Here is a 56,546-nt window from a genome sequence, read left to right as displayed (position 1 = left end):
CGTTGTCCGACGGTCCGTCATGCTTCGTGAACGAGATGCTTGGCAAGTCGGCCAGTTCGTATCCCGACGTCGGCAGCCATTCGGCATACGTCTTGGCCATCGTCTCCTGGAGCGTCTCCGGGAACGGGCCGGTATTCGGGAAGACGGCCCACAGGTTCGACTCGATCGTAATCTGTTCAAGATCCTCATACGGATTATCTTGCGTCGTCGCGAAGCCGATCATGTGCGTGAGTGAACCCATTTCGTCCAAATAGCCTTCATCGAAGTCGTACGACACGTTGAGCACTTGATTTGGATAAAGGTCCGCCAATTGATGCATCTCGCTTCGCTGTTGCTCCGTGATTGACTGCGCCAACTCGACGATGTCATGATTCACGCCTTCGAACTGAATCGGGACGCGTTTGGACACGCCGACGACGTTGAATGAAGGTTTATGTTCTAATTTGAATTCCATTGAAATTCCTCCTTTGATGTCGATGTAGAAAGTGAATTTCGGGAATGACTTTTGAATCTTGTTCTTGATCACTTCAGACGGTAAAAAGCCACACCAGTCTCGAAACGATCGAGAGAACCCGTCGACGGATTGGTAGCCATACGTATAGGCCACGTCCGTGACCGATTTCCCATGAATCAAGTCCTTATTTGCTTCTGACAGCCGACGATTTCGGATGTATTCATTGAGCGTCATCCCGGCCATATAGGAAAACATGCGTCGAAAATGATAGTCGGACACCCCGACGATGCGGGTGATATCCTCACTCGTGATGTCTTCTGTTAAATGTTGATCGATGTGGTCCATCAATCGGTTCAGTGATTCAAGCATCAGCATTCCCTCCTTTCTGCATTCATCATACCTCGAACATCGTAGGGGCACTCGATGATTTTGATACGGATATCATCGGATAGAAGGCATCACTGGTTGTAGCCGATGAACATCGTGAACATGATGAGGATGACCGATGACGTCATGAGTAGAAACGCAATCGAGCTCGCGAACACGAGAAAACCTTTGGAGAAGTGACGTCGTCGTTTCCAAATCCCGATGACGAACACCACGTTCAGAATGAGAAACAGTGTGAGCAGCAGTAACGGGAGGGCCCGGTCCTGCATTAGAATAAGTAAGTCCATAGATGGTTACCTTCCTTTAACTTTTTTTAAAATCAGGGTATTTATCATAACTGCCCTTATAATAAACAAGAATTAATACGCATATCGTTTGTTACCAAGGAGGAAACAACTATGAAGAAGCTACTTCGTGCGACCATCGCCGGCATCGCGTTGTTCACGCTGAGCATCGCGCCGTCAGAAACCGCGGACGCTGCACCGAAAAAATTTAAGAACTGCACCGAACTGAATAAGACGTACAAGGGCGGTGTCGCCAAAACGAAGACGACGAAAAACAAAGGTGGGAAGACGAAGTACAAGCCTTACGCCAACAGTTCGTTATACGAAGCGAACAAATCAAAAGACCGTGATAAGGACGGCATCGCTTGTGAACGCTAAGAGATGAGAGGACAGCCGTCCTCCGTCTCTTTTTTAGTTGTTGAAGCGGTAAGATACGTCTCCCGCAGCATTGTAGCCGGTGATCGACTCAATCGACTCGATTTGGTCGACGAGCACGAACCAGACGTCATTCCCGGCCTTCGTCTTCAACAGTTCCGGTTCGAACCGTTCCCCGTTCAAATCGACGACGACTCTTGTCGTCTCGCCGTGGTTCATCCCGTAAAGGATATCGTAGGGGGAGCATTCTGACCGATCCCCGCACGATTGGCCGAAAGTGGCCCACGTGATGCCTGCCTCGGACAGCGATTCAGATGTAATCGACCGAACCTGATTGTCGACAGTAAGTTCAAGACCTATGCCTTGCGCAACCGGCTCTTCACTCCATTCCTCGACGGTGTAACTGTTCATGAAAAAGCGAAGACTCATATTACGGTCATCAACAGGGTAGGTGAGAATCGGTTCCGCTCCTTCGGGCAATTGTGGCTGCTTCGTCGAATCAAATGCCCAGGCCACTCCGGCTGATACCAACAATAAGCACACAAGAATGAGGACAATCTTTTGCTGACGGTTCATGACAGATTGCTCACTTTCTCAACTTGTAAAAACTGTCGCACCTGTTCAATCGGGAACGCCGGGTTCCAATGGACGAAGTGACCGCCTGTCATTCGTATGTAAGTGATTGGCAGCTCATGCCGTTGCAGGTCCATCATGGCTGACTTCGTCAATCGGGCTTCTTTGTCGTCCAGTCCGACAAAATCGCCGTAAATAAGCAACGTCGGGACTTGAAGTGAACGCATGAGCTGCGGCACGTCAAGGTGATAGAAGGTGAACAACAGATTCAATCCGCCTTGCCCGAGTTTGGCCGGGACGTCCAATGCACGTCGAATCTCGTCTCGTTCAGTGAGACCTGTCTGTGCGCAGAATGCCTTAACCTGTTCCTCTGGCATCGGAGCTGACACGTTGTCTGAAATGATTTTTGTCTCGATTTTCCGGACGAGTCGAGGTCCGAACAGACGATAAAGTCCGCTTAGGAGCGGGACGGCAAGGCCGAACACGCCATATTCTCTCAACGGAACGCGCGGGAACGCCTTATGGCCTTGGTCGAGCAAGACGAGCCGCTCCACTTGCTCGGGATAGTGAGCGGCGAAAGCGAGACCGACCGTACCTCCTAGCGAATGCGCCATCACGTGTACAGGTCCGAGTCGATGTGTGACGACATAGTTGTTGACCCAATCCGCCAATTGTTCGGACGACACGATCTGCTCGATTCCTTCACTTCTCCCGAACCCTGGCAAATCTAACAAATGAATTTCGAAGTCGTTGCGCAACGCCTCGGCGAGCGAACGGCCTTCTTCACCAGTGAATCCTCCAGCCGGTAAAAATAAAACAGGTGTCCCGCTTCCAATCACTTCTGCATGATAACGACTCAATCGAACCCCGCCTCTCAAATTCCAATATCTGTATCTTTTCATTGTACGTGACTGATGATTGGAACAAAAGCAGATTCTTCCAAACAGAGATGCGTTTTCCTCCAAATCCGGGTATAGACTAATGACACGTGAGCAGGTTGCACTTGTCGCTTTCTCTGTCGCTCTTGAGTTGTCTCAACAAGGAGGAATGCGGTGTGAAATTATCAGGTAGAACGGCAATTGTCACCGGGGCCGGGTCAGGGATGGGGCGGGCCATCGCCAAACTGTTTGCCGAGGAAGGGGCACGCGTCGTCGCCGTCGACATGAACGGGGATACGGTCGAAGCAGTCGCGTCAGAGATTAAAGCGAGCGGTGGGGAAGCCGTCGGCGTCGCCGGGAACGTCACAAAGCAGGAAGATATCGACAAGATGGTCGAGACGGCGAAGAGCACGTTCGGTTCGCTCGACATCTTGGTCAACAATGCCGGCATCACGGACAACTTTTTGACCGTCGGCGAAGTGACCGACGAGGTGTGGGACCGCGTCATCGCCGTCAATTTGACCGGACCGATGAAACTGGCCCGGGCCGCGATCAACATCATGGACAAGCAAGAAACGGGCGGCGTCATCATCAATAACGCCTCGGTCGGTGGCCTGTTCGGGACACGGGGCGGCGCCTCGTACGTCGCCTCGAAGCACGCACTTATCGGCCTGACGAAAAACATTGCCGCCACGTACGGTACGTTTAACAAGATTCGGGCCAACGCCATCGCACCGGGCGGGGTCAATACGAATATCGGCGCCACCATCACCGCGCCGAGCGAGCTCGGGATGCGGGCCATCCAAGGGGCAGGGGAGGCACCGATGGGTGAACCGGAGCAGATCGCCAAGGTCGCGTTGTTCCTCGCCTCCGACGATTCGAGTTTCGTCAATGGCGACGTCTTGAAAGCAGACGGCGGTTGGACCGCCCGTTAACGAGAAAAGCCGACACGCGCGTGTCGGCTTTTGTTATGTCTTCTGTTTACGGAACGCGAGCGGGGTGCGATTATGTACTTTTTTGAACGTCTGCACGAAGTGGCTCACGCTCGTGTAGCCAAGACGGTTCGCCACTTCAGCGACCGGAATGTCGGTCGCACACAACAGACGTGCGGCCCGTTGCATGCGGACGTCTTGGACATAGGCGAGCGGTGAGGTGTCTCCCCACTTCGAAAAGTAACGGCAACATTCGGCCCGGCTCAATCCACCGGCAGCAGCGATGTCTTCAAGCGACAGCTTCATCGTGTCATGGTCGTGTATGTAGGCAATCATGAGTTGCATGCGCTCCTGTCCATGCCGCCTCGTCACGGGCGGCCGTTGAATCCAATAGCGCCAGACGACGACAAGCTGCAGTGTCGCATCGAGCAACGCGAAAGCCGAGTCTTTCTTTAAACTCCTGATTACTTTACGAAGCGTCTCGAGGATGGCCTTGTCACCCGGTTCAGCCGGATGCAGCATGTGATGGCCGATCGTCTCGATGAACGGTGTGACGTATTGCTCCGCGAGCGGCGGTGCCATCAAGTCGAACGGGTCGACATGAAGCATCGTCATTTGAAACGAGTCATCGTTCCGTTCGACTTTTGTGACCTGTCCACGGTCGAGCATCAATACCATCCCGGCCCGAAGCGTTGAACGGGTACCGTTAATCCGGACCTCTACTTGACCTCGGGTGACCAGCCAGATTTGAAACTGTTCATTGGTCGTGAACCCGATCTCCATCGTCCGTTCGGTCCACGACTGGACATGAATCATGCTTGCTTCGACTTCCATCCCCACACCTCAACAATCAAACATTTATTTCGGTTTCGCACCGACTGGAGACTTTAATTTCTCACCACCAAGCGTCAATCCAGACATTTCGATGACATCTTTGTTGGACAGTGCGAACGAGTTTCTTCTATATAATGGCGTCAGAAGATAAACCAGCCCGTGATACCGGCATGTACCAAGATGGCTATCGGGACACCGATCCGAAACATCGGCTTCAACGTCTTATGTCGGAAGAGGCGCATTGCGAGATAGGCCCCGAATGCGCCACCGATCCAGACAAGAATGAGCAGCGTTCGTTCTGAAATTCGCCATTCCCCTGATTTCGCACGGCGTTTATCGAGGAAAAATGACAAAAACGCTAGTAAATTAGTCACAATGTAATATAGCAGTAATAGTTCCAAAGACTAAAACCTCCTTTCTCTTCTCTTTAGTATAGACGAAAATGGCTCAACAAAGCCATTTGTATCTAGATTGTAAAAATTCAGATTCCTCTCATCCCTTTGAAAGCTTCTGTAACTGAACTGATATCACTCTCATATCAGGCTGTAACGGCAGTGAAATATACAGGTGTTACAGTAAGGGGGCGTTAGAAAAGGGAGGAATATTCTTATGAAAAAACCACTATTGACACTAACGGCACTCGCTGGCCTTAGTTTAGGAGTCGCTGCTCCAGCTTCGGCAGCATCAACACACACAGTTCAGTCTGGAGATACACTTTACCGTATCGCCGTGAACAACAATGTATCAGTAAATGACATCAAACAAGCGAACGGCTTAAACTCTAATATGATTTATCCGAATCAAGTATTGAAGCTTGCGAAGTCAGAAGCTAAAGCTTCAAGTGCTTCAAAAACGTATACAGTTAAAGCAGGCGACACGTTGTATCGCATCGCGACAAACAACGGCGTATCTGTCAACCAATTGATGACATGGAACGGTCTTAAATCAGATCTCATTTTCCCTGGTCAACAATTCTCTGTAAAAGGTGCCAACGCAGCATCGGTTGCAAACAGTGCACCAGCCGCTAAACCAAAAGCATCAACATCTGCACCAGTGACGAAACAGTCTACGTCGACAACGCAAACCCAAGCTCCGGCTTCAGGTAAGACGATGACTGTGGAAGCAACGGCTTACACGCCATACTGTGCAGGATGCTCAGGAATCACGGCAACAGGAATCGACGTTCGTTCGAACCCGAACCAAAAAGTCATCGCGGTTGACCCTTCAGTCATCCCACTCGGCTCTAAAGTTTATGTCGAAGGCTACGGCGAAGCAATCGCTGGAGATACTGGTGGCGCCATCAAAGGTAACAAGATTGACCTCTTGATGCCGACACAAGAGCAAGCGCTCAACTTCGGTCGTAAATCAGTCCAAATCACAATCTTAAACTAATCGGTTTACCCCAAAAACACCGCAAGCGCGGTGTTTTTTTGTGTTGTAGACGCGGTATCTGTAAACGAGCATTTCGTTTTGCCCATCATCGGGTAAACTAGAGGATAAAGGAGACGTCGAGATGGTCCCAACTGAAATCATCATCAGTATTCTCGGTATCGTGCTGATTGTCTTGAACGTCACGTTCGCCGTCACCATCATCTTTTTCGAGCGGCGTGACATCGGTTCGACGTGGGCTTGGTTGCTCGTGCTGTTTTTCATCCCACTGCTCGGTTTCTTCATCTACATCTTCTTCGGACGGTTAATCAAATCGAACAACTTTTATCAGGTCGACGAGGAGCGTCGTCACGAGTACGCCAAACACGTCGACGACCAATTGACCGAGCTTGATGCGCATGAAGGACTTTTCGCCCATGACCCGCTCTTGTCAAAATATCGAAGGCTCGCCCGCTTGAACTTATCCTCCACAAATGCGCTCGTGACGTATCATAATGCGATTCAGGTCATCCATGATGGCGAGCAGAAGTTCGAGGCGTTATTCCATGACATCGAGATAGCGACGCAGGAAATCAACATCCAGTACTATATCATTCAAAATGACTCGCTCGGCCAAGCGCTCATCGAGGCACTCACGCGCCGTGCCAAGGAAGGCGTCAAAGTACGTCTGCTCTATGACGCCGTCGGCTCACGGGGATTGCGACGTTCCTATTTCAAACAGCTCCTCGCGCACGGCGGCGAGGTGAAGTCGTTCTTCCCGTCACGCCTCGGTATCAACTTCCGCGTCAACAACCGGAATCACCGAAAGCTATGTATCATCGATGGGGACATCGGCTATATCGGCGGTTTCAACGTCGGGAATGAATACCTCGGGACGAACCGTCAGTTCGGCTATTGGCGCGATGTGAATCTGCGGATGAGAGGGGAGGCGGTTCGTGAATTGCTCGAGCGTTTCCTCCTCGATTGGAACCGTGCCGTACCGACGAAACACCGGGCCGAGAGAGAGGACTTCCTTTGGCCGACTTCTCTACTCGAGACGTCCCGGTCACCGGTACAAATTGTCACATCTGGCCCGAACTCGTCGACCGAGCACTTGAAAAATATGCTCGTCAAGATGATCACCGAGGCGAAAGAGACGATTTACATCCAGACCCCATATTTCATCCCTGACGCTAGCTTCCTTGACGCCTGCCGTAACGCGCTCATGTCTGGGACGAAAATCCGCCTGATGATTCCGAACAAGCCGGATCACATGTTTGTCTATTGGGCGACGTATACGAATGCGGCCGAGCTCGTCCGCTACGGTGCCGAAGTATATACGTATGAAGGTGGGTTCCTCCATGCGAAGACGCTCGTCATCGATGGCGAGGTCGCCTCGATCGGCACGACGAACATCGACGCGCGCAGTTTCCGTCTCAATTTCGAGATCTCAGCGCTCGTCTATGACGAGGTCGTTGCCCAGTCTGTCATCGATGCATTCAATCGAGACCTCGCATGTGCCGACAGGTTAACGATTGAGCGTTATGAGACACGAACGAAATGGATCCGTTTCAAAGAGAGCGTGTCACGCTTGCTCAGCCCAATTCTTTAAAAAAGACCAGTCAGACCGTCCGGGAGTGCCCGGCGAACTGACTGGTCTCTTATTTTTTGAGTGTCTGGGTGACATGTCGTTCGAACGCCTCGACGATTGGAGCCGGCGCTTCTTTCTCTCCGTACTCGGCCGCCTCCAGCCATGTGGCAAAGCGATTCCCTTCGGTAAATCCGATTCGTTCGAACCATTCCGAAACAGTCTCTTCGCGCTGGCGGGGATGGGCCTGTTCGAGACGTCTCCCGGCATCAAGCAGACGGACGTGCCGTGGGGCCCGTGTCGAGCGGCGAACCGAAGCGGCCGCTTGATGGCGTTGCTTCGGCACCGTCACATCCTCATGGACTTCTTTTCGGCGTTGCACATAGATGAATAAAGCGATGACGCTGACGAGAACGACGAGAAACGTGACGACCAAGAATAGCGATTGATTCGTCGCCGATTCGAGTAACGTCTCGTTTGAAATCGTCTCGGCATCGATGTTCGGATTGTCCGGGACGAGGATACGGTTGACGCGATCGGTCGGATCGAGATTGACTCCGTCGAACCAACCGCCGATCCAAATCAGGATGGGCTGAATCCAGGCGACGAGGTTGCCGAACAATAGCTCTTTGATGGTCCGGATGATTATCGCCAAACCGAGGCCGACCCCTAGGGCGACGACGAGCGTGGACAACATCCGTTTATAGTCACGGCGATAATACAGGCTCCGTTGCCAAAACAAGAACAAGAACGGGAAGACGATCATCGCCAGCGGCTGAGACGCCGGCGGGAACAACCAATCGACAATGAGGAAGAGCACACTTGCGATCGCGTAACGGTCCGTCCAATCGAGCGTACGGATAAAGGCGTGGACGTACGTGAACAACAGTAGCGTGATGCTCATCTCATACGAGAACAAGAGCGCGGCGATGCTCAGGGCCGTCTGCACCCCGAGCTGCCAGTTGCGCGGCAAACGGAGCGTCAGCAGAAAGACGAGCGGAAACACGTGACCGACATAGAACGCGGCGAACACCCACCAGAGTAGTCTCATCGTCCGTCACCTCCCAGTCGTAAAATGGATTGGCTGCCGCCATATTTGGCGACTTTCCGTTCGAACAGCGACCGGGCGAGCGGGAAGTCACGCTCCGATAGACAAGCGAGCGTCGTCATGACCTTGCGGAAATGCGTCTCACCGCTCCCCGGGGCGAGGTCATAGGTGATGCCTTCCTTCGTCAGGGTCGGGACGATCAGCCCATAGCTCGCGTTCTCTTTCTCGAAGTCGCGGCATAGCGCCGCCGCCTGCGAGATCAACCGTTCCATCTGATGGGTGAGGGCGCGCCCGTCTTTCGTCAACAAGTCGAGCACGACGACATATTCGTTCGCCTGGACGGGTTGCTCGGTCCGGGCGAGCAGTTCCCCCGTTTTCGCATAGGCCGACCAATACAGTTGTCGCATCGGCTGGCCGTGATACGGCGCCACTGACTGGAACGTCTCCGGGTCACGGTAGGCGCTATGACGGACCATCTCCTCCCCAGGTAACGTCGGAGGGCGCTTCGGAATCGGATAAGGCAGGAATTCAGGGAAGACATAGCCGATGCGGTCGAGCGGGTCTTCCTTATAGAGCGAGAACATACGGAGCGGGTCACGAATCTCCATACCGATCGCCTCCATGCGGATCGGTCCGCGTCGAATCGCCTTGAGCGGGAGCGTATAGGCGACGGCCGCCTCGCGTCCGACATAGTTCTCTTGGCGCCAGAAGGCGTGTTCCTCCGACTCGACGGTAGGATGGAGATATCCTGACAGACGGACGACACCGAGCGGGACAGGCGCCGTTGAAACCAATTTGATTGTATACGTCTCTTCATCGTTCGGGAACAGTTTCAGCTCGTCGGTCACTTCGACATGTACGTATTCAGCGAGCCGGAACAACAACTCCGGCATGATGAGCGCATACAGGCTGAACCCGATAATCACACTCGCGAGGAAGACGTTGCCGTATAGGGCGGTGAACACCCCGACGACGAACAAGAGCCACATATACCCGGACTCGAGGTAGCGAGGGCTGACGAGTTGCATATCACACCTCTGATGGGACCGGGATGGTCTCCAAAACGGACTTGATCAATTTAGACGGCTTCGTCTTGAGCGACGCCTCGACCGTCAAGACGATCCGGTGTCCGAGAATCGGCAAGGCGAGCGCGCGGATGTCTTCCGGTGATACGTAATCCCGTCCGTCCATATAGGCATGCGCCCGAGCCGCCATCGTGTAGGCGAGCGTCGCCCGTGGGCTCGGTCCGACCTCGATATCCCGGTGATGACGGAGCGCCTCGACGAAATCGAGGAGATAGTCCTCCATCGCCTCGTGGAACAAGACATCACGGACGGCTTGCTGCATCTCGGCCAGTTCGGTCTGTTGCAACGTGAACGGGGCCGCACTCAAATGCTCGTTCCGAAGCAACCGGCGTTCCGACTCCCGAGACAACGGAGCGAGCGACAGTTTGAACAAGAAGCGGTCGAGTTGAGCCTGTGGCAACGGGAACGTCCCTTGCCCATCGAACGGGTTTTGCGTCGCGATGACGAAGAACGGGTCCGGTAGACGAAGCGACACCTCACCGAGCGTCACTTGTCGCTCCTGCATCGCCTCCAACAGTGCCGACTGTGTCCGAGGTGTCGTCCGGTTAATCTCATCGACGAGCAAGATTGACGTGAAAATCGGTCCAGTCCGGCGTTCGAACGTTCCCGTCGTCGGATTGAACAGCTCCATCCCTAAAATGTCACTCGGTAGCGTGTCCGGTGTACATTGCACGCGTTGGAACGCGGCCGAGACCGATGTGGCCAGGCTTCGTGCAAGCGTCGTCTTGCCGGTACCAGGCCGGTCCTCGAGCAGCACGTGGCCCCCGGAGAGGAGAGCGATCGTCGACAGCTTAATCGCCTTCGACTGCCCGATCACTTGATCGTTTAAATGTGTCGTCCATTGTTGCACCATAATGTAAGTCCCCCGTCTATTTTCTGAATATTTATAAAAATCATAGCACACTCGCGGACCGAGATGGAACGCTAAAGAACGGTGTTGCTAAATATGTAGGTCGATCATGGTCAATCCGAAGAAGACGTTTTCGCGTTCTTACGGCTCGGGAACTCGAAAATCAAGTAATACAAGACAATCATGCTTGTGAAAGGTTGCAGGACGCTGACCCATGTTGGCCCGTCGAACAAAATATACGTAAGTGTGATGAGAACGGATGATCCGACTAATAATTTTGAGAACATAGGCGACGTCTCTCCTTTGAATCGCAATATGGAATAGGTTGACTATACCATGTCACTTTCGCAATAACCGCCCGACAAAAAAACTGACCTGCCTGTATGAGGCAAGTCAGTCATCGTTTCGGTGTATCCAAATAGCGTTCGAAATGCCGCTCCAGCCAGTCCTGGAAGAACGACATGAACGTACAGATGCCCCAATAGATCAAGGCGACAACCAAATAGACGGTCATATAATCGAATTCCCGACCCCCGACGATTTTCGCCTTATTGAAAATCTCCGGAACCGTGATCATGGCGGCGAGCGAACTCGCTTTAATCAAATCGAGGAACACGTTCGAAAGCGGGGGGAGGGCAATCCGCGTCGCCTGAGGTAAGATGACCCCTTTCAGCGTCAACCACTTGTTCATCCCGAGCGAGCGGGCCGCCTCGACTTGTCCTGGATCGACGGCACGGATCGCAGCCCGGACGATCTCCGCGATATAGGCCGCCGAGTTCAGACTGAACCCGATGATTGCCGCCGTCAGCGCTGCGAACTCGATACCGATGAATGGAAACCCTGAATATAAGATGAACAGGATAATTAAAATCGGTACACCCCGCATGAACGAGATATAGAACGTCGACGGGAACCGTAACAACCGCGACGGTGACAGTTTCCCAAGGGCGAGCACGAGACCGAGCAACAAGCCGAAGAACATGCTGACGAATGAAATCCAAAGCGTGTTCGGCAAACCGCCTAGCAGATAAGGGAATGAGCGCACAGCCAGGTCGACGTCAAAAATCGCTTCCCATTTCACACCTTCGAACATGATGGTTTAGTCCAATTCGACGATCGTCGCGTCGACGTCCGGTTCGACCGAGACATCGGCACCGTTATAGAACGTTTCCGACAACTCTTTCACCGTGCCGTCTTCAAGCATCTCGGCAAGGACGCGGTCGATGTTCTCTTGAAGCTCTGCGTTCTCCTTATCCATCAAGAACGCAACTTCCTGCGGGTTATAGGCGATATCCGGGTGAATCGTGATGTCGAACTCCGGGAAGAAGGCGAGGGCGAGCGTCTGGAGATAGTAGTCGTTCAAGATGACGTCGGTCCGTCCTGTCGAGACGTCACGAAGGTACTGGTCGTTCGTCGCATTGTCATAGATGACTTCCTCGGCCCCGTATTGACGTGCCACGTCCATGAAGACGGTTGTCGCTTCTCCAGCGGCCTTTTTGCCTTTCAAATCCTCAAGTGACTCGATACCTGATAGATCGCTCTTGCGAACGATGGCCGTCCCATACGTGTACTTGTATGGCGTCGAGAAGGCAAACTTCTCTTTCCGGTCGTCTGTGACCGAGATATCGTTTGCGGCGACGTCGACTTGTCCGTTTTGAACGCTCGTCAACATGTTGTCGAACGCCATCTCTTTGAATTGGACCTCGAGGTCGAGACGTTTCCCGACCTCTTTCATGAGCTCGACGTCAAACCCCGTCAACGTATCGCTATCCTCTTCCCGGAATGAGGCCGGATAGAGTGTCCCCGCTGTACCGACCGTGAGTGTACCGTCTTCTTTGATTTCGTCCCAGCGTGAAGTTTCGGCCTGATCGGTGCTAGAATCACCACACGCCGCGAGCGGGACAGCCAGTAATAAGGATGCTGCCAAACCTTTTGTCATACGTTTCATTCAAGTTCCTCCTTAAGTTATCATCTGTCTAAAAATAGCATGACATACGCTTACAGGCAACTCCTAAGAGCGGATGAACAGTGTTAAAGTTATTTTTGAAACATAAATCCATAAAGCGCTAACATGTTGATGAATGAAGGATTCAATCGAATGACACAGTTTAGTAATTATGATGAAACAGATCAATGGATGTCGGTTTGAACAATACGGTTTAAGTAAAAATATCATCGTGTTGATCAGCCGACTCCGACGCATGTGAATTTTAATAATTCATGTATGATAGATAGTAAAGGCTTATTCCTAACATATTAAAATGAGGAGAGCGGGGGGCAAATGGAAAAATGGGAGAGATGGACAGTCAATCCAGAGATACCGGCCAAACCATATCTGCAGGCTCTAATTGATGATAAAGACGGATTAAGACTCGTGTTTATGGATACGCATGAGAACACGTATACATTCTTGTTTGACGGACTAGTGCTGTCGTATCGACATACAGACGAAGGAACGCTTATTAGAACGCTAGAACATTTATACAAACATTATGACACTGATTTTTTTAGCAATTGGACACTCTTTCAAGTGACCGATTCCAGCTATTTAAAATGGCTAGCTGAAGAATCAACAAACATTTACGAAGCGGTTTATAATATTCAGCATTACGTTTTCTTGACATCATACGATGTAATTGAAGTGTTGTCGACAAATCCACCGACTCTGATTTTATGACGGTCACTGTATGGCTAGTCTGGTGAGACCATTTGGTTTTGGGATGGAGCGGTCATTACATATGAAGGGAGAAAGATGCAATGGAAGAAGAACCGAACATCTCGATCAAAGCGTTAGATGAGTATTCCATCAGCGTCGTAAACGAAGCCAATAATGCGTTTCCAGTCATCGGGAAAATCATCCCGAGCTTTTGTGACGGGGTTTGGATGTATGAGGAACAGTTATATGAGAAAGCCCATGAGACGAGCTTCCCGGACGATTCACTAGACTGGCATGAATACATCAACAGTGAGGACAAACAAGTATTCTTGGCATTCGACGAGACGACGTGTATTGGACAAATCCGTGTGGTGAAAGACTGGAACCGTTTTGCTTATATCGAGAACATCGCGATCCGTGGCAGCTATCGCAACAGCGGGCTTGGGCATTTGCTGATGCAAGTTGCAGAGACGTGGGCAAAAAAGCAGTCGTTGCTTGGATTGTCACTCGAAGCGCAGAACGATAACGTGATCGCGTGTCGATTTTATGCGAAAGAAGGGTTCGCGCTCGGCGGTGTCGATACTCTCAAACACACCGGCAATCCGAACATCGACATGACGTTGTATTGGTACAAGATTTTCTGATTTTTTTCGAGAGGAGAGATGTCACATCTGACATCGATTTTCTCTGTTTTTCTTCTAGTTAACATAACATATATTATCAGTAAAAATAAAACTCCGTCTCAATCCTTTAGTATACTTAAAGTAGTGAGACGGAATTTGAAATTTGAGAAAAGGGATTCAAGATCGTGTAAAACGAATCAAAGTGACACCTGGTTCCGGTTCGAACTCGGCGCTCGGTTCGAATCCGAGCTTCGTGTACAGCTTCTTGGCCGGCCCGTTATGTTTTCCCGTATGCACATAGACAAGCTTGTCTTCATGCAAGCTGAGCACATGTTCGAGCAACGTCGTCGCGAGCCTCGCCCTGAAATACGTCGGATCGATACATAATTTCGTGACCTCGACCGTGGTCTCGGCTGCTTCGACCGTGATGAATCCGATCAACCGCTCATCGTTATATAAGCCATAGCTCGTCCCAGGCAGATTTTGAATCACTTCGACCGTCTCATAACGCGCTGGAATCTCATCGAATCCGATCAGCTCGGCCTCGACCGCATAAGCGTTCCGTTGAATCTCGAGCATCTGCTCGGCCAGTTGATAATCTGTCGTCTGAATCTCGCGTAACTCCATCTATCAGCACCTCCGGTTTATCGTGAAAATAGACGTGCTTGCTTGCGTTTGGCACGCTTCAGCGCCAAATAGAGCCGGTGTGTCCCAGTGACCGGCTGTCCGTGTCCGACGAACGTGTGGCGCGGTGCCAGGTCGATCAACTTCTCTGCATGCGCGACCGCTGCCCGTTTGTCCCATGTCGCGACGCCCGGGAGCGGGAACAACGGGCGCACATCCCCTGCCACGGAGACTCCCCCACGGGTCTGGAACGCGTCACCAGCAAACAAGTTCCGCTCCTTTTCATCGAAATAAGCGATGGAGCCCGGCGTATGACCCGCTGCCGGATAGACCCTCAGACCGAACAAGCGCTCACCTGGGTCGAGCAATTTATCCGGCAAGGAGTGGATGGTTGGGAGCGATCCTTTTAGTTTGAGTGGCCGTTCATCCGGGTCGGTCGTCTTGTCCCCTTCGAGGAGACGAGCATCGCGCCTCGAGACGTAAAGCTCGGCGTGCGGATGCGCCTTCAAGATGGCGTCGACACCACCGACGTGATCGCCATGGGCGTGCGTCAGCAAGATGGCGAGCAGCGGACGCTCCTGTGCCTCGATATACGCTAAAATCGCTTCCGCATTGCGCACGAGGGCAGTGTCGATCAAGACGAGTCCGAGCTCCCGCTCGATCAATTGGACGTTAATCGGTAATACAGGCGCATAGAATGTCAGTTGATGGACGTGGTCAATCCGTGTGACTTTCATGATATCCCCTCCCCTTAATCAAACAACGTGATCCAATCTTCTTGCCATCTAGCCTCAAAACACATATAAAGCTGTTCCTGCGTGTTCCGCGCGGTCGATAAAGGTGGTAAGTTGTCCCGCGTGAAGAACGCGACCTCGCTCGTCTCATGGCTCACCTGCGCCTCTCCACCAATCAGCTCGCATTCGATGAACAGTTTATAGTAATGCTGCGACAGCGGTGGATGGTCGTGATGATGCATATCGAACAACGCGAGTAGCCGTACCGGTACGACATCAAACCCGGCCTCTTCCTCAATCTCCTTAATGATATTTTGGGCCGGGGACAACCCGACCTCACAAAAACCACCTGGTAACGTCCAAAGCCCGTCCGACCGCTCTTTGACGAGCAAGAGCGCATCGTCCCGGAAGACGACACCGCGTACGTCGAGTTTCGGTGTCGGGTATCCATCGACGTGTGTCAGTTTCGTGACCTCATCCAAGGCGAGGTCTGACTGTCGTTCGAACATCTCGGTCGCGATTCGTTGAAGTTCGACGTAACGTTCGCGATCGAACTCGTCTTTCGTGAACGTCAAACCGGCCTGTGCCAGCGCCTGGAGCCGTTTGGCCCAGTCGAGCCATTGAGACATAGTGATCCCCCCATGATTTTTCCTCTTACCCCATTCGCCAAACGATGGACTTGTTCCTTTTAGCAATACCCGCTCCCATAAGAAAGTACCTATCCTCCCCGTGATATACTGAAATGAGAACGGTGGCAAAGGAGGAACGATATGTCGATTGCAGTGTTATCCCAGTTCAAAGCAGACTTGGACGGCTATACCGAACGGCAGTTGCGCTATCAGGCAGCAGAAGACGTCTGGTCAATCGGGCAGATGTACGACCATATCATCGTGGTGGCCGAGGAATATGCAGACGAGATTGAACGGTGTCTCGCTTCACACGAAGAGCAACCGCTTGGAAAGACCGAATTCGGTGAACGATTGTTTCAAGCCGGTGGGTTCCCTCCGATTAAAATCCGTTTACCTGATGAGATGAACCAACCTCCGAACAACACGGACAAGCGGGAGACGCTCGAGCGACGACTCGACGAATTGTCTGCGCGTTTGAAGCGACTTGAACCGCTCGTCCGCTCAGCGAACCGTGACGTCAAAGCACGGCATGGCGGCTTTGGCTGGCTGAACGCACAGGAGTGGTACGACCTCATCGAGATGCATACCCGTCATCACTTGCGCCAACAGGCCGATTTGGAGCGCTATCTGATAGAGGCCGAGCTTTGAATCCATAAGAAAAACCCTGTATCAAAGACAATGGTCTCTGGTACAGGGTTTTCTTTAGTTCGATCTCAATCGAGATACACGTCCTCAATCTCTCCGAATGTCTCTTCATCAAACACGAACGAGCCGTTGGCGTAGCGGTCCAAGAGCGTCAACTGCTTCGTTTTGACCGTCTTCGCTTTCTCTTTCCCGATGATGTGGAGCGTCTCATCGTCATGAACCGGGAGCACACGACGAATCTGGTGCGGTTTCGATTTGACTTCGCGGATGAGCATCGTCCCGCGCAAGTTGCGGTTCGTGCAGTCGAACTGGTCCTCGAGCTTCATCTTCTTGACCGCTCCACGTTGCGTCACAAGGACGAACAGCGGCGGTGTGAAGAAGGCGAAAGCATCTGCGACCATGTCCCCATCCTTCAAGTTCATCGCTTTGACACCGGCGGCGCGCTGACCGACGACCGGCACGTCATCTTCTTTGAACCAGAGGCCGTAACCGCGCTCAGAGACGAGGAACAGTTGGCCAGGCCCGTCACTGATGCCGGCGAAGACGACCTCGTCGTCGCCTTTCAGTTTGAGCGCCATGAGCGCCTTCGACTTGCGTTGGGCGTCATAGTCACGGAGCGGTGTCCGTTTGACCATGCCTTCACGCGTCACGAACAGACAGTGCGCGTCGGTGTCGAACGTCGAGACGACATCGGCCGAAACGACTTGTTCGCCTTCGATCGGCACGAGGTTGGCGACATGCTGACCGGCGTCTTTCCATTTCGACTCTGGAATCTGATGGACCGGGATGAGCAAGTAACTGCCCTTGTTCGTCCATACGAGCAAGTGGTCCGTCGTCATCGCCTGGGTGACGAGGACGGGACGGTCTTTCTGCTTCATCTCCGGCATCTCGTCGCTCGAGGCGCCATATGAGCGCATCGATGAACGTTTGACGTACCCGTCGCGGCTGACGAACACCATCGTCTCTTCGACGGCGATCATGACCTCTGTCTTCAGTTTCAACTCTTCGACCTCGGACTCGATGACCGAGCGTCGTGCGTCGCCGTACTCGTCACGGAGTGCGGTCAACTCTTTCGAGATGAGCTTCCGTTTCGTCGCGTCGACGTTCAAGATGTTAGCGAGGCGAGCGATCTCTTTTTGGAGCGCCTTCGCCTCTTTTTGCAGTTCGACGATATCCGTGTTCGTCAAACGATACAATTGGAGCATGACAACCGCTTCGGCTTGACGGTCTGAGAACGAGAACCGCTCCATGAGCTTCTGCTTCGCCTCGGACTTGTCTTTGGCCGAACGGATGAGTTCGAGCGTCTCGTCAAGGACCGAGATGGCCTGTTCGAGCGCATCGACGATCTCGGCGCGTTTCTTCGCCTGGTCGAGCTCGAACGTCGTGCGTCGAGTGACGACCTCTTCGACGTGCTTCAAGTATGCGTCGATAATCGACAAGAGTCCCATCTGTTTCGGTGTCCGGTTGACGATGGCGACCATGTTGTAGTTATAGGCGAGCTGCAGATCGGTATGCTTCAAGAAGAAATGGAGCACACCTTCCGCATCGGCTTCCTTCTTCAACTCGATGACGACGCGGACACCGGTCCGGTCAGTCTCGTCACGGACTTCGGCGACGCCTTCGACTTTGCGGTCGAGGCGAAGCTCTTCCATCTTCTTGACGAGGTTCGCCTTGTTCACCTCATACGGGAGCTCGGTGATGGTAATCTGTTCACGACCTCCCTTAAGTGGCTCGATGACCGATTTGGCACGGATGATGACCTTGCCTTTTCCGGTCTCGAACGCCTTCAAGATGCCGTCTTTGCCCATGACGATTCCGCCAGACGGGAAGTCAGGTCCTTGCATATAACGGAACGCGTCATTCGTCGTCTCGACCTCACCTTTCAGACGGGCGATGGCGAGGTTGAGCACCTCGGTCAAGTTGTGCGGCGGAATCTCGGTCGCGTAACCGGCAGAGATTCCCGTCGTCCCGTTCATGAGCAAGTTCGGGAGGAGTGACGGCAAAACGAGCGGCTCTTCGGTCGAATCGTCGAAGTTCGGCGTGTAGTCGACCGTGTTCTTCGAGATCGACGTCAGCATGACGCCGGCAATCTTCGACAGACGGGCCTCGGTATACCGCATCGCGGCGGCCGAGTCGCCGTCCATCGAGCCGTTGTTCCCGTGCATGTCGATGAGCGGGTAACGCAACTTCCAGTCCTGCGATAGGCGTACCATCGCCTCATAGACGGAACTGTCACCGTGCGGGTGATAGTTACCGATGACGTTCCCGACCGTCTTGGCCGATTTGCGGTACGGTTTCTCGTTCGTGTTGCCTTCATGGTGCATCGCATACAGGATGCGGCGCTGAACGGGTTTGAGGCCGTCGCGCGCGTCCGGGAGGGCCCGGTCCTGGATGATATATTTCGAGTAACGCCCGAAGCGGTCACCAACGACCTGTTCGAGCGACAAGTTTAAAATATGTTGAATCGTCGACATCGTTACATCACTTCCTCAATCGCTTTAGTCACGTGTTCATTGGCGATGATCGAATCATCTTCCTGGAGGCCGAAGGCGACGTTCTCCTCGATCCATTCCCGGCGATGGGCGACGTTGTCTCCCATGAGCACCGAGACACGCTTGTCGGCGACGGCAGCGTCGTCGACCGTGACGCGGATGAGCGTCCGTGTGTCGGGGTTCATCGTCGTCTCCCATAGCTGGTCGGCGTTCATCTCACCGAGACCTTTGTAGCGCTGGAGGATATAGCCCTTCTTATACACTTTGACGAGCTTCTCGAGCGCTTCTTCGTCCCAAGCGTACTCGAACTGTTCCGACTTGCCTTTCCCTTTCGAAATCCGATAGAGCGGTGGCAAGGCGACGAACACTTTGCCGGCCTCGACGAGTGGGCGCATATAACGGAAGAAGAACGTCAACAGGAGCACTTGGATGTGAGCCCCGTCCGTATCTGCGTCGGTCATGATGATGATTTTGTCGAAATTGCAGTCCTCGAGCTCGAAGTCATGGCCGACCCCAGCCCCGATCGCGTGGATGATCGTGTTAATTTCCTCATTCTTCATGATGTCCTGGAGTTTCGACTTCTCCGAGTTGATGACCTTCCCGCGCAGCGGCAGGATGGCCTGAAACGTCCGGTCGCGGCCCTGTTTGGCCGAACCGCCGGCCGAGTCACCCTCGACGAGGAACAGTTCGTTCTTGGCGGCGTTCTTCGACGTCGCCGGCGTCAGTTTCCCGTTCAAGATGCTCGAACGTTTCTTTTTCTTGCCGTTGCGCGCCTCTTCCCGGGCTTTCCGGGCGGCTTCGCGGGCCTGGGCGGCGCGGATCGCCTTCTTGATGAGCATCGTCGCCATCTGCGGGTTCTCCTCGAGGAAGATCGTCAGTTGTTTGGCCATGACACCATCAGCGCTCGTACGGGCCTCGGGCGAACCGAGTTTCGATTTCGTCTGCCCCTCGAACTGGAGGAACTCTTCCGGGATCCGTACCGAGACGATGAGCGTCAAGCCTTCGCGGACGTCGCCGCCGTCAAGGTTCTTGTCTTTTTCTTTCAACAATCCGTTCTTACGGGCGTACTCGTTCACGATGCGGGTCATCGCCGTCTTGGCGCCGACCTCGTGCGTGCCGCCGTCACGAGTCCGGACGTTGTTGACGAACGAGAGGACGTTCTCAGAATAGGCGTCCGTGAACTGGAAGGCGAGCTCGAGCTCGATATCGTTCTCCGTCCCTTCGAAATAGACGATCGGATGAAGCGTCGCCTTGTCGTCGTTCAAATATTGGACGAACTCGGCGATCCCTTCCTCGTAATGGAACGTCTCTTCTTTATCCGAACGCTCGTCCGTCAACGTGATCGTCAATCCTTTTAACAGGAATGCCGATTCACGGAGCCGTTCAGCGAGCGTGTCGTAGTTATATGTCGTCGTCGAGAAGATCGAGGCGTCCGGTTTGAAGTAGACGCTCGTCCCCGTCTGACGCGTCTTTCCGGTCTCGAGGAGCGTCGTCTGCGGGATCCCGCCGTCGGCAAACGTCTGCTCGAACACTTTGCCGTCGCGATAAATCGTCACGAGGACCTTGCTCGAGAGTGCGTTCACGACCGAAGCGCCGACCCCGTGGAGTCCACCTGACGTCTTGTAGCCGCCTTGGCCGAACTTACCGCCGGCGTGAAGGACCGTGAAGATGACCTCTGGCGTCGGTTTCCCGGAGGCGTGCATCCCCGTCGGCATCCCACGCCCGTGATCTCGTACCGTGATGGCGTCATCTTTATGGATGGTCACATCGATTTGGCCACCGAATCCGGCGAGCGCCTCATCGATTGCGTTATCGACGATCTCATAGACGAGATGGTGCAAGCCGCGATGGTCGGTCGAACCGATATACATCCCCGGACGTTTCCGGACAGCAGTCAGTCCTTCGAGCACCTGGATGGCGTCTTCATTGTAATTAAATAAGTCTGTTGACATCTTCGTCACCTCAATTTCGAACACACGTTCGTTTTTCTATCCTATTGTATAGCTGTTTTTGGATTCTGGCAAGCCTCCCTCCGCGAGCGGGGCTCGTGAAAAAAAGGAGACCTACCAAGGAGGTAGGTCTTAACCGAGAAGGCGGGCGTGCTCGACATAGATGCATCGATTTTCGATGTAGTCGAGTCCGGCATCGCGAGCGATCCGCTCGGCGTCCGGGCTGGTGAGCCCGAGCTGGTTGAAGACGAGACCGACATCCCCATGTCGGACGGCATCTTCGGCCACGCCGGCCAAATACTCATTGCGTCGGAAGACGTCGACGATATCGACGCGCCCCGGGATGCTCTCGACCGTCGGATAGACTTTGCGTCCGTTCCACGTCTCGAGCGTCGGATTGACAGGGATGACTGTGTAACCTTGCAAGATCAAATAGTCTGCGATTTGGTTCGCGGTCTTGTTCGGGTTCGCTGACACGCCGACGACAGCGATCGTCTTCGCCTCGGTGAGCCATTGTTTCAAACGTTGATCGTCCATCCTGAAATCCCCCTTTTGTTTACGTTCTCAGTGTACCTTTACCTGAATCACCGTTTCAAGCTTTATTTTCTTTTATCATACAACTGTAACTCTTTCAAATTTTTAAAACAAATCAATTGGTTCACCATAACTTATTATGTAAACCGGATTATATGACGATGTTTCTCCGGTTCTCAGGTCGATGTGTGTCTCGGAGGAAAATCCCGTGCGAACGAACGTTGCGTGAAATATCTATTTCACGCAATCATAAGGACCGATTTAAAGCGTTTCAGATAGCAAGATTGACTCGTTTCTCGAACGCCCATGGGCAAATCGATGGCAGTTCGGTATACTAAGGTTCAGGAGGTGTTCGCGTGGGAACTGCCTATGAGGAACGTCGCGGTACACTATATAATTACCGCATCACTTTTTACGGGAACGCGCTCGCTTGGCTCATCCACGTCGTGTTCTTGATCACGTTTTGGCAACTCGGCGTCACGGTACTCGCCTGGTCGAATCTACTCAGCATTCTGTATTACACGCTATCCTTTTATTTTGTACATAAACGATATTATCGGGCGTTCTTCGTCGGTCTGTTCATTGAGGTCGTCTATAACGCAATCATCTCGACGGTCGTGCTCGGTTGGGGTGCGAACGTCCACTACTTCATCATCATGGTCGCCTATGGAGTGTTCTTCATGCCGAACGTCCGTCGGTCCATCCGGGTCGCCTCGACGATACTCGCCATGACCATCTACGGTTTCCTATATATGAATGTGACGACAGGGACGCAACCGCTCACGCCGTCCTTCGAGCAAATATTGGGCCTCTTTTGTCTCTTGTCGACGATCGCCTTGATTGCTGGTCTGTCTTTCGTCTTCGAAGGGTCCGTCGTCGAAGTGACGTCCGAGCTCGAGCGGACGAACGAACGGTTGCACACGCTCGCCTCACGGGACGGGCTGACCGGGTTGTATAATCGGACGACCGGTTACCGATTGGTCGAAGATGAGATTCGCGAAGCCGTCATCAATGGACGGCCATACGCCGTCGCTCTAGGGGACATCGACCATTTCAAGGCGTTCAATGAGCAACACGGTCATGACTGCGGCGATCTCGTACTCAAGCAAGTCGCCTCCGCGCTTGCCCGAACCGACGGGATAGCCGTCCGTTGGGGTGGCGAGGAGTTCCTCATCTTCTTGGCGGACCAGTCCACTGCAGAGGCCACGGAGACGATTGACCGCTTGCGGCAACGCATCAAATCACTCGAGACAATTTATGACGGCCGTCGTCTCAGCGTCACGATGACGTTCGGTGTCACGACGCGAACTGGATTCGAGGCCGTCGAAACGCTCGTCAAAGAGGCGGACGACCGGCTCCGGGCCGGTAAACAAGAAGGCAAAGACCGAATCGTCACGTCAATCCATCAGTAAGCAAGGAGAGATCTTTTGAGTATATTCCGCCAGCTCGGACAAGCACCGACCAAGGTCGCGACGAAACGTTTCAATTTGAGCGGCTACGAGCGCATGCCGAGCTTCATCCAGCGTTTTTTGAATCACCTGGCAGCCAAACATTATTCGGAACAGACCGCGCAGCGCTATCTGTATGACTTTCTAGATTTTTTCCGCTGGGTCGAGGCCGCCAGCGCATCTGAGGTCGACCCTTCGACGGTCGAGATTGACTCGTTCGTCGAGTTCGATCACGCGGGGGCCGAGGCGTACGCGACGTATCTCGCACTCGAGCTCGATAACGCGCCGAGCGTCATCAACCGTAAATTGTCCACGATGCAATCGCTGTTCAACCATTTGATTGAGACGGGCGTGACGGCCCACAACCCGTTCCAGGCGGTCGAGCGGCCGAAGCGTGCCAAACGCAACCCGGTCTATTTGACGGAGCAGGAGTGGCTCGACTTCTCGACGCTCGTCCGCAGCAACGTCGGCATGTCCGACCGCGAGGCGAGTTGGTACGAGCGCAACCGGGACCGCGATTTTTTGATGATTCAACTGCTTGGGTTGACCGGGATGCGCGTCTCGGAACTCGTCGGCCTCGATTGGAACGATATCGACCGCGAGAGCGGGACGATTCGCGTCATCGGGAAAGGCAATAAAGAACGGGTCATTCCGATCGCCTCCCCGCTCGAGCCGCTCCTCGACGCCTATCGACGTGACGGGTCAGGCCCGCTATTCCAATCGGAGCGAGGCAAGCGCATCTCGGTGCGGACGGTGCAACACACGTTAAAAGGCCACATCGACCGCTTGAAACCGTATTTGCCGTTCTTGACGCATAAACAGGTGACACCACACAAACTACGTCATACATTCGCCTCACGGCTCGCCATGAGCGGCATCGATGTGTTGACGATTCAACAGTTGCTCGGTCACGAATCGGTGGCGACGACGCAAGTCTATGCCCATATCGGCGACGAGAAGAAAAAACAAGCTATGATAGGTTTACGATAACTTATTATGTAAACCATTATAAAACACCTGAATCAATCACATGGATTGGTTCAGGTGTTTTCGTTATAACTGCTTCGTCGATAGGATGACAATCGTCTCATCGAGCACCGTGTAATAGGCGTCTTCGAACGTTTGCCGCTCATTTGTTTCGAGATTGAACACGGTCACGCCCCCACCTGTTCCATCTGCCGCCGACTCATGGATGAAATAGTTCGAGGCGAGCACGCGCTCGAAAGGAGCCGTGTCGAGGAAGCGGGCCCCGGTCGTCGCGTCAATCAATTCGGTATGGTCCGTTGACTCTTCCACTTTAATGAAAATAGTGGAACTGACATCGTCATACGTGAAGTCAATCGGCTCGTAGGCGCCCCAGTCGACCACCGCCACCTCGCGGAGCACGTCCGGTGCTGTCAACTCATAAATCGTCTCCTCGTTCGCCTCGTCGACGAAAGTCGAGAACCGAAGTCGCTTGTTCCGTTCACCCAAGTATTGGACCGTGTCCCCTTCCCCGTGCAGACGAATTAAGTCCTCGAACGGAATCTCATCTTGACGGGACCTAACTGCCTCGACCGCCTCGTCGAGCGAACAAATCAGAATCGCCTCCGAATGGTCGATCGAATCGTCCGGGAAGACCCGACCGTCCTCGAGTGCCTCGTAATAGGCAAACTCGTCCAAGCGGGCGTTGCAGACGATATATGGAATGCCATCGAGCTCGGTCGAGAACAGATAGAGCTCACGGAACTTACCGGCATGTCCGACGAGTCGCTCGTCACGGATTCGCTCTTGGAACGACGTCTCCGCATCATACAGCCATGCCTCATCGGTATCTCCGAAACTCGTCAGGAAGAGGAAGTAACGGTCCGCGAGAACCCAATAGAGCGTGCTGTTACCACGTTTCTCGAACGTCGCGAGCACATCTTCTCGTCCAGAGCGATAGTCGAACGCAATCAACTCCGTGCGGACGACACCCGTCCGGTCTGGTATCTCATTCAAGAAATAGACGCGGGCGTCACTGACGAACAGCTTCGAGATCCCATAGTCTTCATAGGCGCGATGACTGATCGGCGTGACGGTACCGTCCGCTTCATCATAGCGATAGATCGAGAAACTCGTCTCGCCGGTCTTCTCTCGATAGTAGATGGACGTTTCGGTGACGGCAATCAAATCCTCATGGCTGATTGGCATGGCACGTGCGTCAACGATTCTCATAGGGCACCTCTCTCATAGGAAGATTCAACCGGCTCGACGGTGACGATGCCGGGTGGTCGTTTCGGGAATGAAATCCGCAAATGGGCGAACTCAATGATGGATTGGTGAGGATCGGTCTTCTCGACCCAACGGACGCGTTGGCGGTTCGCCAAGGCGTGGCCAATCTTTTCTTCAATTTGGAACTGGGAAATGCCACGATAGGCGACTTCTTGGATATAGGTCGATTCATCAAGCTCGAACTGTTGCCAAATGCCCATCACGAGCTGTCCGAGCGAGGAGACCCGCCGCTCAGGCAAACGGACCGTCCGGAGCGTCTGTTCCACTTCCTTCAAACATTCGAGCGGGTCGTCCGCGACGGCAAACAGTCGCTTAGCCGAGTTGTTCATGACCCGGTAACGTCGTTTCCCGCTCTCGAGCCGAAGCACTTGCGCATAGGGTTCGACCGGCACCCCATGAAAGAACGTATCGGTCCCACCCCAGGAAAAGCCGAAGGCGGGATCGAATTTCTGAATCGTGTTCATGAAGGCGAGCATGAAATCCTCGACCTCGCGACGCTCAAGCCGTATCCATTCGGCGAGCGCGAGGGTGCCGCGGTCCTTTTTGATGCGATGCACCGGGAAGAACAGGTCCCCTTCGGCCAGTCGATGCGGTTTGAGCTCCGTCCCGTCGGCGCGATAGTCCGTCGCCGGACGGCCGCTCCGGCCCGCATAGATAATCCATTCGTCCTCGGTGCTTTCGAACGCGTAGGCTTGGTGCGCCCAAGGTGGTGTCACATATAGGGCCGGATACTCTTCATACGTCTCGAGGTGCAGATAGGAGCGGTCGGTCCACAGTTGCGCGAGCAAGCGCACGATTTCTCCCGTCTCTGATTCTTTCGGTGCGATATAGTTGCCGGTATTGCCGATATACGTCAAGACATGGAAGTCATAGGCGTGATACAAGTGTCGGACGATGCGCTCGAACACGGCGGCAATCATCCGTTCGAACAGCGGATGGTCCTCGTTCCGGTCGACCGATGTCGCATCGACCGTGCACATGAGCCACCCCATGCGGACGTACAGGCGAATCCGGAGCGGATACGAGATCAATGGGGATGATGACGCATGAATCTCCGTCAGACCGAGGTTGGCCATGTTCTCGACTTGTAACGTGAATCCGCTACGCCTCAGTTGTTCCTCCATCTTCTTTTTCCAATTGATCGTCTCCATTCGCATTCACTCGCTTTCCGTGGCCATCGTTCTCGTGTGGCTCATTGTGAAATTTTTCCCGTTTCTTGATTCATACAAACGCCTTTCCGTCAGCATGTTCGGTGAGACGCTGAAGCGCCTCATCAACGATAGCGCGCGACGTCCCGAAATTGAGGCGTTCGAACGTCTCGCCCGACTCCCCGAACGGGTGACCTGGCGACAAGAACAGACGGACTTCCTCGTGCAACCACTTCTTCCGCGGTTCCGTTTCGAAATTGAGCGCCTTGAAGTCGATCCAGAGGAGATAACTCGCCTCAGGCATGTACGTCTTCAATTGGGGCAGCTCTTCCTGGAACCGCTCGACGAGGTACGTCGCCTGCTCCTCGAGTTCGGCCGTCAATTGGTCGAGCCAACGCTCGGCCCGTGAGTCGGAATAGGCGGCGATGATGGCCGTGTTCGCGAACGGTGTCGGTAACACATGGTGTTTGTTTTGGACTTGGATAATCCGTTTTCGCATCGCATCGTCCGGACAGATGATGTACGACGCGAACAGCCCCGCGATATTGAACGCCTTCGACGGTGCACTCACCGTGATGACCGAGTCATCGAGGCGATTGAGGGCGGTATGCCGTTGTGACGGATAGGTCAAGTCGGCATGAATTTCATCGGCGACGAGGATGACGTCATGGCGACGTGCCAGCTCGACGACTTGCTTCAGCTCGGACTCGGTCCATACCTGTCCGACCGGGTTGTGCGGCGAGCAGAGCAAGAACAACTTCGCCTTCTGCATCTGTGTCTCGAGCGCGTCAAAGTCCATCTCGTAGCGACCATCGACTTGACGGAGCGGAGCGTCGAGCAACTCCCGTTTCAACCCGGTGACCAGTTCATGAAATGGCGGATAGACGGGCGACTGGATGACGACCCCATCCCCTTCCTCCGTCAACGCCTCGACGATATGCGTCAATCCCGGTACGACGCCACTCGAGAACAAGACGTGATCGGCATCGACCTTGAGCCCGTGACGACGGTCATACCAAGAACTCACGGCTGCTTGCGCCTCTCTCGAGAACAATGTGTACCCGAACTCTCCTGTCGCGGCCCGTGCCGTCAGCGCCTCCGAGATGGACGGTGCCGTGCGGATATCGATGTCTGCGACCCACAGCGGCAAGACGTCATCTGTCAAATGGAACCAGCGGTCGAGCCCGTCCCATTTCACCGAATCCGTTCCCGTCCGGTCAAGCGATTGATGTAAGATTGATTTCATGTTCATCCCTCCTACTCCTACTGTAACAAAAAACGAGCGTTCGAGTCCGCAAAACGATGGCGGATTCGAGACGCGTCGGCTATAATCGACCGAGATACTTCAAGGAGGTGAACCCGATGACCGTGACCGTCATCCGCCATAAACGCCGGAAACGGGCGGCTTTCTTCGTGACGCCGGACGGCATCGAGCTGCGGATTCCAGCTAGGCTCCCGAACCGAGTCGTCGAGACAATATTGACGGAACATGCCGGCTGGATCGAAGATCGCCTCGCGGCACTGCCCAAGCGTGACGTCTTACCAGCCGACAGACTGCTTTTGCACGGAGAGACGTTTTCGCTCGTGAAAAGCAATACCGAGACAAGGTTCCGCTTCGACGGCGAAAACTTTTACTGTCCTGCGAAGTGGGACGAATCATCGCTTCGGAAAGCGTACGAGGTCTGGCTACGAGAACGGGCCCTCGCTTATGTGATGGAAAGGTCCCCCCACTATGAACGTCAACTTGGTGTGAAGGCGGAACGAATCCGCATCGGCCACCAAAAGACGCGCTGGGGGTCATGCAGCTCGACCGGGACGATCTCGATCAACGTCCGGCTCATGCTCGCCCCGCAGGACGTCATGGATTATGTCATCGCCCACGAATGGGTCCATCTCGTTCATTTCGACCACTCGAAAGCGTTCTGGTCGAAGCTTGCGTCAGTGTATCCAAACGTCGCCGGCGCGATGGCCTGGTTGAAACAGCATGGCCATACGCTGCAAATCAAAAAAACCAATTGAACGTGTCCCTTGTCAGGAGGCATGTCCGATTGGTTTTTTAAATGGCGGAAGTGAACCGCTCGGCTGTGCCGTTCAGCGATTCGGCCGACTGTTCGATATGCTCGAACCGCTCAAGCGTCTGTTCCATGATGCGGACACTCTCTTGAATGTCTGTACTGGAGCGGGATACGCCGTCGACGATTGAGACGAGCTCTTTGTTCATCCCGTCCGTGTTCGCGCGCACTTCGATGACGGCGCGTTCGACGAGACGTGACAGGTTCCGGACCTCGGTCGCGACGACGTTGAAGCCGAGACCGTGCTCACCTGCCCGTGCGGCCTCGATGGCGGCGTTGAGCGACAACAAGTTCGTCTGGGCGGCATTTTGACGACGCCGACGACTTCATCCTGTTCATAGATTGGCATATAGGTCGCTTCGAGCCAAATTGAATCACCGCGGGCGTCGATGCGCTCGATTTTGTCGGCCGAACTGAAGCCGTCGAACAGCTTGTTCCAAAACGCTTGATAGTCCGGACTGCTGACGAAACTTGGCGTGCAGAACAAGTGATGGTGCATCCCGATAATTTCGTCACGTTTATATTTCATTGCCTTGGAGAAGAGGTCGTTCACATCGACGACGCGTCGTTGACGGTCGAATCGGATCATCGCCACGTTGGCCTCGAGGGCACGGAGCACCTCAGGGGATGAGAGGCTAGCAAACTTTGTCAGTTCCATTCCGATTATTCCTACCTTCTTTTCTCGATTTCCTTTAGTGCTTTATTCCTGGAATGTAGCGGAATTCTAGTGTACCCTGTGCGAAAATTCCTGAATAGCGTCGGTTTTTGAAATCGAGTCAATATCTTGAATTTGAAGTGTTTTCCAGTTGGTTCACTGCTAAGTCCATGAACAAAGGACCCGTGCCATGCACGGGTCCCCTATCATTCCTGGTCATCGAATATTGATTTGAACAGCGTGACTTGGTCGGCCGTGAGTTCACCCCGGCTGTCCTTTGGATCGATGCCGCCGATTATCTGTTCTTCGTACCAAATCCCGAAGTCGAGTGAACGTTCTGGCGCATCGTTCGGCGTGAACACGAACGTCGCTTTCACATCCGGTTCCCGCTCGATCGGGACGGGCTGGTCTTCCCACTCGACTTCCTCCGTCGTTCGATCAAGCTCGGCATTCGTCTCAGCGTCGGTAATGGTGCGTGTCGGCCCGTATTCCCCATCAGTATGTATCGTATGGTACTCGATACGAGACGGATCCACGTCTTCCTCGCTACTCGCACAACCTCCAAGCAACAGTCCCGCGCAGATGACATATCCAACTAACATGCGTTTCAACAGAACATTCCTCCTCGATTTACAACCAATCCGTTCATTCGAAAGCCTGTGGGAATAACTCTTGGAACGTCTCCGCCCCAGCGCTCGACAGTTTGAACACTTCCCCGGACTTCACGTCTTTCACGAAGACATCGACTTTCTTCGACCGTTGCTGGTAACTGACATCGAACTGTTGACCGAGATTCCCGTGCAACAGCGTCAAATACTTATAGTCTTCCGTCTCACCACTCTTCGTCGACGGGCGCGCGGTCTCGATGGCTTCGATCAATCGATCATACGCCTCGCCTCTAACATTCACCGCATCAGGGTAAGGGAGCGGGACTTCGCGGTGATACGGATACTGATGGAGGTAAGCGACCGCTATCTCGTCTAGATCTGCAGGATCTGTAAGGAGAGGGCTCGTTCGATAGCGCATCGACACGGTTTTTGTTACGTTTTGTCCGTCCACGTCAATCGTGAGGTCATATAGCGGATAAGGTGTCATCGGTTCCATCGTGCCACCGTTATGGATTCGACGGAAGGTTAAACTGTCAGCCCCGTTGAGCAAATCGGCATCTTGTAAAATGGAGGAGGAATAGCGAGCCTTGTCTCCACCATAAGACTGGAGCAGATGAGGCATGTTCGTGGCCTTATCTCGTCCTAATGCGATAAACACATCGGACGGTCTAAGGTTCGGCAAAAAGTGGAAGAATGGGTTAAAGTAGCCCCCTTCTTCAATCCCAATCTCAACCGTGCCGCTAAATCCAGGCGAAATCCTCATAAGTGTGACCGGATACGGTTCCATGTCTTGTCCATTGTCATAGAAGGCGTCCGGCTTATGTAACGCAGCCCGTTCATTTGCGGTCGCGATATGGACGGTCGGAAGGAACGAAATCTCCGTGCCGACCTCGTCTTTCAAGTAGGCAGGTCTTTCTGCAAGCTCGACGGCCCCGTACCCTTCCATCCCGTCCATCCGGTCTGATTTACAGAGCGCATAGATTGTATCCCCCTCGACATAGGTCACTTCATTAAAACTATATCCATAATAGTCATCATTCATAAGCGGGGCCCGGGTCGCATACGCCATCCCGAGGATTGAAAACGTCTCTCCATCTAGTTCGGTCAGTCGTTCCTTGTCTTCACATTGGTTCAAAATTGTTTCGGCATCCACTACAGGCTCTTGACTGTTCAACGTAACCCGTTCGGCTTGCCAGTGCTCCTCGATATGGCCATAGCGGACGACGTCCACGTCTTCCGAGCAGCCTGCCGTCAACCATAACAGTGACAATGACATCAACGCTCGTTTCTTCATGTTCAAGCCACTCATTTCTTCTTCAAGTCAGGGAAGTAGGACAAGAACGTCTCGGCCCCTTCGCTCGTCAGTTTGTACGTCTCGTCGGTCGAGCGGTCGGTCACGTAAATATCCATCTTTTTCGAGCGCTGTTTATACGTCACCTCGAACTCTTGTCCCTTGTGTCCATCGACGATTGTTAGAAGCGGATAGTCGCCTTCATCACCTTGACGCTTCGTCGGTTCAGCGGAATCGATTGCTTGGACGAGGTCATCCATATCGTTCCCCGCTGCTTTTAAAAGAACCGGGTATGACAACGGAGATTCCGGGTTGAACGGCTGTTGATGAAGATAAACGAGTGGACCGACCACAAGTGGCATGTAGTCTTCGTCGGGGTGTGTCTCGAGCTGCTTTCGTTCCGCTGTCGATAATAAGTCAGAGGTGCGGTATGTGAACGTCATCGTCTCATTGACGACTTTTCCGTCACGAGTATAGGTGAACTCATACAATGGATAAGTCTGGTCCGGGATGAGCTCCGTCTCGAGGGGGAGGCGCTCGACGCTCAACGCTTCATATGTAAGCCCTTCTGCGGTTTGGTCAATCATCGACTCGAGTGGAGTCACCGAGAAATAAAGGTCCGCAAACATGAGCAGCAAATACGGTTTCTCAGTAATCGTGTCGTAACCGATCGCTACTTTGATGTCTTTCATGCTGGCCATCGACGGATCGAACGAGAACAACGGATATGGACTCGGCATTCCCCCGATTTCTACTTCAATCTCACCGTACAGAGCCGGGGAAAAGGCGACGAGCGTTTCGAGGAACGGTTCAATCCGGTTGCCTGACTCGTTCAATTCATCGGCATCCCGTAAGGCGGTTTTGGCGGACTTATCGGCCGGACCGACGATTGGATAACGACCGATCGGTGTCCCCGTTGATACGTCCACATCGTCAGGGAACGACTCGATCACTTCCGCCGAGAAGCGGTTCGAGACCGTGTCACGACAAAGCACATAATTCTCATCCCCTTTCATATATGATACGGCCTTGAACGCATACTCCTCACCCGTGTCCGTCATCGGATAGCGGTTCGCCACGATCGTATCGAACACAATCAAGTCGCCTTCCAGCTCGGTCGTCAACTTACCGCTACAGGCTTCAAGCGTCTCGTCGGCTGAATGAAGGGAAATCAACTCCTCCTTGGCATACTTACTGACGGTCCAATGCGCGTCGACGTAAGACAAGTTTACGACGTCCGGCTTTTCCCCACCGCAACCAACCAATAAGCCTGTGGATAGTACAAATAAACCGACTAACTTTTTCAAATCATCCGCCCCTCACCATTTATTTGTACCAATTTTACCATTATATTACTTTAGGAGGGAACACGAAAAAAACCGTCCGACGACCTGGACGGGTTCAATGACCGTTACACAGTTTTATCGATGGCTCGGGTCAATCTCGTCTCGACATCGCGTGCCACAGCTTGGAGCGACTCATCCTCGATCAGTTCGATCAGTTTCGTCGGCTTTGGCATCCCGACATGGGTCGACCCGTCTTTCGTGAAGACGGCGAGCTTGCATGGGAGGAAATAACCGCCTTCCCGGTGCGCCGTGATGACTTTTTTCGCTTCTTTTGGATTGCACACTTCGAGGATGCGGTAGTCTCCATCAATCGCTTGGCCTTTCTCTTCGAGCGTCTCACTCAAATTGAAGTCCCAAAGCACCCCGAACTCTTCCTCTTTGAGCGTCGTTTTCAGCTTCTCGACGACCGCTTCGACCGTCTGATCGGTCTTGACCGTGTAATCAAACATGTGAACCCCTCCTAAGATGTAGTCTCTCTCGTCTTGTACCCGAAGTGAGGACCGACAAATCGTCTGTTCGGTCGAAAAAAGTATATGTGATTTGAAACATATTCGATGTCCGTCACGTATGTATGAGAGAAAATAAAGAAGTCCATACTTACGTAAAGGAGAAGTGGTTGCCGTGACGGTCACCGTATTCACACATACAAGCTGCAGTTCTTCCCGTAAGACGATCGATTGGTTACGTGAGCAGAACATCCCGTTCATCGAGAAGAAATTGACCGACCAAGGGATGTCGTTCACCGAGTTCAAAGACATGCTCCGCCTCACCGAGAACGGGACGACCGACCTGTTGTCCGTTCAAAAGAGCGTGTACAAACAAGCGGCGGATCACCTTGACGAGATGTCGCTCCGTGAGCTGTACAGCTTCGTGGCGTCGCATCCCCAGATTTTGAAGAGTCCGATCGTCGTCGACGACAATCGGATTCAAATCGGGTTCAGCGAGAAAGAGATTCGTACGTTCATCCCGCGCCATGACCGCATTGCCGAATTGAAACGATTGCTCGACAACAAGTAAGAGCCCTGCCGAAGCAGAGCTCTTTTCTTATGCCTTCTTGAGTCGGGCCGCCAAGCGGTTGCCGAACGACTGAATCGATTGGACGAGTAGAATCAAGACGAAGATGGTCACGTACATGACCTCCGGCTCGAATCGAAGATGCCCGTATTGATAGGCGATATCGCCGAGTCCGCCTGCCCCGACGAGTCCTGCCATCGCGGTCGCCCCGATCAAACCGATCGTCGCAATCGTCAGACCGAGCACGATTGAAGAGCGGGCCTCCCGGATCAACACGTACCAGATGATTTTCCGGGTCGAGATGCCCATCGCTTCATACGCCTCGACGACCCCGCGGTCGACCTCGAGCAGCGCCGACTCCATGAGCCGCGCGATATACGGCGCCGTGAACACGATGAGCGGCAACAGCACGCCTTGGACGCCGATTGTTGTTCCCATGATGAAACGGGTGAACGGGAGGATGAAGAATAAGAGAATGATGAATGGGATTGAACGGACGACGTTGATGACGCTCGACAAGATGCCGTAGAAATAACGGTTGGCGAGCCGCCCGTTCGGTCGCGTCAAGACGAGGAGCGTCCCGAGCGGCAGTCCGATCAACGTCGAGATGACGAGTGCGATGCCGGTCATCGTGAGCGTCTGAATCGTCCCCGTCCAAATCAAGTCACCCCAATTTTCCCAAAACTGAAGCATAGTTCGTCACCTCCTTCACTTTCACACCGCTCGCCTCTAAGAAGCGGACGGCTTGGTCGGTCTGGCCCTCATCGCCGTCCAAATGGACGAGTAGATTACCGACGAGACCTCCTTTAAGCTTTTTGATGCCGCCCCCGATGATGTTCGGCAGCAAGCCGAACCGTTTCGTCAATTGGGCGAGCACGGCCTGTTCACTTTGATGGCCGATGAACGACAAGTTGACGAGCGTCCCGTGCGTGCTCAATTCTTCGACGACCTCTTTCGGGACATCGAGGTTCGTCTTCAAGAACTTGCGCGTCGTCGCATGCTGCGGGTCCGAGAACACGTCGAGCACGTCCCCTTCTTCGATGATCCGGCCGGCCTCGATGACCGCGACCCGGTCGCAGATGCGCTCGATGACTTCCATCTCGTGGGTGATCAAGAAAATCGTCAGCCCGAGCTCGCGATTGATGTCGAGAAGCAGGTCGAGAATCGACTCGGTCGTCTCCGGGTCGAGCGCGCTCGTCGCCTCGTCGCTGAGCAGGATGTCCGGCTCATGTGCGAGGGCGCGGGCGATGGCGACACGTTGCTTCTGTCCGCCCGAAAGTTGCTCCGGATAATGTTTCCGATGATCCGTCAATCCGACGATGTCGAGGTACTTGTCGACGCGTTCGCGGATTATCCGCTTATCGAGTCCTTCGAGACGGAGCGGGATGGCGACGTTCTCTTCGACGGTCGCCGTCTTGAGCAGGTTGTAATGTTGGAAGATCATCCCGATGCGATGACGTAGCTTCGAGAGCCCTCGTTTGTCGAGCTTCGTGACGTCCTGTCCTTCGATTTCGACCTGGCCCGACGTCGGGCGTTCGAGCAGGTTGATCATGCGGATGAGCGTGCTCTTTCCTGCCCCGCTTCGGCCGATGATGCCGAAGATCTCGCCTTTCTCGATGGTGAGCGAGACGTCGTCGAGTGCGGTGACAGCACCTTTATTTACCGTGAACGTCTTCGTGATTCCTTTAAGTGCGATCATAGGCCCTCCTTAAAACGCCGGGACGATTGAGCCGTCGAACGTCTCTTCGATGAACGTCCGGACCTCGTCCGAGTGATAATACAATTTGAGCGTCGCGACGACTTCGTCATCCTTGTTGTCGGTACGGACGACGACGTAGTTCGGATACGGGTTGTCGACCGTGTCTTCATGGAACAAGGCGTCCTCGTTGATCGACAGGCCGGCACCCATCGCGAAGTTCGTGTTGATGGCAGCGAGTGCGACTTCCGGGAGCTGGGTCGGGAGCTGCGACGCCTCGAGTTCGATGAATTCAAGGTTGAGCGGGTTCTCGGCGATGTCACGTTTTGTCGCCTTGTCTGTCAATCCTTCTTTGAGCGTGATGAGTCCCGCTGTCTCATAGAGACGGAGCGCGCGTAGCTCGTTCGCCGGGTCGTTCGGGACGGCGACCTTGTCACCTTCTTTCAAGTCCTCGATGTCGGTCAATTTCTCTGAGTAGAGACCCATCGGGAAAGCGACGGTCTTGAACACGTCGTCGATTTTATAGCCTTTATCGGACTTTTGCAGTTCTAGGAATGAGAGCGTCTGATAACTGTTCACGTCGAGGCTGCCCTCGGCGAGCGCCGTGTTCGGCGTATTATAGTCGTTGAACACTTTGATATCGAGTTCGAGGCCGTCTTCGGCCGCGAGTTCTTTCACTTTCTCGGCGATCTGTTGGTGCGGCCCGCCCGTGACGCCGATCGTGAGCGACTCCGTGCTGAGCGCCTCGCTCGCGTCCGATTGTCCGCATGCTGAGAGCGCGATGGCGGCGAGTAGTGATGTTCCTGCAAGTACTGTTTTCTGTTTGATGTTCATTTGTTTTCCTCCTCCAAAATGAAAGCCCGCTACTCATTCAGAGTGGCGGGCACGACAAGTCAAAGTCGGACACGCTCATCTCCCAGACGATTTCGTCTGTTGGAATTAGCACCATGATCATTACGATCTGGTTGCCGGGTTTCACAGGGCCAGTCCCTCCACCACTCTTGATAAGCAATCGGTCTATTAAGTTGTTATCATCTTACTTTTAATTCTTTTAATTGTAAATAGATAATTGTAAATTTTCAAAAATTATTTTCAGAAAATTTTTATCGAGCGGTTCCGGCAACTGTTGCAGCTCGGTCTCCGTCATGACGGAGTCGACGAGGACCGGGATATGCTCAAATCCGACCCCGAGCGTCTCGAGCGTCGTCGGGGCACCGAACCGTTTCAACCAAGCTTCCAAATACGGAGCATCGGCCGAGCGCCGCAAGCGCTCTTGGATGATCAGGCCGAAGCCGACCTTGTCTCCGTGCAAGAATGAGTGGGTCGACTCGAAGCGGCTGAGCGCATTATGGACCGCATGGCCCACGGCGACGCGTGTCCCGGCGTCACCAAATCCACCGACGGCGCCGCCGATGGCGAGCACGTGATCGACCGCGAAGCGGACGTCGTCACTATACGACTCAAAAGCGTGCTCGCTCAATTCAAGTTCGACGAGACGCCCGCACTGCTCGGCCAAGACGAGTCCGGTGTTGACGCCGGCGTCAGCTGAGCTGTCACCACTCAAATAACGGGCCTCGTAAAACTTCGCGACCGTGTCGATGACACCTGCCCGAAAGTATTCATATGGTGAGCGCGAGATGACCCGTGAGTCAACGATGACCCGTTCGATGACGACGCGGAACATGTCGTAGCGGTCGTAGCTCCCGTCCTCCTGATAGACGACGCTGAGCGGTGTGAACGCCGCACAGTTCGAGGCGAGCGTTGGGACGACGATGAGCGGGACGTTCCGTTGATAGGCGACGAGTTTGGCCGTATCGACGAGCTTGCCACCTCCGACGGCGATTAACACGTCGGCGTCCAACGGTTTGAGCCGTTTGACTTCCGAGTCCGTGCACTCCCCGCTGAACCTTGTTGCCGGATAGTCCGCGATGGCCGGAAAGATGGCTCGGACGACGTCATACCCTTTCTGACCGTGCAGGACGTGGGCACGGCGGCCGTCGACTAAGTCATCAAGACGGTCGAGCGCGTCATCGGCGTGGTCATATTCAAGGACGGCCTGACGAATCATGCGCGCACCTCCTCATAGGCGGCAAACAACCGCTCGATTCGTTCGACGGCCTCGTCAATCTTCGGTTCCGGTGAGACGAGGCCGAAGCGGACGTATCCGTTCCCTTCCGAACCGAAGAAATAGCCCGGGGTGACGGCGACACCGGCTTCATGCAGCAGTTTCCGCGAGAACGACTTGGCATCACCCTCAGGCACTTTCGCCCAGACGAAGAACGAGCCTTCCGGCGGTTCGACGGCCCAGCCGGCCCGGTTCAACCCGTCGATCAGGCGATCACGCCGTGCCTCGTACAGTCGTGCCAAGTCATCGCGAATGGTACGGGGCGCCTCGAGCGCAGCGACAGCCGCCGCCTGGATGGCCGAGAACACGCTGACGTGGACGTGGTCCTGATACGTGTTGATCGCCTCGATGATGTCCGCGTTCCCGACGGCGAAGGCGACGCGCCAACCGGACATGTTGAACGCTTTCGACATCGTATATACCTCGATGCCGACTTCTTTCGCCCCTTCCGCCTGCAGAAAGCTAGGCGGGACATGGCCATCGAATCCGATGCTGCCATATGCGAAATCGTGGACGACCATCAAGTCCCGCTCCCGGGCGAAACGGACGGTATCGTCAAAGAAAGCGGGTGAGGCGACGGCTCCGGTCGGATTGCTCGGGTAGTTCAAATACATGAGTCTTGCATCTTGCGTATCGAGCGTCTCATAGTCCGGCAAGAAGCCGTTCTCTTCCCGGAGGACGAGGTCACGGACGACGGCACCGGCGAGGCGTGCCCCCGAGATGTAATCAGGATAGCCGGGATTCGGTAGCAAAATTCCGTCGCCAGGTTCGAGTACGCATTGCGGCAACGTGATGAGACCAGATTTTGAGCCGATGAGAATCGCTACTTCTGTCTCGGGATCAAGTTCGACTCCATACTCATTCAAATAGAACGTCGCCACTGCTTGCTTCAGGCGGGCCTGACCGCGGAACGGACCGTATTGATGGGTCGAGGCGTCGAGGAGCGCCGTCTGAAGCGCGTCACAGATTGGCTCAGGCGTAGGCAGGTCAGGCGTCCCTTGTCCGAGTCGGATGATGTCGCGGCCGGCTTGTTCGAGTTCGGCCACCTCGTTCGCGAGTCCGACGAAATGTTGAGGTGGTAACGTTTTAAGTAGATGTGAGCGTCTGTCAGTCATGAATAGTCCTCCTATGCAAAAAACACCCCTTTCCGCGGAAAGGGGTGTCGAGATACGGACGTATTCAAACAACCACCTTTCCATCTCTCAAGGTCACCTTGCTGGAATTAGCACAGTATTGAATCAATCTGTTGCTGAAGCTTCATCGGGCCAGTCCCTCCGCTTCTCTTGATAGAAAGTGTTTTATATGCGATTTGTCTTTTTGTAATATGTCACTTAGTTAACCAAACGTTACCAATCTTGTCAATCCTTTTTTGAAAATGAGCATGTCCTCTTGAATCCCGATAAAAAAACGTTCATAGTGAAAGTGAACGTTATTCTACAAAATTTAAAACATGAGGGGATGGACCTTTGGAATTAAACCGTCAATTGATTTGGAAGTTGAGCGTGATCGGCCTGATCCTGCTCGTGCTCTGGAAAGTCATCAGCGAACCGGATACGATTTCGCAGATGATGCATTATACGTTCCAGTTGCTGACGCCGATTATTATGGGAATCGCCATCGCGCTGCTCCTGAATACCGTCCTGTCCTATATAGAAGAACGGTTTCAACTAAAACGATATCAAGGCTTGCTGATCGTCTATATCATCTTTATCGGGATTCTCGTCATATCTGCGGTGACGCTGTTCCCACGCATTTATTCGAGCCTCGCCTCGCTCATCGAGGAACTCCCGTCCTATATCCGGCAAATCGACGGGTATCTGTCACAGTTGAACACGTATTTGAAAGAGTATAACGCGACAGTCGCCCAGGCCATCGATTTCAGCCGGTTCGAGGAGCGCTACTCGGGCTGGGTCGAGACGGCCGTCTTGTCGTCGGTCAGCTACGTGTCGAGCTTCACGATGACGCTCATTAACTTCTTGATTGGGATCGTCATCTCGATTTATCTTTTAAAAGACAAAGAGATTTTTGCCCGCATGTTCAAGCGGCTGTTGTATGCGATGTTCCCGGTCGCGTCAGCCAAGACGACGATCGACATCTTCCAAGAGATGGATTACATCTTTAAACGCTATATCATCGGGAAGTCGCTCGACTGCCTCATCATCGGGGTGCTGGCCGTCGCCGGTCTGTTGATTATCGGGGCGCCATACGCGCTTCTCCTCGGCGTCATCGTCGGTGTCTTGAACTTCATCCCGTACGTCGGGCCGCTGCTCGGGATGATCCCGGCGTTCATCATCACCTACTTCTATGACCCGTTCACGGCGCTCATCGTCCTCTTGTTCATCTTCTTGTTGCAACAATTCGACGGACTCTGGCTCGGGCCGAAGATTCTCGGCGACAGCGTCGGCATCACGCCGTTCTGGGTCATCACGTCGATCATCATCGGCGGCAGCCTGTTCGGCCTCGTCGGGATGTTCATCAGCGTGCCGGTCACGGCGATGATTCAAGTCGTGTTCTCGCGCTTGATCGACTACCGGCTCAGTCGCAAGAACTTGAATGAATTGTTATGACACATTGACGATTTAGGTTGACACATTTCACAGAAATATCATAATCTTGAAGAGAAGACAGTCCAATGCAGAAAGGAGAGGTACCGATGTCAGTCATTCAACGCTCGCACGTCCAAGTCCATATTGACCGGCAGGCGCCTCTCCGTGATTTGAATCCGTGACGTTCGCCCGCCTTCCGAGGCATGTCTAAGATCGTAGGGACGCGTATGCCTTTGTGCATGCTGCGTCCCTTTTTACATTCCAATAATTAAAGCAGGTGAACCTAATGATTCAATCACTCAAACGACTCGACCGCAATATTTGGATCCGCTTCCTCGGGGAGACGATCACCGGCGTCATGATGTTCATGATCGCGCCGTTCCTTGTCCTCTATTACAGCGACAAGCTCGACAGTTATATCCAGGTCGGTGTCATCATGGCGACCGGTCCGATCATGGCCCTCATCGGTTCGGTCGTCGGCGGACGGCTCGCAGATTTGTATGGCCGTAAACCGATCATGATGATCGCCATCCTCGGCGACGCGCTCGCGCTCGTAGGTTTCGCGTTCGCCGAGACGTTTTGGCCGCTCCTCCTTTTGAACGCCATGCTCGGCTTGACGAACTCGTTGTTTCATCCGGCCGCGAGCGCGATGGTGGCGGACGTGACCGAGCCCGAACAGATGAACGAGGCGTTCGGCCTGTTGCGGATGGGCCATAACATCGGGGCGGCGCTCGGCCCGCTCCTCGGCAGCGCCGTCCTGTTCATCGACCGGCAGTATATCTTCTTCTCGGCGTCATTCGTCTTTATCCTTTATGCGCTCGTCCTCGGCCGCTTCATCCGGGAGTCGCTCCCGGAGACGACCGAGGCCGATACACCGTCTAACCGGGACGTCCTACGGGTGTTCTATAACGATAAGGTGTTCCTCGTCTTCATCTTCGCCGGTGTGTTCATCTCGATGGGCTTCTCGCTCATCGAGAGCATGTTGCCGCTGTTCTTGCGCGAGTCGATGCCGTCGTTCACCGACCGTGAGAATCCGTTCGCCTATATGCTCGCCTTGAACGGCATCATGGTCGTGTTGTTCCAGTTCCCGATTGCCTCGAAACTCGGGCGCAAGCCGTTCGGCAACGTCATGCTCGCCGGGGCGACCATCTTCGGGGTCGGCATGATCCTGATCGCGGTCATGCCGCGTCTCCTCTACTCCCTCGGGACACCGTACCTCGTCCTCGTGAGCGTCTTGCTCGCGGTATACGCGTTCTATACGCTCGGTGAGATGATCATGTCCCCGGTCCAACAGACGTTCATCGCCTTGATCGCTCCGGAGAATATGCGTGGGGCCTATAACGGGGCCGCCAGTATCCAATGGTTGATCGGCGGGGTGACGGCTCCAATCATGGCGAGCCTATTCTTCGATCAGCGGGCCGGACATATCGCCTTGATTCTCGTCGGGGCGGCCAGTTGTGTGTCAGGCCTCATCTACTGGCAGCTCGGACGTCGCGTCAGTGCGGCCGAAGCGAAACAAAAGACGGCTTGACCTATATAAATCACACTGAACCTAGTCGTTTAGTGTGATTTTTTAATTCGTTGCAAATTCGTTAAATTTTGAATATTTGCTTCTATTATTCTTTACAAACATAATGATTCTTTTTATGATAATACGGTTAAGGAGGGATCTTTCATGGAAAGGATCGATAAACAGAAAATTGTGGACAGCGTGCCACAAAAAGGTTTTTTCGGACAACCTAAGGGTTTGTTCACGCTATTCTTCACTGAGTTTTGGGAACGGTTCTCGTATTACGGGATGCGTGCGATCCTCGTCTTCTACATGTATTACGAGGTATCAGATGGCGGTCTCGGTCTCGACCAGAACGTCGCCTTGTCCATCATGTCGGTGTATGGCGCACTCGTCTACATGTCGGGGGTCATCGGGGGATGGCTCGCTGACCGTGTGTTCGGGACGTCCCGGGCCGTCTTCTTCGGCGGTGTGTTCATCATGCTCGGTCATATCGTACTGTCGATTCCGGGTAGCCTGACGTTCTTGTTCATCTCAATGGCGTTGATCGTCATCGGGACCGGTCTCTTGAAACCGAACGTCTCGAGTATCGTCGGTGATTTATACAATGAGACGGACCGTCGTCGTGACGCCGGGTTCAGTATCTTCTATATGGGGATCAACCTCGGTGCCTTCATCTCGCCTTTGATCGTCGGAGGGGTTCAAAAGAGTTATGGCTTCCATTGGGGCTTCGCGCTCGCCGCGGTCGGGATGTTCATCGGTCTCGTCGTCTTCATGGTCACGAAGAAAAAGAACCTTGGTCTCGCCGGTTCATACGTACCGAACCCGTTGACACCGTCTGAAAAGAAAAACGCAATCAAGTATACGACGATTGCAGTCGTCCTCATCGGTGGTCTGTTGGCCGTGTTGATTCCACAAGGGTTGTTCACGATTAACACGTTCATCGGTCTCGTCGGTGTGTTCGGGATCGCGATTCCGACGATTTATTTCATCGTCATGTATCGTAGCCCGAAAACGACGGAAGTCGAGCGGTCACGGATTATCGCCTATATCCCGCTGTTCATCGCCTCGGTCATGTTCTGGGCGATTCAAGAGCAAGGCGCAACGATTTTGGCCAGTTATGCGGATAAGCGGACCGACCTTGAATTTTTAGGGTTCACGCTGTCACCGGCCTGGTTCCAGTCGCTCAACCCGTTGTTCATCATCATGCTCGCTCCGGTGTTCGCATGGCTTTGGGTCCGACTCGGTGACCGTGAGCCGAGCATCCCGACGAAGTTCGCCTTCGGGATTTTGTTCGCAGGGTTAAGTTTCTTGGTGATCTTGCTCCCGGCCTACTTCGGTGGCCCGGACACGCTCGTCAATCCGCTCTGGCTCGTCCTCAGTTACTTCATCGTCGTGCTTGGTGAGCTCAGCCTGTCGCCGGTCGGTCTGTCGGCGACGACGAAACTCGCCCCGGCTGCCTTCTCGGCCCAAACGATGTCACTCTGGTTCTTGTCGAACGCGGCGGCACAAGGGATTAACGCCCAGCTCGTTCGTTTCTATTCACCAGAGAACGAGATGCTCTACTTCGGGATTATCGGTGGAGCAGCGATTGTACTCAGTATGATTTTGTTCGCTCTCGCCCCGGTCATCAAAAAGTATATGCGCGGGATTCATTAAGCGTAAAAGCCCATTCCTCGGCCGAGGAATGGGCTTTTGTATACGTTGCTTATTTACGGACTTGGATGAGCGACAAGTAGCGGTCGATCAAGTCATGGTTGAAGTAATCATGGAACCGGTCCGACTTGAGCGATTGAATCGACTCATGGAACGTCGCCGGGAGTGACGAGATGCCTTGGCTTTCAATCTGCTTCGCCGAGTACTCGAACAAGTCGTCCTCGTTCGGTGCCGACGGCTCGAGCTGTTGCTCGATGCCCTCGAGTCCGGCATAAATCAATGCCGCAAGCGCGAAGTACGGGTTCGCACTCGGGTCTGGGTTACGGACTTCGACGCGCGTCGCGCTTCCACGTGACGCCGGAATCCGAATCATCGAACTGCGGTTCGATGGGCTCCAACAGATGTTGACCGGTGCCTCGAAACCTGGCACGAGACGTTCATACGACTCTGGGAGCGGGTTCGTGAAGATAGCCGTTGCGCGGGCATGCTTCAGAATCCCTTCGATGAAGTGACGGGCCGTGAGCGATAGACCGTAGTCTGACTCCGGCTCTTCGAATGCGTTCACCGTCGGGTTGCCGTCCTTGTCGTTCTTCCATACCGAGATGTTGAGGTGCATCCCCGAACCATTCACGTCACGGAGCGGTTTCGGCAAGAACGATACTTTTGCACCTTTCTCTTGGGCTGCCAATTGAACGATTTCTTTAAAGAACTGGATGTTGTCGGCCGTGTGGAGCGCGTCATCGTATTTAATCCCGATTTCGTGCTGGGCCGGTGCGACTTCGTGGTGGACCGCCTCGATGTTGAAACCGACTTCGCTCAAGCGGTTGGCGATATGTTGGCGGACCTCATACCCTTTGTCTTCCGAACGTGTCGAGAAGTAACCCGCCTCATCATAAAATTCACCATTCTCGTCGAAGATGAAGAATTCCGGCTCAGCGCCGACGAAAATCGAGTAGCCGTCACGTGCAGCCCGCTCGAGGGCATCCTTCAAGACGTTGCGCGGGTCGAACTCGTAACGTTCGCCGTCCGGTGTGCAGACGTCACAGAAAAAGGCGAGAATGCTCTCGTCCCCATCCTGCTCGTAGCGTGGACGATCTAAATCCGGTCTCAAGAATAGGTCTGAGTTTTTGATGGAAGAAAAACCGGCGATGGATGAACCGTCAAACATCGTCTTCCCTTCAAAGACTTCCGGCAACAATTTTGCAGAGAGAGTCAGTAGCTTCAAGTCTCCAAGCACGTCGGAGAAGTACATGTGGATTTGTGTGATCCCTTTCTCCTGAACCGTTTTTTCAATCTCTTCTTGCTTCTTCCTGTTGCCATCCTTGTCTGTTCCGAATAGATTAGCCATGATTCCAAAAAACCTCGCTTAAGTTATTTGACAGATCAACACTGTCATGACGTACCTTGCGTACGCTTCTCCTTAAGTCATAACCGACTTTAAAAATTATTAAACCCCTAATTTTATTCTTTAGGTTGAAAGTGGCTCATTCCGTTGCCACTTGTTATGATGGGGAGAGACTGAAAAGAGAGGAAGAACGCTGTGAATATTTTTATGACCGGTGCGACCGGATTTTTGGGAGGACGGCTCGCCCGCGAGCTGATTCATCGTGGGCATACGCTGTGCGTCCTCGCCCGTACACCTGAGAAAGTGGAGGCGATGTTCTCACGGGACGAACGTCGCTCCATCACTGTCCTGGCCGGGGATTTGACGGCCCCGTTCCTCGGAGCAGACGAGCGGTTCATCACCGATCATGACCTTTCATTCGACTTGGTGCTCCACATGGCGGCCCTCGTCAAATTCGATGAGGAGCTCCGTGAGGAACTGTTCGAGACGAATTTGACCGGGACGAGACAAGCGCTCGCGCTCGCAAAGGCGCTGCATTGCCCTCGCTTCTTCCACGTCAGCACGGCGTACACGCTCGGAGCACGCGAGGTCGGCGATGAGACGTTGTATGCGACCGACCAGACGTTCCATAATCCGTACGAGGAGAGCAAGGCGCACGCCGAACAGGCCGTCTGGGCGGAACGGGACCACCTCGACGTCTCGATTTTCCGTCCCGCCATCATCGTCGGTGACTCGAAGACCGGTGAGGCCGACTCGAAGTTCACGATGTACGGCTATATGCGCGCTCTCGAGGTGTTCAAGCGCCGCCTCGAGCGCCGTGGGGCACCGGATGGACCGATCCGTCTCCTCGGCTCTGAGACCGGCACGTCGAACCTCGTCCCGGTCGATTATGTGGCTGATGTACTCCTCGCTGCCATCGAACACGCTAAACCGGACACGATTTATAACGTGACGAACGATGCCCCGCCGCGCAACGTGACCATGCTCGACTATATGAAGCAAGCGCTTGCGTTCCCGCACTTGAAGATCACGGAGACGGCGACGTCTTCGCTCAGCCAAGCCGAGCAGACGTTCAACGAGATGGTGAAGGTGTTCAATCCTTACTTGAATCGCGATATCGCGTTCGACGACGCCAATACGAAACGTCTGTTGCAGGACGCTGGGTTCAAACCGCTCGATTTGAACGAGCGGTCGCTGCGCCGGATCGTGAACGCCTATTACGAGACGAAATGACGAAAAGAGCCGAAACTGACGAGGGTCAGTTCCGGCTCTTTTTATGACTTGTCGCAGACGAGGACGATTTTCCCGGCCTGAATCTCTCCTTCGAGCGATTCGACCATCTCTTTCGTCAGACCGAGGCTCTCGAGCTGCTCGATCCGGTCATCCGAATTTTTTGTAAACTTCGACATGAGCGACTCCCACAGCCCTTTTTCAGTGATGCGGTATGGTTGCACACCCGCTTCTGCAGCGAGCCGCACCGTCAATTCTTCATCTCTCGCAAATAAGTAAATGTGCTCGTTGACACATCCCCCTGACACCATCCCGTTCACTTCATGGTCGACCGAGGTCATATCCCGCACGATTCTTGTTTCTAACATATTCATCCTCCTAAACGTCCGCTGATCTATAATCGAATAATATACTATTCCCGAAAAATGAGTCACAAAACCCATTTCGTCCAGCGATTTGAAAAAGAGGGGTTCAAGAAAACGTGGCGCTCCAGTCCTCGATCCCGAAATGTTCGACGATGCCTTGGATGCGGGTCCGTTCGTCCGATTCAGACGACACATCTTCGCGACTGACCCGAACGATATTGATCCCGGTCTGCCAGTCGATCTTTCCAGACCGATAGCCTGCTTGTTGCAACAACCCGGCAACGATTTCGAGCTTCTCACGCTCGGTCGATTTCAACGTATGGCTCACTCTCACGCGTGACACTCCTTCCCGTTCCAAACCGTATTGTATCATAGGGACGGACAACAGATGCGACACCGATTTCTTTGATGCTATACTACATATAATGAGACAAGGAGTGATGTTGATGCCGAGACAGGATATGAACACGATCATGCTCGACTATATGAATGAGAAAGAAGATTACGAGGCGTTCGCAGCCAAGCTGAAGTTACTCCTCAGCGAGCTGTTGAACGACGCCGGCATCCAGTTCCACTCGATCGTCGCCCGGGCGAAGGAAGCCGAGAGCCTGTATGCCAAATTGTCCCGCAAACCGTATCAATACCGGTCGTTGCGCGACGTCCAGGATTTGGCGGGGATTCGGATCGTGACCTATTTCCACGACGATGTCCGTGCCGTGGCCCAAATCCTCGAGGATGAGTTCCGGATCGACCGCGAACAGTCGATCGATAAATCCACGTTGCTCGACCCGAATGAGTTCGGGTATTTGTCGGTCCATTACGTCGTCGGCTTGAGCGACACGCGGCTCGCCCTCGGGGAGTACCGTCGCTATGAAGACAAAGAAGCCGAGATTCAAGTCCGGTCCATCTTGCAGCACGCGTGGGCCGAGATCGAGCATGACCTCGGTTATAAGAACCCGAACGCCGTGCCACCGGAAATCAAGCGCAGCTTCAGCCGTGTCGCGGGGCTCCTCGAGATCGCCGACTCCGAGTTCGTCAATATCCGCAAACAGTTGCGGACGTTCGAACAAGAGACCGTCGAACGGATCGTCGAATCGCCCGATAAGGTGAGCATCACGCGAGATAATTTGAATTACTATATCGCCAATGACGTCACCGTCGAGAAGCTTGACAACGCCATCTTCCAGAGCGATTGGCTACTCGACACCGACTTGTCGACGATCATCGAACTGACGCGTATGTTCCATTACGCGGAGATTCGCACGTTCCAGGACTTGAGCGACACGCTCGACCTCTACTTCAATCGGGCTATTCAATGTGCGACGCTGTTGCCATCGTCTCTCCTGCCCCGTCAAGGAATGGGTGTCGTCTATGCCGTCCTCGCGAAATTGCTCGCAGAAGGGGATGACCAGCAAATCGAGTTCTTCTTCCGACGCTTCTATCCGGATTTGAAACATTACGACGAGGTCATCCAAGAACTTCGTACCCGCGAAGAGCCATCATAACTTTACAGACTTCATGTTTTTGTTGTAGAATGTTTTTATGTTCTGAAATATATGCAAATAATGATATTTTATGTAGGAGGTACTCTTGAGGATGACAACACCTGTACAAACAGCATCCCGCCGTCAGCTCGTCGCCGATGCTGAGCGAGGGATTCGCATGAACTATCGCGGAGTGAAAAAGAACCTCCGGTCGATGTTCTCACAATACTTGACGCGAAACGAATTTTTCATTCTCCGCTCGCTTTGTCAAAACAGTCCTCAAATCGCCTCGGCTCTATCGAACGAGTTCCAATTCTCGGCTTCGATGATTACCGCTCTCGCGGATGAACTCACGAAAAAAGGGTTGATCTCCCGTGAACGCAGCGAACGTGATCGTCGTGTCGTCGAATTGCAAGCGACTGAAGAAGGCCGTGCCTTGTTCGAGACACTGGAAGACATGAAAATCGAGTATTTGATGGACGTGTTCACCGATTTCTCAGATGACGAATTGATTCTTCTGTCAAGACTGCTTGACCGAATGGACGCATAAGAACGACTGGGCCGATTATCTCGGCCTGGTCGTTTTTGTTTCGCCACGCTACAACAAAAAAACCGAGTGTGGTTGGACCACACTCGGGTTCATTCTTGATTTAAGACTTGGCGATCGCCGTGACGACGATACGGTCCCGGTATCCGTACTCTGGGTCATAAGGACCCGCACAAGTGATCAGCTGGAGCCGTTCCGCCTGGGTCGCCGCAAAGATCGAGGCGAGCGGGACGTCTTCGAGCCGATACCGTTCGACGGAAACGACTTCATACGCGATTGCCTTTTTGCCACGCTGGAGCGTCACCGATTCTCCGAGGCGTAAGTCGCCAAGGTTCGCGAAGATGGCCGGACCACTGAGGTCATCGAGATGACCAGATAGGACCACGTTTCCGGTCGCCCCTGCTTTCGCCCCGTACCGATACCAGCCGACCTCATCTGTCTCCGTCGGGGTATCCATCCGGTCGAGTCGGTCTTTCCCGACCGGTTGGATGACCGCGTTGACATCAATTGACGGAATCTTCAGTCGTTTTGGGATAAATGTGTCGGTACGGAATGACTGCCGATCAATTTCGGTCGTTGCTAGGACGAGCGGTTCGGCAAAGCCGACCGTCGTCAATTTCGCGTCCGCATCCGGTGCGTCTGCGCCCGGTGCAATCATAAGGAACGATAACGTTCCGATGAAGAGTAGTTTAAGCGTCTTGCTTCTGACGACGAAAGACGTAGAAGCCAGCTGCTGCTGCACCAAGAACCGCTGCTGCGAGCAACCAGTTCATCGATGCTGTCTGAGCGAGACCACCTTGACCTGTGTCAGGTGCTCCAGCCATTTCCCCACCGTCTGCTGCGAGAAGGACTTCAAACGCTGGTTCGCCTTCAAGGAGTCCGATGGCGAATGCCGTGTAGTTTTTACCGCCTTCGAGAGCGACACCGTCAAGTGCCTTCACGACGTCAGTCGCGCCGGCCGGACGAACTTCAAGGTCATACGTGCCAGCGTCGAGTGTACCGTAGTCACTTACTGCTTTGAACTCGAGGTTCGAGAAGAGTGGGTCGCCGCCTTTAGGAGCGACATCGACTGCCGGTGCGTCAGGTGCGAAGTGAGCGACGCGGACTTTCGATTTTCCATCTTCGAAGTTCGCATCGTCTTCCATTGCTGCGATCTCGATGTTTTCAAGTTGACCAATTGCTGCCGCTGTGTAGAATTTTCCTGCTTCGATTGAGAGGTCTGCCGCAACGACGACCGTCTCTGCATCACCAGCTGGCTTGATTTCCACGTTGTAATCTCCAGCCGGGAGAGTCAAGTAGTCTGTGAGCGCTTTGAACTCTGCGCCTTCGACCGCGACTTCACCGTTGACGTACACATCTACTGCAGGTGCGTCAGGTGAAGCGTGGAGTACACGTACCATCGCGTTCTCGTGTCCATCTGCACTGACCGGCACGATGAGTGCGAACGCCAAGGCGAGTGTACCAAGTAAAGACATCAATTTCTTCATGTGAAATTTCCTCCTTTTTCTGCTTGGGTTGACCGATTGACTGTATACAACAAGTTTGATGCGGTGCTGCAATGTGTGCTACATCTGATTGCTATGTAGCTGGTGACATCTTAAATTTAAGACAACGGAGCAACGGCGTAAAGGTGACGGTGTGCTCTCAATATGCCGCTCAGCACATTTGAAAGAAACCGCTTTCTTTACATTAACCACACTTACCCTTCCCTATTGTTTAAAAACCCCGTAACGCGTAACGTTACGGGGTTGAATGTGCTTTTGCCCAGTCGATGTCATTTACGAACACCGCATCGACGCCGAGTTGACTGAACCGCTCTAGGTCGGGGACTGTTTTCACGGTATAGGGACGTACGGAGAGACCTTCGTCCTGAAGATGAAGAATCTCTTCATCGGTCATCGTCAGGACATTCGGATGAACGGCGGTCGCGCCCACTTTCTTGCAATATGCGACGAGGTCATAGAGCGGTTGTGCCAACAATACGGCACACTCAATTTCTGGCGCCAATTGATTCAAACGCTGGAGCGTCGAATGGTTAAAAGAAGAGAACATGACTTGTCCAACTGGAAGACGCTGGTTTCGAATGGTGTCAAGCAAGAGTTGTTCAATACCAGGATACCGCTCGATATCCGTCTTGACCTCGAGATTGAGGACCATCGATGTCCCTCGGCACAGATCGATCAGTTCGTCTAACGTCGGAATCTGTTCTTGGATAGCGAACGTGACACCGGCATTATAGCCTCGCAGCTCCGATAGAGTCATATCGGCGACACGTCCACGCCCATCTGTCGTCCGATTGATCGTCTCATCGTGGATAAGGACGAGCTTTCCGTCCTTTGTCATGTGCACGTCCGCCTCAATCCCATCGCTTTGTGCTTCGAGTGCGGCCCGGAACGCCGTCATCGTATTCTCCGGATGATGGGCCATCACCCCTCGGTGCGCGAAAAGTTTCATTCGTTTTCGCCTCAGTTCGTTTTGTATTTGTTCGTCAAATAGCGGATGAGCGGGCGGACCGAGATGTCCTCTCCGGTCACTTGCTTGATGAGTTCGTTCGGTGTCAGCGCTTTACCATGGCGGTGGACATTGTCCTCAAGCCATTGTTTGATTGGACCGAACGTGCCCGTGCTGACGAGCGACTCGAAGTCAGGATGCTCATTCTTGAGTGATTCCGTCAATTGAGCGGCGTATATCAAACCGAGGGCGTAACTCGGGAAGTAGCCGAACGACCCGCCGGCCCAGTGAACGTCTTGTAGGACGCCTTTCGCATCACTCGGCACATCGACACCTAGATATTCCTTATAGAGCGCGTTCCATGCCGCTGGCAAATCCTCGACCGACAAATCGCCTTGGATGAGTTGCTTTTCAAGCTCATAGCGGATGATGATATGCAGGCTGTATGTCAGTTCGTCCGCCTCAATCCGGATGAGAGACGGTTTCGCCTCGTTCACGCCGGCATAGAACGTATCAAAATCTATGTTCTGCAACTGTGGATGCTCGGATTGAAGGCGCGGATAGACGCTTTTCAAAAACGCCTCGCTTCGTCCGACAAAGTTTTCAAAGAAGAGGGACTGTGACTCATGGATGCCCATCGAGGCACCGCCCCCGAGACCGAGTTCGTCGAGTTCCGAGTCGATTTGCTGTTCGTACGTCGCGTGCCCGGCCTCGTGCATCGTACCGAACAAGGCGTTACGGAAATCGGTCTCATCATATTTCGTCGTGATGCGCACATCGCGACGGTTGATCGTGATCTCGAACGGATGCACCGTGGCATCGAGACGGCCGCGCGTCAAATCATAGTCGACGACACGCATCCAGTCCTCACACAGTCGTTGCTGAACGGCCTTGTCCATCGACCAGTCGAGCCCTTGGACCGGTTCAGGCAGCTGACGGATCAGCGGGACGAGCTCGTCGCGAAGCGTCCGGAACAATTCATCGAGCTGGTCGACGGTCATCCCTGGCTCATAATCGTAAAGGAGGGCGTCATACGGATGCGATTCGTAGCCGAAATAGTCGGCGAACTTCCGCTGAAATCCGATGATTTTCTCAAGATATGGAGCGAACATGTGCCAGTCATTCTGATCCTTCGCTTTCTCCCACGCCGTCTCAGCCTCAGAGACGAGCGTCACATACGCCTGATATTCTGAGGACGGAATTTTAGCATTCCGTTCATATTGGGTTTTGGCGACCGCGACCGAACGCAACTCGATCGGTGTCAAGTCCTCCGTCTCGGTCATCTCGGCCAACAGCGCCTTGAACGATTCGCTCGTCTGGCGTTTGAACGCCTCGGTCGACAGATAACCAATCGTCTCGGCCCGTAGCGGTGCCGACTGTTCCGGCATCTGGGTACGCATGTCCCAATACAGTAAAGAAATCGCCTCGTCGAAGGCACGCAATTGTTTGAAATGGTCACGCCACTGCTTTGTTAGTTCCATTCTGATTCCACCCCTATGACAGTTATATCGTTACTTCTTTACTTTAATATAGACGACCCGCGTTGCCTATTGTTTCGGCACATCGATTTTCCGATCATAGGCGAGCGGTTGTGTCGCCGGTCCTTCCAACACGTTTCCTTTCGTGTCGAACCGTGAACCGTGGCACGGACAATCCCATGAGCGTTCCGCATCGTTCCAATTGACGGTACATCCCATATGGGTGCATCGTGTCGAGACGAGATGGCATTCGTTGTCGAGGTCACGGTACGCGCCGACCTTCTTGCCGTCGACCTGGACGATCCCGCCTTCATCAAGTTGCAGGTCGTCGAGTGTACCCGGTCTTTCCAGTGACCCTTTGACGAATTGAACGGCCGTGTCGAGGTTCGTCTTTAAGAATTGCCCGACGTCGGCCGGTTTCAATTTCGAGCGTTGTGGGTCCAATAAGTCGTTGAACCGATTCGGGCGCCCGGTCAGTCGATCGGCCAGCAACAGTCCGCCGGCAATCCCATTCGTCATCCCCCACTTGGCGAACCCGGTGGCGACGAACACGTCCGGCTCACGGCTGAACATTTGCCCGATGTACGGGAGGTGGTCCAACGTGATCAGATCCTGGGATGACCAGCGGAAACTTGCTTTCTTGGCCCCGAACGAATCATGGGCGAAGCGGTCCAAGCGGTCATAGCGCGAGCGGGTCTCGGTGACGTGTCCACTCAAGTGTCCTTCGCCTCCGACGAGCATATACGTCTTGTCGCCCTCCTTGAACGTACGGAACGACCGGCTCGGTTGATCGACACTCAAATACATACCGTCCGGGACGCTCTGTTCCGTCTCACAAGCGACGATATAGGAACGCTCGACCTCAAACTTCGAGAAGTACAGCCCCCGGATGTCGTTGAACGGGTAATGGGTGGCGACCACGACCTGATTCGCCTGGACCCGTCGCCCTGTCGACGTCGTGACGATCGGGCGCGGTCCCGAACTGATTTCGCTCGCCCGTGTCTTCTCGTGGAGTCTCCCGCCAGCCGCGACGAAGCGGTTGGCGAGCTCGTGTAAGTATTTGACCGGATGCATCTGGGCCTGGTCGCGAATGACGATCGCTTGTTTGACCTCGAACGGGAGGACCGCCTTCACTTCCTCGGTCGCGTCTCCCCCGGGCAGCTCAAGTTGTGAATACGCCTCACGCTCGGCGACGAGTTGACTCAACCCATCGATTGAATATAAGTATGAATCTTTTGTCTCGAAATCGATGTCGAACCCGGCCTCGACCTGTTGCCGCAAATAGGCGAGTCCCTGTTCGTTGAACTCGTAATAGAGGCGCGCCGTCTCTTGATTGAACGTCCGAATCAATTTGGAATAGACGGTCCCATGCTGAACAGAACATTTCGCGGTCGTGTGGCCGGTCGTCCCCCGGCCGATCTCAGCCGCTTCGAGCAAGACGACTTGCTTGCCGCGCTGTTGCAACTCATATGCCGTGACGAGCCCGGCGATTCCTGCCCCGATGACGACGATATCACACGAAACAGAGCTCTCAAGTCGCGGATAAGGTGTTGCCGCATTGTGCTGACGCCAGAGTGAATTGGTGAACGGATGACGATGCATAAACGTACCTCCTCTAATAAGATAAGTGTCTGTTACTGTGTATACCCCTTCCGATTCATTTCATACGCCTCAATTATTGACCTGATTCTTGATTTTGAAGACGATTTCAGGAGGCCTCATCCATTATGGTAGAAAAGTAAACAATGAAGGAGCGATTATCTAGTGAAACGAAACCGCAGACATCGAAGAAACACGTTCATCATGAGGCGACTCTTTGTCGGCCTCGCCATGATTGGATTACTTGCCATCATCCCTGCATTGATCGGCTTTAAACAAGAAGTAGAACCGAAACCTGTTGCGCCGGCCGCGGCCGCCGTACCGGTCAAACAAGGACCGTCGTTCCCCGAGATTCCAATCAAACCATGGACGACGCAACCGCTCGTGTCGCCCGACACGGCCGAACTTCTCGTCGGATCGATGGCTTTCGTCAATTTAACAGATGGCCAGGTGCTGATTGACAAGAATGGTGCGGACCGCGTCTTCCCGGCCAGTACGACCAAACTGATGACCGCACTTCTCGCTTATGAGAAGGCCGTCGCCGAGAAAGAACTCGATCAAAACGTGGTCATCGTCAAAAAATCTACTTTAGATATCCCATGGGACAGCCATATCGTCCACCTCGCGGTCGGTGACCGCTTGACCGTTCGCCAGGCCTTGTACGCGACATTGCTCGAATCAGGAAATGACGCGGCCAATAGTCTAGCCGAATACGTGAGCGGCTCGACGAATGAGTTCGTCGAACTGATGAACGCACGCGCCCAAGTGCTCGGACTGACCGGGACCCAGTTCCGGAATGCCCATGGCTACTCCGACCCGAATCATTATACGACCGCGCTCGACATGGCTCGCATCACGTATGCGTTCGGCACTTATCCTGAACTCGTCGAGATTGCCGGGACGTATGAATATGAGGCAAAGTTTAAAGACGCTGCTGGAAATCAAAAGCGACGCTGGTGGTATCATCTCGGATCTGCCGTCAATGAACGGAGTATCCATTACTCGAAACTCGTCACAGCGACCAAGACCGGCTATACCGACGAATCGGGCTATACGATGGTGTTCTTGATGGAGCGGGATGGGAAACAATATGCCTTGGTGACGATGCAAGCCAAATCCGGGCAGACGTTCCCGACGATGCGTTCTGTCGAAAAAATCGCGTTCAATCTCACCACCGAGTGATTTAAGCAATCAAACGACGGTTTCTCTCTGTAAAGGGAGAAGCCGTCGTTTGCGTTTAAAGACATAAAATATGACGAATTATATGACAAACAGATGACACAAAAGTGTCACACGCATAACTAATTGTCAGAACATTTAAACTTTAATCATGAAAAATGTTGCGCTCACCCGTTGATACTATGCGCTTTAGAGCCGTTTTCATGAAAAGATGACAGTTTGCAATGATTTCCGTGGTCCGTTATGGTTAGTCACAAGTTCGCCTAGTCATTCAAGTTTGACTCATTTGTGTGAGACACACACATGATTGAACCGTGATTGATTGAATCGACACAATTGAAGGCAAACAGGAGGTAATCAAATGTTATGGCAAGAATGGGTATCCATCGCGCTTTACCTCGTGATGATGCTCCTCATCGGATACGTCGCTTATAAACGGACAACCGATTCATCAGATTATATGTTAGGTGGCCGCAAGATGGGGCCAGGTGTTACCGCCATGTCAGCCGGAGCTTCGGATATGAGTGGTTGGATGTTAATGGGACTTCCGGGTGCAATGTATGCCACGGGATTATCAGCGATTTGGTTAGCCGTTGGATTGGTCATCGGAGCTTACTTGAACTACTTGTTAGTCGCTCCCCGTCTACGTGTCTTCACAGAGATGGCAAATGACTCGATCACGATTCCTGACTTTTTAGAGAATCGGTTCCGAGATCACTCGAACTGGCTACGGATCCTGTCTGCATCCGTCATCATCATCTTCTTCACGTTCTATACGTCAGCCGGACTTGTCTCTGGCGGGAAGTTGTTTGAAAGCTCATTCGGGCTCGACTATCAGACAGGTGTCATCGTGACGATTAGCGTCGTCGCACTATATACACTGTTCGGCGGTTTCACAGCCGTCAGTTGGACGGACTTTGCGCAAGGTGTCATCATGTTCCTCGCTCTCGTCCTTGTCCCAGTCGTCGCCTTGACGGACGTCGGTGGTGTATCAAACGCCGTCGATACGGCTACCACAATCAATACCGAATTGTTCGACCTGTTTGAAGGAACGTCGACGCTCGGAATTATCGGTCTCCTCGCTTGGGGACTTGGGTACTTCGGTCAGCCACACATCATCGTCCGCTTTATGGCGATTCGTGATGTGAAATCATTGAAAACGGCACGTCGCATCGGTATGGGCTGGATGACAGTCTCAATCATCGGTGCTGTCATGACGGGACTTGTCGGAATCGCCTATTTCCGTGGTCAAGGGAATCCTCTCGCTGACCCGGAGACAGTGTTCATCCGCTTCTCAGAAGTGTTGTTCCACCCGTTCATCACTGGATTCTTGCTTGCTGCGATTTTGGCAGCGGTCATGTCGACAGTTTCGTCACAGCTTCTCGTGACATCGTCGGCATTGACAGAAGACTTCTATCGTAAGTTCTTCAATAAAGATGCCAGTGAGAAAACAATGGTCCTCGCCGGTCGAATCGGTGTCCTAACGGTCGGACTTGTCGCGACACTCATGTCGCTCAGCCCGTCGAACACGATTTTGACGCTCGTCGGTTATGCGTGGGCCGGATTCGGTTCAGCGTTCGGTCCAGCGATTCTCTTGTCGCTTTACTGGAACAAGATGACGCGCCAAGGTGCACTTGCCGGTATCCTCGTCGGTGCCATCACGGTCATCCTTTGGATCGTGACTGGACTCTCGGCCGTCATCTATGAGATGGTACCAGGCTTCTTCCTCAGTATGCTTGCTATCGTGCTCGTCAGCACGTTCACGAGCCAACGTGAGCAGAAACGGATCAACCGTGAATTCAGTGAAATGGAAGCTGAACTCGCCGTTGCGAAAAAAGAATAACATTAATCAAAAACGCGGGCCGAACGGGAGGGCACTGAAAAACCTCCGCTCTATCCGAGCGTGAACTGAAAAAAGGTGGATTGGACCGACTCACGTCGGGACAATCCACCTTTTT

58 protein-coding genes, 1 pseudogene and 2 riboswitches (1 of these 61 running past the window's edge) are annotated in these 56,546 nt (G+C 53.6%); of the genes and pseudogenes, 19 read left to right on the top strand and 40 right to left on the bottom strand.

Annotated features, from left to right (window positions below; translation table 11 throughout):
• Positions 1-823: the 5' portion of an AraC family transcriptional regulator gene (locus KNP68_RS13570; protein WP_214756608.1), read on the bottom strand. Its footprint begins 44 nt before the window's first position; only the first 823 of its 867 coding nucleotides appear in the window; the start codon lies at positions 821-823; its stop codon lies off the left edge, out of view.
• A gap of 89 nt (positions 824-912) precedes the next feature.
• Positions 913-1,128, bottom strand: a complete 216-nt coding sequence (locus KNP68_RS13565) for a hypothetical protein (protein ID WP_214756607.1) — start codon at positions 1,126-1,128, stop codon at positions 913-915.
• 111 nt (positions 1,129-1,239) lie between these two features.
• Between KNP68_RS13565 and KNP68_RS13560 the strand changes: the two genes are divergently transcribed.
• On the top strand, positions 1,240-1,503 hold the full coding sequence (locus KNP68_RS13560; RefSeq protein ID WP_029595456.1) for an excalibur calcium-binding domain-containing protein: 264 nt from the start codon (positions 1,240-1,242) through the stop codon (positions 1,501-1,503).
• A 33-nt stretch (positions 1,504-1,536) separates the two neighbouring features.
• On the opposite strand, the gene KNP68_RS13555 is transcribed toward KNP68_RS13560, so the two are convergent.
• Positions 1,537-1,911 (bottom strand): hypothetical protein, encoded by a 375-nt coding sequence (locus KNP68_RS13555; RefSeq protein WP_214799931.1) that lies wholly within the window; start codon positions 1,909-1,911, stop codon positions 1,537-1,539.
• A 161-nt stretch (positions 1,912-2,072) separates the two neighbouring features.
• Entirely contained in the window at positions 2,073-2,933 is an 861-nt protein-coding gene (locus KNP68_RS13550; protein WP_214799930.1) for an alpha/beta fold hydrolase, read from the bottom strand.
• Between the two features lie 194 nt (positions 2,934-3,127).
• Here KNP68_RS13550 and KNP68_RS13545 point away from each other — a divergent pair, with 194 nt between their 5' ends.
• Entirely contained in the window at positions 3,128-3,886 is a 759-nt protein-coding gene (locus tag KNP68_RS13545; protein ID WP_214799929.1) for a glucose 1-dehydrogenase, read from the top strand.
• Positions 3,887-3,919: 33 nt separating this feature from the next.
• Here the strand turns inward: KNP68_RS13545 and KNP68_RS13540 are convergent, their stop codons facing one another.
• Positions 3,920-4,717: an AraC family transcriptional regulator gene (locus KNP68_RS13540; RefSeq protein WP_131472681.1), complete on the bottom strand. Its 798-nt coding sequence runs from the start codon at positions 4,715-4,717 to the stop codon at positions 3,920-3,922.
• A 140-nt stretch (positions 4,718-4,857) separates the two neighbouring features.
• Positions 4,858-5,118, bottom strand: a complete 261-nt coding sequence (locus tag KNP68_RS13535; protein ID WP_165569453.1) for a DUF1294 domain-containing protein — start codon at positions 5,116-5,118, stop codon at positions 4,858-4,860.
• 208 nt (positions 5,119-5,326) lie between these two features.
• Here KNP68_RS13535 and KNP68_RS13530 point away from each other — a divergent pair, with 208 nt between their 5' ends.
• Entirely contained in the window at positions 5,327-6,109 is a 783-nt protein-coding gene (locus KNP68_RS13530) for a LysM peptidoglycan-binding and 3D domain-containing protein (protein WP_214719589.1), read from the top strand.
• A 121-nt stretch (positions 6,110-6,230) separates the two neighbouring features.
• Positions 6,231-7,697, top strand: coding sequence for a cardiolipin synthase (cls, locus tag KNP68_RS13525; RefSeq protein ID WP_214799928.1), 1,467 nt, complete (start codon positions 6,231-6,233; stop codon positions 7,695-7,697).
• Positions 7,698-7,746: 49 nt separating this feature from the next.
• On the opposite strand, the gene KNP68_RS13520 is transcribed toward cls, so the two are convergent.
• From KNP68_RS13520 to KNP68_RS13495, 6 genes are all read right to left on the bottom strand, one after another.
• Complete coding sequence (locus KNP68_RS13520) at positions 7,747-8,724, bottom strand: hypothetical protein (protein ID WP_214799926.1); 978 nt, start codon at positions 8,722-8,724, stop codon at positions 7,747-7,749.
• Entirely contained in the window at positions 8,721-9,749 is a 1,029-nt protein-coding gene (locus KNP68_RS13515; RefSeq protein WP_021067454.1) for a DUF58 domain-containing protein, read from the bottom strand. The genes KNP68_RS13520 and KNP68_RS13515 overlap by 4 nt, the downstream gene beginning before the upstream one ends.
• 1 nt (position 9,750) lies before the next feature.
• Entirely contained in the window at positions 9,751-10,659 is a 909-nt protein-coding gene (locus KNP68_RS13510) for an AAA family ATPase (protein WP_029595449.1), read from the bottom strand.
• Positions 10,660-10,769: 110 nt separating this feature from the next.
• On the bottom strand, positions 10,770-10,943 hold the full coding sequence (locus KNP68_RS13505; protein ID WP_214799924.1) for a hypothetical protein: 174 nt from the start codon (positions 10,941-10,943) through the stop codon (positions 10,770-10,772).
• Between the two features lie 110 nt (positions 10,944-11,053).
• Positions 11,054-11,749, bottom strand: coding sequence for an amino acid ABC transporter permease (locus tag KNP68_RS13500; protein ID WP_021067457.1), 696 nt, complete (start codon positions 11,747-11,749; stop codon positions 11,054-11,056).
• A gap of 6 nt (positions 11,750-11,755) precedes the next feature.
• Positions 11,756-12,604, bottom strand: a complete 849-nt coding sequence (locus tag KNP68_RS13495; RefSeq protein ID WP_214799922.1) for a transporter substrate-binding domain-containing protein — start codon at positions 12,602-12,604, stop codon at positions 11,756-11,758.
• 333 nt (positions 12,605-12,937) lie between these two features.
• On the opposite strand from KNP68_RS13495, the gene KNP68_RS13490 reads away from it, so the two are divergent.
• A complete protein-coding gene (locus tag KNP68_RS13490; RefSeq protein ID WP_214799920.1) occupies positions 12,938-13,333 on the top strand; it encodes a hypothetical protein in 396 nt (131 codons plus the stop codon).
• Positions 13,334-13,413: 80 nt separating this feature from the next.
• A complete protein-coding gene (locus KNP68_RS13485; protein WP_214719581.1) occupies positions 13,414-13,956 on the top strand; it encodes a GNAT family N-acetyltransferase in 543 nt (180 codons plus the stop codon).
• A gap of 156 nt (positions 13,957-14,112) precedes the next feature.
• Here KNP68_RS13485 and KNP68_RS13480 read toward each other — a convergent pair whose 3' ends face one another.
• Genes KNP68_RS13480 through KNP68_RS13470 form a run of 3 tightly spaced genes read right to left on the bottom strand, consistent with a single transcriptional unit; the run spans position 14,113 to position 15,922 of the window.
• Positions 14,113-14,562: a GNAT family N-acetyltransferase gene (locus KNP68_RS13480; RefSeq protein WP_131472669.1), complete on the bottom strand. Its 450-nt coding sequence runs from the start codon at positions 14,560-14,562 to the stop codon at positions 14,113-14,115.
• Positions 14,563-14,579: 17 nt separating this feature from the next.
• Positions 14,580-15,296: an MBL fold metallo-hydrolase gene (locus tag KNP68_RS13475; RefSeq protein ID WP_214799918.1), complete on the bottom strand. Its 717-nt coding sequence runs from the start codon at positions 15,294-15,296 to the stop codon at positions 14,580-14,582.
• Between the two features lie 14 nt (positions 15,297-15,310).
• Positions 15,311-15,922: an NUDIX hydrolase gene (locus tag KNP68_RS13470; protein ID WP_214799916.1), complete on the bottom strand. Its 612-nt coding sequence runs from the start codon at positions 15,920-15,922 to the stop codon at positions 15,311-15,313.
• A 141-nt stretch (positions 15,923-16,063) separates the two neighbouring features.
• Between KNP68_RS13470 and KNP68_RS13465 the strand changes: the two genes are divergently transcribed.
• Positions 16,064-16,570, top strand: a complete 507-nt coding sequence (locus tag KNP68_RS13465; protein WP_214799914.1) for a DinB family protein — start codon at positions 16,064-16,066, stop codon at positions 16,568-16,570.
• A 65-nt stretch (positions 16,571-16,635) separates the two neighbouring features.
• Here the strand turns inward: KNP68_RS13465 and parC are convergent, their stop codons facing one another.
• The 3 genes from parC to KNP68_RS13450 all read right to left on the bottom strand — a co-directional run bounded on the left by parC (position 16,636) and on the right by KNP68_RS13450 (position 21,545).
• Complete coding sequence (gene parC / locus KNP68_RS13460) at positions 16,636-19,041, bottom strand: DNA topoisomerase IV subunit A (protein ID WP_214756598.1); 2,406 nt, start codon at positions 19,039-19,041, stop codon at positions 16,636-16,638.
• Between the two features lie 2 nt (positions 19,042-19,043).
• Positions 19,044-21,011 (bottom strand): DNA topoisomerase IV subunit B, encoded by a 1,968-nt coding sequence (gene parE, locus KNP68_RS13455; RefSeq protein ID WP_214799912.1) that lies wholly within the window; start codon positions 21,009-21,011, stop codon positions 19,044-19,046.
• 129 nt (positions 21,012-21,140) lie between these two features.
• Positions 21,141-21,545 carry a CoA-binding protein gene (locus KNP68_RS13450; RefSeq protein ID WP_021067467.1) on the bottom strand — a complete coding sequence of 135 codons (405 nt, stop codon included), beginning with the start codon at positions 21,543-21,545 and terminating at the stop codon, positions 21,141-21,143.
• Positions 21,546-21,898: 353 nt separating this feature from the next.
• Here KNP68_RS13450 and KNP68_RS15335 point away from each other — a divergent pair, with 353 nt between their 5' ends.
• On the top strand, positions 21,899-22,954 hold the full coding sequence (locus KNP68_RS15335) for a GGDEF domain-containing protein (RefSeq protein ID WP_214799911.1): 1,056 nt from the start codon (positions 21,899-21,901) through the stop codon (positions 22,952-22,954).
• Between the two features lie 15 nt (positions 22,955-22,969).
• Positions 22,970-23,980: a tyrosine-type recombinase/integrase gene (locus KNP68_RS13440; protein ID WP_131472655.1), complete on the top strand. Its 1,011-nt coding sequence runs from the start codon at positions 22,970-22,972 to the stop codon at positions 23,978-23,980.
• A 63-nt stretch (positions 23,981-24,043) separates the two neighbouring features.
• Here KNP68_RS13440 and KNP68_RS13435 read toward each other — a convergent pair whose 3' ends face one another.
• The 3 genes from KNP68_RS13435 to KNP68_RS13425 all read right to left on the bottom strand — a co-directional run bounded on the left by KNP68_RS13435 (position 24,044) and on the right by KNP68_RS13425 (position 27,637).
• Entirely contained in the window at positions 24,044-25,186 is a 1,143-nt protein-coding gene (locus tag KNP68_RS13435; protein WP_131472653.1) for a hypothetical protein, read from the bottom strand.
• Positions 25,183-26,394: a hypothetical protein gene (locus KNP68_RS13430; protein ID WP_131472650.1), complete on the bottom strand. Its 1,212-nt coding sequence runs from the start codon at positions 26,392-26,394 to the stop codon at positions 25,183-25,185. The genes KNP68_RS13435 and KNP68_RS13430 overlap by 4 nt, the downstream gene beginning before the upstream one ends.
• Positions 26,395-26,464: 70 nt before the next feature.
• Positions 26,465-27,637 (bottom strand): MalY/PatB family protein, encoded by a 1,173-nt coding sequence (locus KNP68_RS13425; RefSeq protein WP_214799909.1) that lies wholly within the window; start codon positions 27,635-27,637, stop codon positions 26,465-26,467.
• A 116-nt stretch (positions 27,638-27,753) separates the two neighbouring features.
• Between KNP68_RS13425 and KNP68_RS13420 the strand changes: the two genes are divergently transcribed.
• Positions 27,754-28,410, top strand: a complete 657-nt coding sequence (locus KNP68_RS13420; RefSeq protein WP_131472646.1) for a M48 family metallopeptidase — start codon at positions 27,754-27,756, stop codon at positions 28,408-28,410.
• Between the two features lie 37 nt (positions 28,411-28,447).
• Here the strand turns inward: KNP68_RS13420 and KNP68_RS15210 are convergent, their stop codons facing one another.
• The 6 genes and pseudogenes from KNP68_RS15210 to KNP68_RS13395 form a co-directional block, all read right to left on the bottom strand.
• Entirely contained in the window at positions 28,448-28,750 is a 303-nt protein-coding gene (locus KNP68_RS15210) for a methyl-accepting chemotaxis protein (RefSeq protein WP_285800922.1), read from the bottom strand.
• Between the two features lie 83 nt (positions 28,751-28,833).
• Positions 28,834-29,052 (bottom strand): annotated as a pseudogene (locus tag KNP68_RS15205) (methyl-accepting chemotaxis protein); the annotation flags it as partial.
• 272 nt (positions 29,053-29,324) lie between these two features.
• Positions 29,325-29,729: a hypothetical protein gene (locus KNP68_RS13410; RefSeq protein WP_131472642.1), complete on the bottom strand. Its 405-nt coding sequence runs from the start codon at positions 29,727-29,729 to the stop codon at positions 29,325-29,327.
• 34 nt (positions 29,730-29,763) lie between these two features.
• Positions 29,764-31,020 (bottom strand): hypothetical protein, encoded by a 1,257-nt coding sequence (locus tag KNP68_RS13405; protein ID WP_131472640.1) that lies wholly within the window; start codon positions 31,018-31,020, stop codon positions 29,764-29,766.
• A gap of 11 nt (positions 31,021-31,031) precedes the next feature.
• On the bottom strand, positions 31,032-32,324 hold the full coding sequence (locus KNP68_RS13400) for a hypothetical protein (RefSeq protein WP_131472638.1): 1,293 nt from the start codon (positions 32,322-32,324) through the stop codon (positions 31,032-31,034).
• Positions 32,325-32,428: 104 nt separating this feature from the next.
• A complete protein-coding gene (locus KNP68_RS13395) occupies positions 32,429-32,812 on the bottom strand; it encodes a DUF302 domain-containing protein (protein WP_131472636.1) in 384 nt (127 codons plus the stop codon).
• Positions 32,813-32,984: 172 nt separating this feature from the next.
• Here KNP68_RS13395 and KNP68_RS13390 point away from each other — a divergent pair, with 172 nt between their 5' ends.
• Entirely contained in the window at positions 32,985-33,380 is a 396-nt protein-coding gene (locus tag KNP68_RS13390) for a Spx/MgsR family RNA polymerase-binding regulatory protein (protein WP_131472634.1), read from the top strand.
• Positions 33,381-33,407: 27 nt separating this feature from the next.
• On the opposite strand, the gene KNP68_RS13385 is transcribed toward KNP68_RS13390, so the two are convergent.
• From KNP68_RS13385 to KNP68_RS13365, 5 genes are all read right to left on the bottom strand, one after another.
• On the bottom strand, positions 33,408-34,070 hold the full coding sequence (locus KNP68_RS13385; protein WP_034777647.1) for a methionine ABC transporter permease: 663 nt from the start codon (positions 34,068-34,070) through the stop codon (positions 33,408-33,410).
• Complete coding sequence (locus KNP68_RS13380; protein ID WP_131472632.1) at positions 34,042-35,076, bottom strand: methionine ABC transporter ATP-binding protein; 1,035 nt, start codon at positions 35,074-35,076, stop codon at positions 34,042-34,044. The genes KNP68_RS13385 and KNP68_RS13380 overlap by 29 nt, the downstream gene beginning before the upstream one ends.
• Before the next feature lie 9 nt (positions 35,077-35,085).
• A complete protein-coding gene (locus KNP68_RS13375) occupies positions 35,086-35,907 on the bottom strand; it encodes a MetQ/NlpA family ABC transporter substrate-binding protein (protein WP_214799907.1) in 822 nt (273 codons plus the stop codon).
• 72 nt (positions 35,908-35,979) lie between these two features.
• Positions 35,980-36,084: riboswitch (SAM riboswitch) on the bottom strand.
• Between the two features lie 40 nt (positions 36,085-36,124).
• Positions 36,125-37,141, bottom strand: a complete 1,017-nt coding sequence (locus KNP68_RS13370; RefSeq protein ID WP_214756595.1) for an iron-containing alcohol dehydrogenase family protein — start codon at positions 37,139-37,141, stop codon at positions 36,125-36,127.
• Complete coding sequence (locus tag KNP68_RS13365; RefSeq protein WP_021067484.1) at positions 37,138-38,313, bottom strand: aminotransferase class I/II-fold pyridoxal phosphate-dependent enzyme; 1,176 nt, start codon at positions 38,311-38,313, stop codon at positions 37,138-37,140. The genes KNP68_RS13370 and KNP68_RS13365 overlap by 4 nt, the downstream gene beginning before the upstream one ends.
• Positions 38,314-38,390: 77 nt before the next feature.
• Positions 38,391-38,491: riboswitch (SAM riboswitch) on the bottom strand.
• 173 nt (positions 38,492-38,664) lie between these two features.
• On the opposite strand from KNP68_RS13365, the gene KNP68_RS13360 reads away from it, so the two are divergent.
• The 3 genes from KNP68_RS13360 (at position 38,665) to KNP68_RS13350 (ending at position 42,913) form a co-directional block, all read left to right on the top strand.
• Entirely contained in the window at positions 38,665-39,765 is a 1,101-nt protein-coding gene (locus KNP68_RS13360) for an AI-2E family transporter (RefSeq protein WP_021067485.1), read from the top strand.
• A gap of 265 nt (positions 39,766-40,030) precedes the next feature.
• A complete protein-coding gene (locus KNP68_RS13355; RefSeq protein WP_021067487.1) occupies positions 40,031-41,275 on the top strand; it encodes an MDR family MFS transporter in 1,245 nt (414 codons plus the stop codon).
• Positions 41,276-41,419: 144 nt separating this feature from the next.
• Positions 41,420-42,913: a peptide MFS transporter gene (locus tag KNP68_RS13350; RefSeq protein ID WP_021067488.1), complete on the top strand. Its 1,494-nt coding sequence runs from the start codon at positions 41,420-41,422 to the stop codon at positions 42,911-42,913.
• Between the two features lie 49 nt (positions 42,914-42,962).
• Here the strand turns inward: KNP68_RS13350 and KNP68_RS13345 are convergent, their stop codons facing one another.
• Positions 42,963-44,258, bottom strand: coding sequence for a glutamine synthetase family protein (locus KNP68_RS13345; protein ID WP_021067489.1), 1,296 nt, complete (start codon positions 44,256-44,258; stop codon positions 42,963-42,965).
• A gap of 192 nt (positions 44,259-44,450) precedes the next feature.
• Here KNP68_RS13345 and KNP68_RS13340 point away from each other — a divergent pair, with 192 nt between their 5' ends.
• Positions 44,451-45,488, top strand: a complete 1,038-nt coding sequence (locus tag KNP68_RS13340; RefSeq protein WP_029595428.1) for an SDR family oxidoreductase — start codon at positions 44,451-44,453, stop codon at positions 45,486-45,488.
• 41 nt (positions 45,489-45,529) lie between these two features.
• Here the strand turns inward: KNP68_RS13340 and KNP68_RS13335 are convergent, their stop codons facing one another.
• Both KNP68_RS13335 and KNP68_RS13330 read right to left on the bottom strand, forming a co-directional pair.
• A complete protein-coding gene (locus KNP68_RS13335) occupies positions 45,530-45,853 on the bottom strand; it encodes a YflT domain-containing protein (protein ID WP_021067491.1) in 324 nt (107 codons plus the stop codon).
• A gap of 103 nt (positions 45,854-45,956) precedes the next feature.
• Positions 45,957-46,184 (bottom strand): hypothetical protein, encoded by a 228-nt coding sequence (locus KNP68_RS13330; RefSeq protein ID WP_214714908.1) that lies wholly within the window; start codon positions 46,182-46,184, stop codon positions 45,957-45,959.
• A gap of 112 nt (positions 46,185-46,296) precedes the next feature.
• Between KNP68_RS13330 and KNP68_RS13325 the strand changes: the two genes are divergently transcribed.
• Positions 46,297-47,355: a GTP pyrophosphokinase gene (locus KNP68_RS13325; RefSeq protein WP_021067493.1), complete on the top strand. Its 1,059-nt coding sequence runs from the start codon at positions 46,297-46,299 to the stop codon at positions 47,353-47,355.
• Positions 47,356-47,446: 91 nt separating this feature from the next.
• Positions 47,447-47,884, top strand: coding sequence for a MarR family winged helix-turn-helix transcriptional regulator (locus KNP68_RS13320; RefSeq protein ID WP_021067494.1), 438 nt, complete (start codon positions 47,447-47,449; stop codon positions 47,882-47,884).
• Between the two features lie 100 nt (positions 47,885-47,984).
• Here KNP68_RS13320 and KNP68_RS13315 read toward each other — a convergent pair whose 3' ends face one another.
• The 5 genes from KNP68_RS13315 to KNP68_RS13295 form a co-directional block, all read right to left on the bottom strand.
• On the bottom strand, positions 47,985-48,623 hold the full coding sequence (locus tag KNP68_RS13315) for a class F sortase (protein WP_236355686.1): 639 nt from the start codon (positions 48,621-48,623) through the stop codon (positions 47,985-47,987).
• Positions 48,571-49,368, bottom strand: a complete 798-nt coding sequence (locus KNP68_RS13310; RefSeq protein WP_021067496.1) for a DUF4397 domain-containing protein — start codon at positions 49,366-49,368, stop codon at positions 48,571-48,573. The genes KNP68_RS13315 and KNP68_RS13310 overlap by 53 nt, the downstream gene beginning before the upstream one ends.
• 253 nt (positions 49,369-49,621) lie before the next feature.
• Entirely contained in the window at positions 49,622-50,335 is a 714-nt protein-coding gene (locus KNP68_RS13305; RefSeq protein WP_029595424.1) for a glycerophosphodiester phosphodiesterase, read from the bottom strand.
• An 11-nt stretch (positions 50,336-50,346) separates the two neighbouring features.
• Positions 50,347-51,813: a carboxypeptidase M32 gene (locus tag KNP68_RS13300; RefSeq protein WP_021067498.1), complete on the bottom strand. Its 1,467-nt coding sequence runs from the start codon at positions 51,811-51,813 to the stop codon at positions 50,347-50,349.
• 66 nt (positions 51,814-51,879) lie between these two features.
• Positions 51,880-53,412, bottom strand: coding sequence for an FAD-dependent oxidoreductase (locus KNP68_RS13295; RefSeq protein ID WP_131472626.1), 1,533 nt, complete (start codon positions 53,410-53,412; stop codon positions 51,880-51,882).
• A gap of 201 nt (positions 53,413-53,613) precedes the next feature.
• Between KNP68_RS13295 and KNP68_RS13290 the strand changes: the two genes are divergently transcribed.
• Positions 53,614-54,591 carry a D-alanyl-D-alanine carboxypeptidase family protein gene (locus KNP68_RS13290; RefSeq protein ID WP_035385667.1) on the top strand — a complete coding sequence of 326 codons (978 nt, stop codon included), beginning with the start codon at positions 53,614-53,616 and terminating at the stop codon, positions 54,589-54,591.
• A gap of 358 nt (positions 54,592-54,949) precedes the next feature.
• On the top strand, positions 54,950-56,431 hold the full coding sequence (putP, locus tag KNP68_RS13285; RefSeq protein ID WP_029595420.1) for a sodium/proline symporter PutP: 1,482 nt from the start codon (positions 54,950-54,952) through the stop codon (positions 56,429-56,431).
• The last annotated feature ends 115 nt before the right edge of the window (positions 56,432-56,546 follow it).

It is taken from the genome of Exiguobacterium sp. s50 (assembly GCF_018618175.1).
GTDB classification, from domain to species: Bacteria; Bacillota; Bacilli; order Exiguobacteriales; family Exiguobacteriaceae; genus Exiguobacterium; species Exiguobacterium chiriqhucha.
This window is presented reverse-complemented; position numbering and strand designations above follow the sequence as displayed.

What these genes read in the sequence shown, in the direction of transcription:
- KNP68_RS13565 (WP_214756607.1), bottom strand. Translation starts at nt 1,128, where the DNA reads ATGGACTTACTTATTCTAATGCAGGACCGGGCCCTCCCGTTACTGCTG.
- KNP68_RS13560 (WP_029595456.1), top strand. Translation starts at nt 1,240, where the DNA reads ATGAAGAAGCTACTTCGTGCGACCATCGCCGGCATCGCGTTGTTCACG.
- KNP68_RS13555 (WP_214799931.1), bottom strand. Translation starts at nt 1,911, where the DNA reads ATGAACAGTTACACCGTCGAGGAATGGAGTGAAGAGCCGGTTGCGCAA.
- KNP68_RS13540 (WP_131472681.1), bottom strand. Translation starts at nt 4,717, where the DNA reads ATGGAAGTCGAAGCAAGCATGATTCATGTCCAGTCGTGGACCGAACGG.
- KNP68_RS13530 (WP_214719589.1), top strand. Translation starts at nt 5,327, where the DNA reads ATGAAAAAACCACTATTGACACTAACGGCACTCGCTGGCCTTAGTTTA.
- cls (WP_214799928.1), top strand. Translation starts at nt 6,231, where the DNA reads ATGGTCCCAACTGAAATCATCATCAGTATTCTCGGTATCGTGCTGATT.
- KNP68_RS13520 (WP_214799926.1), bottom strand. Translation starts at nt 8,724, where the DNA reads ATGAGACTACTCTGGTGGGTGTTCGCCGCGTTCTATGTCGGTCACGTG.
- KNP68_RS13515 (WP_021067454.1), bottom strand. Translation starts at nt 9,749, where the DNA reads ATGCAACTCGTCAGCCCTCGCTACCTCGAGTCCGGGTATATGTGGCTC.
- KNP68_RS13510 (WP_029595449.1), bottom strand. Translation starts at nt 10,659, where the DNA reads ATGGTGCAACAATGGACGACACATTTAAACGATCAAGTGATCGGGCAG.
- KNP68_RS13505 (WP_214799924.1), bottom strand. Translation starts at nt 10,943, where the DNA reads ATGTTCTCAAAATTATTAGTCGGATCATCCGTTCTCATCACACTTACG.
- KNP68_RS13500 (WP_021067457.1), bottom strand. Translation starts at nt 11,749, where the DNA reads ATGTTCGAAGGTGTGAAATGGGAAGCGATTTTTGACGTCGACCTGGCT.
- KNP68_RS13495 (WP_214799922.1), bottom strand. Translation starts at nt 12,604, where the DNA reads ATGAAACGTATGACAAAAGGTTTGGCAGCATCCTTATTACTGGCTGTC.
- KNP68_RS13490 (WP_214799920.1), top strand. Translation starts at nt 12,938, where the DNA reads ATGGAAAAATGGGAGAGATGGACAGTCAATCCAGAGATACCGGCCAAA.
- KNP68_RS13485 (WP_214719581.1), top strand. Translation starts at nt 13,414, where the DNA reads ATGGAAGAAGAACCGAACATCTCGATCAAAGCGTTAGATGAGTATTCC.
- KNP68_RS13480 (WP_131472669.1), bottom strand. Translation starts at nt 14,562, where the DNA reads ATGGAGTTACGCGAGATTCAGACGACAGATTATCAACTGGCCGAGCAG.
- KNP68_RS13475 (WP_214799918.1), bottom strand. Translation starts at nt 15,296, where the DNA reads ATGAAAGTCACACGGATTGACCACGTCCATCAACTGACATTCTATGCG.
- KNP68_RS13470 (WP_214799916.1), bottom strand. Translation starts at nt 15,922, where the DNA reads ATGTCTCAATGGCTCGACTGGGCCAAACGGCTCCAGGCGCTGGCACAG.
- KNP68_RS13465 (WP_214799914.1), top strand. Translation starts at nt 16,064, where the DNA reads ATGTCGATTGCAGTGTTATCCCAGTTCAAAGCAGACTTGGACGGCTAT.
- parC (WP_214756598.1), bottom strand. Translation starts at nt 19,041, where the DNA reads ATGTCGACGATTCAACATATTTTAAACTTGTCGCTCGAACAGGTCGTT.
- parE (WP_214799912.1), bottom strand. Translation starts at nt 21,011, where the DNA reads ATGTCAACAGACTTATTTAATTACAATGAAGACGCCATCCAGGTGCTC.
- KNP68_RS13450 (WP_021067467.1), bottom strand. Translation starts at nt 21,545, where the DNA reads ATGGACGATCAACGTTTGAAACAATGGCTCACCGAGGCGAAGACGATC.
- KNP68_RS13435 (WP_131472653.1), bottom strand. Translation starts at nt 25,186, where the DNA reads ATGAGAATCGTTGACGCACGTGCCATGCCAATCAGCCATGAGGATTTG.
- KNP68_RS13430 (WP_131472650.1), bottom strand. Translation starts at nt 26,394, where the DNA reads ATGGAGACGATCAATTGGAAAAAGAAGATGGAGGAACAACTGAGGCGT.
- KNP68_RS13425 (WP_214799909.1), bottom strand. Translation starts at nt 27,637, where the DNA reads ATGAAATCAATCTTACATCAATCGCTTGACCGGACGGGAACGGATTCG.
- KNP68_RS13420 (WP_131472646.1), top strand. Translation starts at nt 27,754, where the DNA reads ATGACCGTGACCGTCATCCGCCATAAACGCCGGAAACGGGCGGCTTTC.
- KNP68_RS13405 (WP_131472640.1), bottom strand. Translation starts at nt 31,020, where the DNA reads ATGAAGAAACGAGCGTTGATGTCATTGTCACTGTTATGGTTGACGGCA.
- KNP68_RS13395 (WP_131472636.1), bottom strand. Translation starts at nt 32,812, where the DNA reads ATGTTTGATTACACGGTCAAGACCGATCAGACGGTCGAAGCGGTCGTC.
- KNP68_RS13385 (WP_034777647.1), bottom strand. Translation starts at nt 34,070, where the DNA reads ATGCTTCAGTTTTGGGAAAATTGGGGTGACTTGATTTGGACGGGGACG.
- KNP68_RS13380 (WP_131472632.1), bottom strand. Translation starts at nt 35,076, where the DNA reads ATGATCGCACTTAAAGGAATCACGAAGACGTTCACGGTAAATAAAGGT.
- KNP68_RS13375 (WP_214799907.1), bottom strand. Translation starts at nt 35,907, where the DNA reads ATGAACATCAAACAGAAAACAGTACTTGCAGGAACATCACTACTCGCC.
- KNP68_RS13370 (WP_214756595.1), bottom strand. Translation starts at nt 37,141, where the DNA reads ATGATTCGTCAGGCCGTCCTTGAATATGACCACGCCGATGACGCGCTC.
- KNP68_RS13365 (WP_021067484.1), bottom strand. Translation starts at nt 38,313, where the DNA reads ATGACTGACAGACGCTCACATCTACTTAAAACGTTACCACCTCAACAT.
- KNP68_RS13355 (WP_021067487.1), top strand. Translation starts at nt 40,031, where the DNA reads ATGATTCAATCACTCAAACGACTCGACCGCAATATTTGGATCCGCTTC.
- KNP68_RS13350 (WP_021067488.1), top strand. Translation starts at nt 41,420, where the DNA reads ATGGAAAGGATCGATAAACAGAAAATTGTGGACAGCGTGCCACAAAAA.
- KNP68_RS13345 (WP_021067489.1), bottom strand. Translation starts at nt 44,258, where the DNA reads ATGGCTAATCTATTCGGAACAGACAAGGATGGCAACAGGAAGAAGCAA.
- KNP68_RS13335 (WP_021067491.1), bottom strand. Translation starts at nt 45,853, where the DNA reads ATGTTAGAAACAAGAATCGTGCGGGATATGACCTCGGTCGACCATGAA.
- KNP68_RS13325 (WP_021067493.1), top strand. Translation starts at nt 46,297, where the DNA reads ATGCCGAGACAGGATATGAACACGATCATGCTCGACTATATGAATGAG.
- KNP68_RS13320 (WP_021067494.1), top strand. Translation starts at nt 47,447, where the DNA reads ATGACAACACCTGTACAAACAGCATCCCGCCGTCAGCTCGTCGCCGAT.
- KNP68_RS13310 (WP_021067496.1), bottom strand. Translation starts at nt 49,368, where the DNA reads ATGAAGAAATTGATGTCTTTACTTGGTACACTCGCCTTGGCGTTCGCA.
- KNP68_RS13305 (WP_029595424.1), bottom strand. Translation starts at nt 50,335, where the DNA reads ATGAAACTTTTCGCGCACCGAGGGGTGATGGCCCATCATCCGGAGAAT.
- KNP68_RS13300 (WP_021067498.1), bottom strand. Translation starts at nt 51,813, where the DNA reads ATGGAACTAACAAAGCAGTGGCGTGACCATTTCAAACAATTGCGTGCC.
- KNP68_RS13295 (WP_131472626.1), bottom strand. Translation starts at nt 53,412, where the DNA reads ATGCATCGTCATCCGTTCACCAATTCACTCTGGCGTCAGCACAATGCG.
- KNP68_RS13290 (WP_035385667.1), top strand. Translation starts at nt 53,614, where the DNA reads ATGAGGCGACTCTTTGTCGGCCTCGCCATGATTGGATTACTTGCCATC.
- putP (WP_029595420.1), top strand. Translation starts at nt 54,950, where the DNA reads ATGTTATGGCAAGAATGGGTATCCATCGCGCTTTACCTCGTGATGATG.